The following is a 57,102-nucleotide window of genomic DNA, read 5'->3' as shown; positions in this document are numbered from 1 at the left end:
CGCGCACGAAGGGCGGGTGTCCGGCCAGGGTCTCGTAGACGACACAGGCGAGGCCGTAGACGTCGCAGCGCCCGTCGACGGGCCGCCCGGAGATCTGCTCGGGAGCCACGTAGTCGAGGGTGCCGACGAACTGGCCGACGCTGGTGAACCCGGTCAGGGACAGCGACTTCTTGGTCAGTCCGAAGTCGGTGAGGTAGACGTGCTCCGGGTGCTCGCTGTCGGTGCCCCGGGCCACCAGGATGTTGCCGGGTTTCACGTCCCGGTGGACCAGGCCGTGTTCGTGGGCGGCGTCGAGCGCGGAGGCCACCTGCCCGGCGATGCGTACGGCGGCCTCGAACGGCAGCGGTCCGCGTTCGTCGAGGAGATGGCGCAGATCGCTGCCGGGGACGTACCGCATGGCGATGTAGAGCACGCCGTCCGTCTCGCCGGCCTCGAAGACGGGCACGATGTGCGGATGGTCGATCGCGGCGGCCACCCGGGACTCGTGGGTGAAGCGCTGCCGGAAGGTGTCGTTGCGGGCGAGTTCCGGGGCGAGCAGCTTGAGCGCGACCGTCCGGTCCAGGCGCAGGTCGCGGGCCCGGTAGACGACGGCCATGCCGCCGCGGCCGATCTCGCTCTGCACCAGGTAGCCGGCCACCTGGCACCCGATGAGCTGCGAGGGCCGGCGGGAGGACAGGCTGGTCTGGCGGGCCATCAGGGCTCACCCTTGGGGGCCACGAAGCGGGTGGCGGCGTGCCCGGTGTCCTCGTCCGACGGCGTCCGGTCGGTGGCGTAGGTGTGCAGCCGCCGTCCGTCGCCGTACAGCCAGCGTTCCTCCTCGGGGTCGTACACCCACATGGACTCGCCGTCCAGCACGACACCGACGCGCAGTCCGCGGGTGCGGTCCCCGAAGGACTGCCCGTCCAGGCCCCCGGCCGCGAGTTCCTCCACCGCGGACCGGTAGTCGGCCAGGGCCTGCTCGGCACGGGCCAGCAGCGGGCGCGGATCGGAGGTGCCGGCGGGCGGGCCGTCGCCGGCGGGCGGGTCCTGGGGTACGGCGATCAGGTGCCGGCCGTCGACCCAGGCGGCCCAGCCGTTGGCGCAGCGGATGTGTCCCCAGTCGCCGACCCGTTCCTGCAGCACCACGGGCAGCAGCGGGTCGAGGGACGCGGTGGGCCGGGAGGGGTCCGGGGCCTCCCAGGCGGGCATGCCGTTCGGCGGCACGACGTGGGTCGGCCGGAATCCGGGTGGCTGCTGTTTCGTCATGGCGCCCGCCTACTTCCGCATCACGGCGGGTTCGTGGCGGCGCAGCAGCCGGGCGACCAGGAATCCGTAGCCGGCGGACAGCACCAGCAGCATGGCGAGGTCCAGCAGCCAGACGCCGGCCGAGTGCCGGAACAGGGGGTCGGCGGTGAGGTCGCCGGGCACGATCCGGGCGAGGCCGACCGTGCCGGCCATGGCGCCGAGCGCCCAGCGGGAGGGCACCAGCCAGGACAGCTGTTCGAGTACGGGCACGCCGTGCAGCGGGAGCAGGGCACCGCAGAAGACGACCTGGACGATGGCCAGCAGCACCAGCAGCGGCATCGTCACCTCCTCCTTGCGCACCAGCGCGGAGACCAGGAGGCCGAGCATCATCGCGGTGAACGACAGCAGGGCGACGGCGAGGGTGATCTCGGCCAGGGGAGGCAGCAGGACACCGTGACCGCCGGGGGCGTTGAGGTCGACGCCGAGCAGCGCTACCAGGGTGAGGACGACGGCCTGGACGACCGTGATGGTGCCGAGCACGACGACCTTGGACATCAGGTACGCCGATCTGGGCAGGCCGACGGCGCGTTCGCGGCGGTAGACCACTCGTTCCTTGACGAGTTCGCGCACCGCGTTGGCGGCGCCGATGAGCACGCCGCCGACACACAGGATGAGCAGCGCGTTCATCGCGGTGTCCGGGGTCAGCCTCCCGCCCGCGAGGGCGCGGTCCATGGCGCCCATCACGAACGGCAGGGCGATCATGACGGCGAGGAAGGTGCGGTCGGCGGCGAGGACGGCGGAGTAGCGGCGGACGAGGGTGCCGAGCTGGGCACGCCGGCTGCGGGGGCGGGGCGGCGGGGCGGGTACCACCGGCGCGGAGTCCGGGCGGCGCGGCTGGGTGGTGGCCTCGCTGACGTAGTGCCGGTGGAACGGCGAGTCGCGGTACTCCCCGGCCCAGTCCCGGTCCTGGTCGCGGTCGAAGGCCTCGAAGGCCTCCGGCCAGTGCTCGAAGCCGAAGAAGGCGAGGGCGTCGTCGGGCATGCCGTAGTACGCGATCCGGCCGCCGGGGGCGAGGACCAGGAGGCGGTCGCAGACGTCCAGGCTGAGGACGCTGTGCGTGACCACGATGACGGTGCGGCCGTCGTCGGCGAGACCGCGCAGCATGTGCATCACCGACCGGTCCATGCCGGGGTCGAGGCCGGAGGTCGGCTCGTCCAGGAACAGCAGCGACGGTTTGGTCAGCAGTTCCAGGGCCACACTGACCCGCTTGCGCTGCCCGCCGGAGAGGCTGTGGACGGGCTGCTCGGCGCGCTGTTCGAGGCCCAGTTCCCGGATCACCTCGTCCACCCGGGCCAGGCGTTCCGTCCTCGCCGTGTCCTCGGGGAAGCGCAGCTCGGCGGCGTAGGACAGGGCGGCGCGCACGGTGAGCTGGGGGTGCAGGATGTCGTCCTGCGGGACGAGGCCGACGCGCCCGCGCAGCTCTGCGTAGTCGTGGTAAAGGTCGCGGCCGTCGTACAGGACGGTGCCGTGGTCTGCGGGCCGCTGACCGGTCAGTGCGTGCAGCAGCGTGGACTTTCCGGCGCCGCTCGGTCCGACCACCGCGAGCAGGCACTTCTCCCCCACCGGGAAGGAGACGTGGTCGAGCAGGACCTTGCTGCCGTGGTCGACGGCGACCGTGAGGTCCTGCACGTCGAGGGAGATCTCGCCGCGGTCGACGTACTCCCGCAGTTCGTCGCCGACCAGGCAGTACGCGACATGGCCGATGCCGATGACGTCGCCCGGGCCGACCGGGGCGCGGGTGACGGGCCGGCCGTTGAGATAGGTGCCGTTGTGGCTGCCGAGGTCGACGATCTCGTGGCCGCCGCCGGGCAAGGCGCGCAGCTCGGCATGGTGCCGGGACACGGTCAGGTCGTCGACGACGAGGTCATTGCCGTCGGAGCGGCCGATGCGGATCATGCGTGCGGGCAGCGGCCGTACGCTGCTCGGCGCGCGGAAGGTTCCGGTCAGCTCGGGACGCGAGATCCCCGACGGGCGGTCGGCGGCGGGTGCGCGCGGGCCGAGCGGGACGGCCCGGGGGCCGTCGTCGGGATTGCCGAAGCGGATCACGCTGCCGGGGCGGACGTCCCACTCCCGGATGCGCAGGCCGTCGGCGAAGGTGCCGTTGGTGCTCTGCTCGTCCCTGAGCGTCCAGCCGTCATGGCCGCGGCTCAGCACGGCGTGGTGCCATGAGACCCGGGCATCGTCGAACACGATGTCGCTCAACGGATCACGTCCGACGTGGTAGTCGTGGCCCGGGCTCATCACCGTGGAGCCCGTGTCGGTCTCCAGAACGAGTTCGAGTGACGTCGGGGCGACCGGCTGCTCCGCCATGGCCAGAATTGTACCGATTCGCCCATATATGCGCCCCCGTGACGCCGGGGTCCCTGTGCACGCGGAAGCGCCGTGGCACGTGTCAGGCGACGGGTACGACGAGGGCCGGGAGGGTGCGCTGCATGCGCAGGGCGTCCACGGACTCGGCGAGCAGCTCGTACTCCGTGGTGTCGTCGGTGGCGGCGATCCGCACCAGCCGCCCGCCGGCCAATTCGTCCGCGACCAGCTCCTGCTGCATGTCGTCGGCGCACCAGGCACGCAGCAGCGCGGGGACGTCGGCCACCGTGTCCGCGACCGGCACGAGTGCCCCGACGGGGAAGGCGGGGGTCTCCGGACTGGGGTCGAGCCGCTCGGCGATCCAGGACGCCCGGTCGCGCAGCCACCACAGGGCCAGCGCCAGGGTCGGCGCGCGATAGGTGCCGAGCGGTACGCCGATCCGCTGTCCGCCGCACATGCCGTACGCGGTGACATGGCACAGGAATTCGTCGTGCACGATCACTCCCCCGAACGCATAGCTGTGGTGCCGGCCGAACCCTCGCTTTCCGTGCGGCTCCCGTGCGGTGAAAGTGCCCCTGAAGTTCGAGTATCGCCACTCCCGAAACACTGTCACCATGACTTTCCAGCCAGTCTCCTGGCATATTCACCGCCCGTTCTGGCCGAAAATGCACCGGCTATGCACCGGCCATACGACGCCTCCGTCATTACCCGGGAGGTAATCGACCCTCCCCCGCCGCTCGGGCATGGTGGTCACACCGGATCGGCGGAACCCCGGATCCGGCTCCTGACCAGCAGATACGACCTCGATGGAGGCTGCTTCGCCATGACCGTGAACACCAACAGTTACGACAGCGCCGTCGCCCGTTACTTCGAGGCCTGGAACGCCACCGAGCCGGAGGCCCTGAAGAAGGCGGTCGCGGCGGCCTGGACCACCGACGGCGGCTACACCGACCCGCTCGCCGACGTCCGCGGGCACGACCGGATCGCCGCCGTGATCGCCGCGGCCCACGAGCAGTTCCCCGGGTTCGCCTTCCGCCCCCTCGGCGCCGTGGACGGGCACCACGACACCGCGCGGTTCGGCTGGGAGCTGGTGAACGAGGCGGACGGCTCGGCGCCGGTGGCCGGGTTCGACGTGATCACGCTGGACGGCGAGGGCCGTATCCGGCAGGTGCTGGGCTTCCTGGACCGGCTGCCTGGGGCCTGAGGCGGAGAGGGCGATGAGTTTTCCCGCTCGCGGCGGTCCGGTAATGCAGGAAAAGATCACCGCGAGCGGAGGCCGTCATGAACACCGACGACAGGAACACGGGCACGGCGGAGAAAGTCGACGAGGAATTCACCGCCGTCCTGCGCAAAAGCCCGGAGAAAGGCGGCTGGACCTATGTGGTCTGGCCGCGGTCCGTCGAATTCTTCGGAACCCGCGGACTGGTCGAGGTCCGCGGGACGGTCGACGGCCACCCCTTCAGCAGCTCCTTCATGGCCCTGGGCGACGGCACCCACAAGCTCCCCGTGAAGGCCGACGTACGCAGGGCGATCGGCAAGGGCGAGGGTGACATGGTGACCGTACGCCTCCAGGAGCGACTGTGATCGCGCGCCGTCCGGAGCGGCTCAGCTCCTGGCCACCTCCCGGTAGCGGCGCGGCGCCACGCCGACGGCGCGTTTGAAGGCGTTGCTGAAGGCGCTCTCGGAGGTGTAGCCGACCGAGCGGGCGAGCGCCGCGACCGGGGTGGAGTCCTGCCTGAGGGCGCGGGCGGCCAGGCTCATCCGCCAGTTCTGGAGGTAGGTGAGGGGCGGCACGCCGGAGGGCCGCCCGCTGCGCGCCCCCGCCCGGCAGCAGAAGACCGTTCCGCAGGGAGCGGCGACCGGCGTGTGGTGCGCCACCAGCCCGCAGCTCGACGGACTGGGCGGTGTCTACTGCGAGAACTGCGACATCAGCCCGCTGGTGGCCCCTGCGGACGAGGCCGGGTGGCGGGCGGAACCTGGGCTGCCCGGCGTGCTGCCGTACGTCGCCGACCCGGAGGCGGCGGCGCGCCTCTGGGAGGTCAGCGAGCGGCTCACGGCCTGACGGTCCCTCACCGCCCCGCGTTCTCAGCCCTTCACGATCGCGTCGATCCGCGCCAGTTCCTCGTCCTCGAAGTCCAGGTTGCGGATCGCGCCGACGCTGTCCTCGATCTGCCGCGGGCTGCTCGCGCCGACCAGGGCGGAGGTCACGCGGCCGCCGCGGAGCACCCAGGCAAGGGCCAGCTGGGCCAGGGTCTGGCCGCGGGACCCGGCGATCTCGTCCAGGGCGCGCAGCCTGCCGACCAGGTCCTCGGTGACCGCGTCCGAGTTCAGGAAGGGGCTGTCGCTCGCGGCCCGGGAGTCCTCGGGGATGCCGTCGAGGTAGCGGCCGGTGAGCAGGCCCTGCTCCAGCGGGGAGTACACGATGGAGCCCGCCTGGAGCTCGTCCAGGGCGTCCAGCAGGCCCTCGTCCTCCGGGCGCCGGTCGAGCATCGAGTAGCGCGGCTGGTGGATGAGGAGCGGGGTGCCGAGCTCGCCGAGGATGCGGGCGGCCTCGCGGGTCTGCTCCGCCGAGTAGTTGGAGACGCCGACGTAGCGCGCCTTGCCCTGCTGCACCGCGGAGTGCAGGGCGCCCATCGTCTCCTCCAGCGGAGTGTCCGGGTCGAAGCGGTGCGAGTAGAAGATGTCGACGTGGTCGAGGCCCATCCGCGTCAGGCTCTGGTCCAGCGAGGACAGCAGGTACTTGCGCGAGCCCCATTCGCCGTACGGACCCGGCCACATGAGGTAGCCGGCCTTGGTGGAGATCACCAGCTCGTCGCGGTACGGCGTGAAGTCGGCCTTCAGGGCCTCGCCGAGCGCGGACTCGGCGGCGCCGGGCGGCGGGCCGTAGTTGTTGGCGAGGTCGAAGTGGGTGACACCGAGGTCGAAGGCGCGGCGCAGGATGGCGCGCTGGGTCTCGACGGGCCGGTCGGGCCCGAAGTTGTGCCACAGGCCGAGGGACAGCGCCGGGAGCTTCAGGCCGCTGCGCCCGGTGCGCCGGTAGGGCATGTCGGCGTAACGGTCGGGGTGTGCGGTGTACAACGCGACTCCAGAGGGGTTGGCACAGGTGAGTCAGGTTCCGGGGAACCGGTGTCCACTCTGTCGCGGCCCGCGGGCAGTGGTCCAACAGGAGAATCCGATGGAATTCAGCGGATACGCTTCTGAGTCATGGAACTGCGTCATCTCCAGCACTTCGTCGCGGTCGCCGAGGACCAGCACTTCACCCGGGCCGCCGAGCGTCTCATGGTGTCGCAGTCCGGCCTGTCGGCGTCCATCCGGGCGCTGGAACGGGAGCTGCGGGCGCCGCTGTTCGTGCGCACCACCCGGCGGGTGACGCTCACCGAGGCGGGGCGCGCGCTGCTGGTGGAGGCCGAACGGATCCTGGCGCAGGTGCGCTCGGCGCACGAGGCGGTGGCGGCGGTGCAGGGCGTGCTGCGGGGCACGCTGGCGCTGGGCACCGAGCAGTGCATCGCCGGGGTGCACGTGGCGCAACTGCTGGCGGGCTTCCGGCGGCGGCATCCGGACGTGGAGATCCGGCTGCGGCAGGCGGGTTCGGGCGCGCTGGCCGAGGAGGTCGCGGCCGGACGGCTGGACCTGGCCTTCGCCTACCGGACCCAGGCGGACGACGACCAGCTGCGCTCGGTGTCACTGACCAGCGAGCCGATGACGGTCCTGTGCCATCCCGATCACCGGCTCGCCGCGGCCGGGGCGGTGCTGACACCGGACGACCTGGCCGGTGAGGTCTTCGTGGACTTCCATCCGGACTGGGGGCCGCGCCGCACCACGGACTCCGCCTTCGCCGCGGCCGGGATCCGGCGCACGGTCGCGCTGGAGGTCAACGACGTGCACAGCCTGCTGGACCTGGTCGACGAGAACCTCGGCATCGCCGTCGTACCGCGGCACTTCCGGCACAAGCGGCCCTCGCTGACGGCGCTCCCGGTGAAGGGCACCGGCGACGCGGAGTACGAGACCGTGGCCCTGCTGCCGCCGGAGCGGGCGACGAGCCCCGCGGCCCGCGCCCTGGTCACGCTCCTGGAGACGGAGGGCCTGACGCCGTTCCAGGACGGGTCCCGGGCCTCCTGATCCAACGGCGCTGCACACGCGTCACCGCCCGCACCCCGTCCGGGCGGGCGGGGCCTGATTCCGCACGCAGGACAGCGCGCGATGCGCGATGGTGGACGCATGCATGCGAAGGACATCCTCATCGACGGCTACGGCCGCATCCAGGAAGAAGTCCATGCCGCCCTCGACGGCCTCGGACGGGACCAGCTGCACTCCCGTCCGGCCCCCGACGCCAACTCCGTCGCGTGGCTCGTGTGGCACCTCGCCCGGGTGCAGGACGACCACATCGCCGACGCCTTCGACCTCGACCAGGTGTGGCTCAGCCAGGACTGGCAGAAGCGCTTCGGCCTCGACCTGCCCCGCCACGACACCGGCTACGGGCACACTCCCGCGAAGGTCGCGAAGGTGCGGGTCGAGTCGGCCGACCTGCTCACCGGGTACTACGACGCCGTGCACGAGCAGACCCTCGGCGTCCTGCGCGAGCTGGCCGCCAAGGATCTCGAACGGATCGTGGACGAGCGCTGGGACCCCCCGGTCACCCTGGGGGTCCGCCTGGTGAGCGTCCTGTCCGACGACCTCCAGCACGTCGGACAGGCCGCCTACCTGCGGGGGCTGCTTCAGAGCGCGGCCGCGTAACCCGGCAGGACCACGTTCTCGATGAGGGCGTTTCGCTCGTCGAACGGGATGAACGCGCTCTTGACGGCGTTCACGGTGACCGTGCGCAGGTCCTCGACGGTCCAGCCGGCCTCCTCGACCAGCAGGGACATCTCCCGCGTCATCGTCGTACCGGAGACCAGCCGGTTGTCGGTGTTGAGGGTGACCCGGAAGCCCAGGTCCTTCAGCGCGGTGATGGGGTGCTCGGCGATCGAGGTGGCGCAGCCCGTCTGCAGGTTGGAGGTGGGGCACATCTCCAGGGCGATGCGGCGGTCGCGCACCCAGCCGGCCAGGCGGCCGAGCTTGCCGTCGACGATGTCCTCGGTGATGCGCACGCCGTGGCCGATGCGCTGCGCGCCGCACACCTGCAGGGCCTGGTGGATGCTGGGCAGGCCGTGCGCCTCGCCGGCGTGGATGGTGAAGGGCACACTCTCCCGGCGCAGGTGCTCGAAGGCGGCCAGGTGGTCGGCGGGCGGGAAGCCGTCCTCGGCGCCGGCGATGTCGAAGCCGACGACGCCGGCGTCGCGGTAGGCGACGGCCAGCTCGGCGGCCTCACCGACGCGGTCGAACATGCGCATGCCGCACAGCAGGGTGCCGACACGGACGGGCGTACCGGCGGCGGCCGCCTTGGCCATACCGGCGGCGAGGCCCTCCTGGACGGTCTCCACGACCTCGTTCAGGGTGAGCCCGCCCTGGGTGTTCAGCTCGGGCGCGTAGCGCACCTCGGCGTAGACGACACCGTCGGCGGCGAGGTCGAGCACGTACTCCTCGGCGACGCGCAGCAGGCCCTCTCGGTTCTGCATGACGGCGAGGGTGTGCTCGAAGGTGGCTATGTAGCGGACCAGGTCGCCGGAGTTGGCGGCCTCGTAGTACCAGGCGGCCAGCTCGTCCGGGTCGGTGGTCGGCAGGGTGTGGCCGACCGCGGCCGCGAGCTCGACGACGGTGGCGGGGCGCAGGCCGCCGTCGAGGTGGTCGTGGAGGACGGCCTTGGGCAGGCGGCGGATCACGTCGGCGTCTACGCGCGTAGCAGTCATGGCGGGTCTTTCCTTGAGCAGGCGGTTCGAAGCAGCGGGAGAAAAGTCAGGCGGCGGGCTGGAGCAGGTCCCAGCCGTTGCCGTAGAGGTCCTGGAAGACGGCCACCGAACCGTACGGCTCGTGGCGCGGCTCCTCCAGGAAGGTCACGCCGGCGGCGGTCATGCGGGCGTGGTCGCGGGCGAAGTCGTCGGTGTACAGGAAGAACCCGACCCGCCCACCGGTCTGGTCCCCGATCCGGGCCCGCTGGTCCTCGCCCCTGGCGCGGGCGAGCAGCAGGCCGGTGCCGTGGCCGTCCGCGCCGGGCTCGACGACGACCCAGCGGGAGCCGTCCGGCCGTGGCGCGTCCTCGACCAGCCGGAACCCGAGGGCCTCGGTGTAGAAGCGGATGGCCTCGTCGTAGTCGTCCACGACGAGGGTGACCAGGGCAACGCGTCGCATCGGGGCCTTCCGGTGAGGGTGGTTAGCGGGTGAGGTTATACGTAAAACTTCACGGACGCCAGTCACCTGCGCTAGAGGTGGGTCCTGCGGGGCGCGAGGAGCGCCGGATCAGGGCTTCTCGTCGCCCTGGGCGACCTCGACCCGGTGGTGGAAGTCGGCCATTCCGGTCACCGCGGCCACACAGGAGACGGCGGCGCAGGCGAGCAGGAGCGCGGCGACGCGCCGGCCGGTGCGGGGCGCGGCCCGGGGGGCGGCCAGCAGGGCCTGGACGCGTTGCGGGACGGGGCCCGTCGTCGCCGCCGCGGCGACGACGGGCCGCTCCGAGCGGGCGGCCTGGCCGGCGAGGGCCGCGCGGGCGATGGCGCGGGCGGTCAGGCGCCGGTCGCCCACGGAGGCGGCAGCGGCCTCGTCGGCGGCGCGTTCGGCGGCGAGCCGGATGGTCTCGCGCACCGGGCGCAGGGCGGGATGGCAGTGCGCCGCGAGCTCGGCGGCGGCGAGGAAGTAGTGATGGCCGCCCTCGTTGTGCGCCCGCTCGTGTGCGAACAGCGCCTCGCGCTCGGGTCCGTCGAGGCTGCGCAGCATGGCGGTGGTGACGACGATACGGTGCGGGCGCCCGGGCAGGGCGTACGCGTCCGGGCGGGGCGAGTCGACCACGCACAGGTCTCCCGCGGCAGGTCCGCGGCCGGCCTCCGTGCGGGCGGCCCGGAAGGCGCGGGTCTGGCGCAGCACCGAGCGGACGAGGGTCCAGCCGCAGACGGCGAGGGCGCCGACGGAGGTGGCGGCGGCGGGCAGGACGACGAGGTCCGAGGCCGTGCGCAGCGGGTGGACCAGTTCACCGAGGGCGGCGAACAGCGGCACCTTGAGCAGGCCCGTCAGGACGAACCCGCCGAGCGCGGCGAGCGAGCTGCCCGCGAGGACGACCGCACAGGCGGTGATCGCCCACAGCGCGACGGCCGGGACGAGCCGGTCCAGGGCCCGCCGGGCCAGCGCCGGCAGGGCGAACGGCAGCAGCAGCGGCAGCAGGAGCAGTGCGGTCATCAGGCGTCGGATTCGAGCAGGTCCCGCAGGATGCGTTCGTCGTCGGGGCTGAGCTGGGCGACGAAGCGGGCGAGGACGGTCTCGCGGTCGCTGTCCCGGTCGAGTTCGGTGTGCATCCGGCGGGCGGTGAGGCCCTGGGCGTCCTGGAGCGGGAAGTAGGCGAAGCCGCGGCCCTGGCGCTGCCGCTCCACCATGCCCTTGTCGTGCAGGCGGGTGAGGATGGTCGTCACCGTCGTACGCGCGAGGGCCGCGCCGAGACTCAGCTGGACCTGGCCGGGCGTCTGGGGCGCGGCGGCGGCCCAGAGGGCGGCCATGACGCTCGCTTCGAGCTCACCGGCCGGCCGGCGTTCGTCCTTGGCGTCGGTCATGGGAACGTCCCTCACCCCGTCTTCGTCTGCAGTTCGGAAGACCGTCTACGTCATTGTAGTCAGCCGGGCGCCATGCCGGGCCGTGCGCCCGGACGCCCATTATGGAAGGGGCCGCCGGCGAAGTCCGAACGGCCGCGTGCGTACCGCCCCACTCCTCTTCCTCGACGGCCCCCGCCCGGCGCTGCGGTCCCGCGGCACTGCCCGGCTCGCGCCTGCCGACGCACGTGAACGCCGACGGGGCCCTCGGCCCTTCCCGCGCCGTCCGCGGCCGGGGGTCAGACGTCCTGGGTGTGGAGAGCGTCCAGCCGCTCCAGCTCCTCCTGGCCGAGCCGCAGGGCGCCCGCGGCGACGTTCTCCGTCAGATGGTCCGGGTTGCCGGTGCCGGGGACGGCGAGGACGTGCGGCCCCCGGTGCAGGGTCCAGGCGGTACGGATCGCCGCGGGGCTCACGCCGTGCGCGCGGGCCACGGCGAGGATCTCGTCGTCGTTGCGCGTGCCGGCCGCGCCGCGCTCGCCGCCCTGGCCCGCGACGGCGTAGTAGGGCACGAACGCGATGCCGCGTTCACCGCACATCCGCAGGAGTTCGTCGGCCCGCGGGTCCGGGGCGTCCACCGCGTACCGGTTCTGCACGGAGACGACGGGGGCGATCTCCAGCGCCTCGGTCAGGTGCCGGGGCTGGATCGCGGAGATGCCGAGGTGCCGGACCAGGCCTGCCTCGCGCAGTTCGGCGAGGGCACCGAAGTGTTCGGCGATGGAGTCCTGGTTCATCCGGCGCAGATAGACGAGGTCGAGGTGGTCCCGGCCGAGCTGGCGCAGGTTCTCCTCCACGTGGCCGCGCAGCTGGTCGGGCCGGGCCGAGGTGCCCCACTCCCCGCAATAGTCGCGGAACGGGCCGACCTTGGTCGCTATGACCAGGTCGTCGGCGTACGGCGCGAGGGCGGTGTTGATGAGTTCGTTGGCGGAGCGCAGGGAGGAGAAGTAGAACGCGGCCGTGTCGATGTGGTTCACACCGAGTTCCACGGCCCTGCGCAGGACGGCGATCGAGCGTGCGCGGTCGCTGACGGTGCCGAGGTGGAAGGCGGCACTGCCCGTCAGCCGCATGGCACCGAAGCCGATGCGGTGGACGGGCAGGTCACCGAGCTCGAAGGTTCCGGAGGCGTCCGCGGTGATCGTTTCAGCGGTCATCGGCGGAGTTTCGCACACGCACCCCGGAACCGTCCCTTCAGCCGAGGGGCTTGACCAGCACCGCCTTGCGGTGGCTGAACGTCTCGATCGAGTAGCGCCCGTGGTAGCTGCCCATACCGCTCTCCCCCACACCGCCGAACGGCAGGTCGGAGACGGTCAGGTGGGCGAGCGGCAGGCCGTAGCCGAGGCCGCCCGAGGAGGTCTCGGCGGCGATGCGACCGCGGGTCCGCTCGGAGTCGGTGAAGACGTACAGCGCGAGCGGCTTGTCACGGTCGTTGATGAAGTCGATCGCCGCGTCCAGGCCCGGCACGGCGACGATCGGCAGGACCGGCCCGAAGATCTCCTCCTGCATCACGGGGGACTTCGGGTCGACGTCCGCGAGCACGGTCGGCGCGATGTACTTGTCCGTGCGGTCGCTGCCGCCGCCGACCGCCACCCGGCCGGAGCCGAGCAGGGCGGAGAGCCGGTCGAAGTGGCGCTCGTTGACGATCCGGCCGTACTCGGGCGAGGCCTGCGGGTCGGTGCCGAAGAGGGTCTCGACGGCGCGGACCAGCGCGGCCTCCAGGCCTGCGGCGGTCTCCGGGTCGGTGAGGACGTAGTCGGGGGCGACGCAGGTCTGGCCCGCGTTCAGGAACTTGCCGCGCGCCAGCCGGTCGGCGACCACGTCGAGATCGGCGCCCCGGTCGACGAACACCGGGGACTTGCCGCCCAGTTCGAGGGTGACCGGGGTGAGGTGCTCGGCGGCGGCGCGCATCACGATGCGGCCGACGGTGCCGTTGCCGGTGTAGAAGATGTGGTCGAAGCGCTCGGCGAGCAGGGCCGTGGTCTCCGGGACGCCGCCCTCGACCACGGCGACCGCGTCGCTGTCGAGATGGGCGGGAATCAGCTCGGCCAGCACGGCCGAGGTGGCCGGGGCCAGTTCGCTCGGCTTGGCCACGACCGCGTTGCCGGAGGCCAGCGCGCCGACCATGGGGGCGAGCAGCAGCTGGGCCGGGTAGTTCCAGGGGGCGATGACGAGAACGACGCCGAGCGGGTCGTACTGCGTCCAGGCCGTCGCGTCGCCGCCGAGGTGCGCCGGTACGGGCGCGGACTCCGGGCGCAGCCACTCGTCCAGGTGCTCCAGGGTGTGGTCGATCTCCCGGATCGTGAAGTCGATCTCGGTGCGATAGGCCTCGGTGCTGCTCTTGCCCAGGTCGGCGTGGAGGGCGGCGGCGAGGTCCGCGCCGTTCTCCGTGAGCATCGCGCGCAGGCGCCGGAGCTGGCCGGTGCGCCACTCGACGGGCTTGGTGCGGCCGGTGCGGAAGGTGGCGCGCAGCCGGGCCACGACGTCGGCGGGCTGCTCGGGGGTGGAGTGGTTCACGGATGCCTCGCTGGTGGTGCACGGGCTGGTCGGCCCGAGCGTAGGGTCTCGAAAGTCAGATGTAAATGCCAACCTTTTAGGTTCCCAAGTAAATTCCGTCGGCTGCCGGCGGTGACGAGAGTCACGTCGCCCGGTGGCCGAGGTCCCGTCTGCGCCGCTCCAGATGGGCCCGCTCGGCCTCGCTCGTCGCCAGCTCGACGGCTTTCGCGTACTCCGCCTCGGCCTCGGCGGGCCGGTCCAGGCGGCGCAACAGGTCGGCGCGGACGGCGTGCAGGACGTGGTAGCCGGTGAGGTCGAGGGAGTCGACCTGCGCCAGGGCCTCGGCCGGGCCCTCGACCTCCGCCACCGCGACCGCCCGGTTCAGCGCGACGACCGGCGACGGTGCGACGGCCGTCAGCTGGTCGTACAGGCCGAGGATCTGGCCCCAGTCGGTGGCGGCGGCGATCGGCGCGTCGCTGTGCACGGCGTTGATCGCGGCCTGGATCTGGTACGGCCCGGGCCGGTCACGGCGCAGACAGCGCCGGACCAGGTCCTGGCCCTCGGCGATGAGGCCGCGGTCCCACCGGCCGCGGTCCTGCTCGGGCAGCGGCACCAGCGCGCCGTCCGCGTCCCGCCGGGCCGGACGGCGTGCCTCGATCAGCAGCATCAGGGCCAGCAGTCCGGTGACCTCCGGTTCGTCCGGCATCAGCTCGGCCAGCAGCCGGCCGAGCCGCACGGCCTCCGCGCACAGGGCGGGATCGCCGGTGTAGCCCTCGTTGAAGATCAGGTAGACGACGGCGAGGACCCCGCCGAGCCGGTCGGGCAGATCGGCGTCGCGGGGCACGCGGTACGGGATGCCCGCGTCGCGGATCTTGGCCTTGGCCCGCACCAGCCGCTGGGCGAGGGTCGGCTCGGGGACCAGGAAGGCCCGGGCGATCTGGGCGGTGCTCAGGCCGCCGAGCAGGCGCAGGGTGAGGGCGACCCGGGACTGGAGGGCGAGTGCGGGGTGGCAGCAGGTGAAGATCAGACGGAGCCGGTCGTCGCGCACGGGGCCCTCCTCGGGCGGTGCGTCGGGCGCGTACAGCCGGGTGGCCTCGGCGTGTCGGGCATCCCGGGAGGACTCGCGGCGCAGTCGGTCGACGGCCCGGTTGCGGGCGGTGGTGATGATCCAGCCGGCCGGGCTCGGCGGTACACCGGTCTCCGGCCACTTGCGCACCGCTGTGGCGAAGGCGTCCTGCACCGCTTCCTCGGCGAGGTCGATGTCGCCGAGGAAGCGGACGAGGACGGCGACCGCGCGCCCGTACTCCGCGCGGAAGACGGCCTCGATGCCGGGCGCCTTCGCCATCAGTGCTGGTCCACGAAGGGCCGCACCTCGATGGGCAGGGTGGTCGCCAGGGCTGCCTTGCGTCCCCACTCCAGGGCCTCGTCCAGGTCGGCGGCCCGGATCAGGCAGAGTCCGCCCAGGTACTCCTTGCCCTCGGCGTAGGGCCCGTCGGTGATGAGCACGTCGCCGTCCTTGGGGCGCAGCACGGTGGCGGTCTCCGGGCCGTGCAGGCCACCGGCGAAGACCCAGGCTCCGGCCGCACGGAGTTCGTCGTTGAATGCCTCGACGTCGCGCATGATCTCGGCGAGCGCCTCGGGGGCGGGCGGCTGCCCTCCGGCCGGCTGGACCACACTGAGCAGGTAGTGCTTCATGATGTCCTCCTGGGGTTCTTCCCCCCCCCGGCGTCTTCCCGGTGCCGGGGGTGTCTGTCACCTCCTACACGAACGGGCGAGGCCCGGATCGACACCGCGCGCCACCGATCCGGAAGAAAAAATCCGGCAGCCGTCTTCGGAAGAATCCTCCGCATGACCGACACCGCACATCCGCTCGTCGTCCGCGCCCGACGGCTCGCCGCCGACCTGCTCGTCCCCGAGGCCGAGCGGGTGGACCAGGAGGGCGTCCCCGTGAGCCACATCGAGGCGGTGAAGGAGTCCGGGCTGCTCGGCGTCGTCGCACCCGTCGCGTACGGGGGCTCGGGGGCACCGCCGGCCGTGCTGCGGGAGACCGCGGAGATCCTGGCCGGGGCGTGCTGCTCGACCTGGTTCGTGCAGACGCAGCACCACACTCCGGTGCAGACCCTGGCGAAGAGCGAACTGCCGGTACGCGAGCGCCTGTTGGGCCCGCTGGCCCGCGGCGAACTGCTGTCCGGGGTGGCGTACGCGCATCTGCGGGCCCATCCGCGAGTCCCGGTGCGGGTGCGGCGGGAGGGCGGCGGCTGGCGGTTCGACGGGACCGTCCCCTGGTACACCGGATGGGGCCTGAACGACGTCATGCTCCTCGCCGGGGTGACCGAGGCGGACGAAGCCCTGTTCGCCTTCGTCGAGGCACGCGACCAGCCGGGCCTGCGGGCCTCGCCGCCGCTGCGCCTCGCGGCGCTCACCGCCGCCCGCACGGTGTCGCTGGAGCTGGACGGCCTACAGGTCCCGGAAGAGGCGGTGGCCCTGCGGACACCGTACGAGTCGTGGGCACCCGGCGACCGGGCCAGGACGCTGAACACCGTTCCGGCGGTCTTCGGCATCGCGGAGGCGGCGCTGTCCGCGCTGGACGAGGAGGCCGCCGGCCCGCTGCGCGCCCGCCTCGCCGACGTCCGCCGCCGCGCCTACGCGCTGGCCGACCACCCGGCGCCGCTGGAGCGGATCGCGGAACGGCTGACAGTGCGGGCCGAGGCGTACGACGTCCTGGGTACGGTCACCACGGCGGCGGTCGTGGCCGGCGGCGGCCGCGCCTTGTCCCTGACCAACCGCGCCCAACGACTGGCCCGCGAGGGTCTGTTCCTGCTGGTGCAGGGGCAGACGGCGGAGACCCGTACGGCGCATTTGCGGTCGCTGGCCCGGGGGTCGGCTGTGGGCGGGGGATCGGCTGTGGGCGGGGCCTGAAGCCTGGGGGGCTTGAGGCCTGGAGGGGCTTGAGGCCCAGCGGCGCGTGGGGTCGAGCAGCGCGTGAAGCCGAGCAGCGCATGAAGCCTCGCAGGGTATGAAGCCGAGCAGCGCGTGAAGCCTCGCAGGGCATGAAGCCGAGCGGCGCGGGAACCAGGCGGCCCGTGACCGGGCGGCGTTTGCGGGCAGGCGCCGGGCACCGACCGGGGGCGGCCGAGTCCGTCATGGCGACGATGCGAGAGGGGGGCGGTGCCCGGGCGCATCCGAGGCGGATGCGCGGTCACACCGGCGGAGGAGGCCGTACACCACGGTCGGCCGACTCGCGTGCACGCGCCACACGCGTACGGGTCGGCGGCGGCCACCCGGTCAAACTGGCAGGGGCCGCACACCACAGCAAGCCGGCTCGCACCCACGCACCACACGCGAACGGACCGACGACAGCCACCCCGTCAAACCCCGGGCGAACCGACCGGCGGCGGCAGCCCACGCACACCGCCGGAGGCCGCGCGCCGCAGCAAGGCGACTCACATGCGCGGCTCGCACGCGGGCCGGGGTCAGCGGTGGCGCAGTACCCGGCGCGCCACGGCGTGGGTACCCACCGTGGCGGCCGCGGCGAAGGCAAGGCCCTGGAGTGCGTCGCGCGGGCGGGTGGGGCGGAGGACCCCGGAGCGGCGCAGGCGGCCGCGGGCCCAGAGGGTGAACGGGAGGACGATCAGCGGGGTGGTCACCGAGCCCGGGGTGTAGCCCCGGAACGCGGCCGCCTGGGCCAGGTGCACCACACCGTGCAGGCCGAAAGCGTTGAGCGCTGTCTGGTAGACGGCTGAGCGGCCGCCGGTGCGGTGCCCGTCGGCGGCGGCCGCGGCGAGCACGACCGCCATCGCGGCCACGGCGGTCGTGAACTCGCGGCCGTCCACCGACTCCAGTTGCCGCCACACCGTCTCCGGCACCCGGGGATACCTCTTCCGTAACTCCGGAACCCCGGTCCGCACCCACCTCGGCACCGTGACCAGTTCCTCGGTGTCGTGCACGGCCCAGGCGGCCAGCAGTCCGAAGGTGACGGACGCCCCCACGTCCAGCGGTTCTCGTGTCATGAACCGGCAGTCTGCCAGGCGGAGTTGCTCACCTGGTCGGCGCCCCGACGGCACCTGCACCCGCGACTCGCCCACCAGGGTGGCAGGTCGGCGCCCCCCTTCACCGCGGGGGCGACCCGGCAGGCTGCTCCACCGCTGCTTCCTTGCCCTGGCCCCTGCGGGTCTGCTGCCCGTTCCCGTACACGGTGGCCTCCATGACGGCGGCGTTCTCCGGGTCGACCACCGACTCGGTGGGTTTGCCCACCTCCGACAGCGTCATCTGCGCACGGTCGTCGACCAGGCGGGTCACCAGGTGCTGCGCGGCACCGAAGACGGCGGCCCAGGCGAGGACCTGCGATCGGCTGTCCAGGTCGCTGAGTCCGGGTACGAAGGCGCCCCTGATCAGCAGTACCCCGAGGAAGGCGGACAGGGCGCCGGTGGGGAACTTCAGCACCGCCGACGCCAGGGGCAGCATGTAGGGAGTGCTGGTGCCCCGGATGTGGCGCAGTGAGGCGATGACGGTGAAGGCCGCGCCGGCCAGCCCGGCCACCTCGACGGTGAGGATGTCCCTCGAATCGGCGCGACTGCTGGGAACGGTGCCTGCCGGCAGACCTCGGAATTCCTTGCTCGGGCAGACGATGTCGACGGCGGTCCCGCCGCCGGGGCCGAGCTTGGGTGCGAAGCACAGGCTGAGCGACTGGGGGAAGAACCAGCCGTACACGGCCAGGCCCGCCACCCCGAGAAGGACGACGAACGTGGCGGTCCAGAGAATGTTGCGCAGGCTCCGGACCCGGGCCAGTTCGGCGTCGAGGGCGACGTACGCGCTGTCCAGCGCCCGGACCAGCAGTTCCCGGTCGGTCGGCACCAATTCGCCGGAGACGATGGAGCGGATCCGCTGGGCGAGTCTGACGCGCTGCGGATCGTCCCTGCCCAGATGGCGCTTGACCAGCGCCATGACCTCACTGGCGCGGCCCGCGGCCTCCTGGTCGGACACCAGCTGGAGCAGCAGCACGTCGGCGCTGCGCAGATTCGACCAGACGCCTTCCTGGGCGGTCGAGCCCGACCACAACCGCCGCCACCCGAACGTCTCCTCCGCCGCCGCGCGGGCCTTTTCCAGGTGGCTTTCCATTCCCCGGAGCAGTGCCTTGCGGTCGGCGGAGGGCGGTCTGGCTTCCTCGCGTTTCAGCTGTACCTCGAGATAGGCGAGACGGGTTTTGGCCCGGGCCCGCCAGGGCGACCGCGGCGGCCTGGGACGCAGCCCGGCCTCGAGCCGTCGGCGCGTTCGGGCCCAGGGACTTCCCCGGGCCGCCACGGAAGTGGCCATGGCGGGCTTTCCTGACGCTCCGGCAGGCTAGCGGCTCAGGGCGGGCACATGGAGTCTCTTCCACGACTCCGGCCCCGGCATTCCGTCGGCGTCGCTGCCGCCGAACCCGAGTTTGCGCTGCCAGTTGGCGTACGATTCCCGGTCCTCCTCACTCCACTGGAAGTCCGGCTCGTCGTCGGGATACGCCGAGCAGCCTTCCTCGATGAGGCGCCAGCCCATGACCTCGATGATCGGACTGCTCACGGACGGCTGGAAGAAGTCCTTGCCCGGGAAGGGCTCGTCCGCGCCGACCGGCTGCTGACTCGGCGCCGCCACACGGACCTGCTGGCCCACCTGAATGACGTTCGGATTCTTGATCTGGGGGTTCCACTGCTCGATCTGGGCCAGGGGCACATGGAACTTGGCCGCGATTTTGGAGAGTGTGTCACCCTCCCTTACCACGTAGAACTCCGGTGTAGCGTTCATAGGTCCATGCTAATGACGGATCGACAAGAATTCGACACGGGAAATCGCCCGGAGAACCGGTTGAATCAGGGCCAGTTGAATATTCACTCAGCCCGCGAAAGGAACCTGGGCCGTAGCAGCGATCGCCCCACCGAAGGGGTGCCGCCACAGCCCCTCCGCGGCAAGCCGCGGCAGCACTCCCTCCCCGAACCAGTACGCCTCCTCCAGGTGCGGATATCCGGACAGCACGAACTCCTCGATTCCCAGGGCCGCGTACTCCTTGATGCGCTCGGCGACCTCCTCGTGGCTGCCCACGAGCGCCGTGCCCGCGCCGCCGCGCACCAGGCCGATCCCGGCCCAGAGGTTGGGGTGGATCTCGAGGCCGTCACGGTTGCCGCCGCCGTGCAGGGCGAGCATCCGCCGCTGCCCTTCGGACTCGCTGCGGGCCAGTCCGGCCTGCACGGACTTCACCGTCTCGGTGTCGAAGCCCGCGAGCAGCCGGCCGGCCTCCGCCCAGGCCTGCTCCGAGGTGTCGCGGGTGATGACGTGGAGCCGGATGCCGAAGCGCAGGGTGCGCCCGTGCTCTGCGGCGAGCCCCCGGATCCAGGCGATCTTCTCGGCGACCTGAGCGGGTGGCTCACCCCAGGTGAGGTACACGTCGACGTGCTTGGCGGCGACCTCTCCGGCGACGGGCGAGGACCCGCCGAAGTACACCTCGGGGACGGGGGCGGGCACACGGGCGAGCCTGGCGTCCTCGACCTGGAGGTGTTCCCCGTGCAGGTCGACACTCTTGCCCTCCCACAACTCCCTTACGATGTGCAGGAATTCGCCGGTACGGCGGTAGCGGTCGTCCTTGTCGAGGAAGTCGCCGTAGGCCCGCTGCTCGTGACTCTCGCCGCCGGTGACCACGTTGAGCAGGAGTCGTCCGCCGGTCTGCCGCTGGAAGGTGGACGCCATCTGCGCGGCCAGGGTCGGCGAGACGAAGCCGGGCCGGAAGGCGACCAGGAACTTCAGCCGTTCGGTGTGCTGGCTGACCATGGCGGTGGTCAGCCACGCGTCGTCGCACCAGGCGCCGGTCGGGGTGAGCGCGCCGACGAAGCCCAGGTCCTCGGCGGCCCGCGCGATCTGGCTCAGGTAGGCCACGGTCGGCGGCCGGTCCCGGCCGGATGCGGTGGCCGGGGTGCCGTGGCCGCCGCCGACGACATGCCGACTGTCGCCGTTGGTGGGCAGGAACCAGTGGAAGGTGAGGGACACGTGGGGGTCTCCGATCAGAGCAGGCCGTGACGGGGCGGCGGGTTCCGTTCAGCAGGTGCCGGTGTCGACAGCGGCGCAGAGCAACTCACTTTCGGCGTCGAGGCGTTACCGCCGTACCTGTGCGGTCGTGCCGCTCAACCGGCCGCCGCCAGTACGGGAGTGGTGCGCTCCAGGGCCGCCGAGAACTGGTCCACGATCTGTTCCAGGGCCTCGGTGGTGGCCGGAGCCACGGTGAGCGAGCCGTCCTCTCGTACGGTGATGTCCTTGTCGAGGGTGAACCAGCCCTGGACTATGTGGGCGGCGCCCATGGAGTTCAGCACCGGGCGCAGCGCGTAGTCGATGGCGAGGACATGCGCGGTGGAGCCGCCGGTGGCGAGCGGCAGCACGGTCTTGCCGGTGAGCGCGTACTGCGGCAGCAGGTCGAGGAGCGCCTTGAGGACTCCCGAGTACGACGCCTTGTAGACGGGCGTGCCGACCACGACGCCGTCGGCGCGGGCGAACAGCTCGGTCACCTCGGCGATGGCCGGGTGCCCGAAGTCCGCGCCGAGCAGCGCGTCGGCCGGAATCGTGCGGACGTCGAGCGGGATCACCTGATGGCCCTGCGCGATCAGACGCTGGTCCAGGTGGCGCAGCAGGCGGCCGGTGCGCGAGGAGGCGGAGGGGCTGCCGGAGACGGACAGGACGGTGGCCATGGGGTGCCTCATTCTGGGTGCCGGGCGCCGGTGGGGAGACGGGCGCGAGAAGGGGGAAGTCAGGCTGGGGAAGGGCGGCACGTGCCTGTCGAAGTACTCGTCCTTCAGGCGACGATGCGCTCCGCTTTCCGCTCCGGGCACGCCGAATTCGTTGCGCGCCGAACGCAGGGGAATTCAGGCGGAAGCAGAAGGGAGGAGAAGGAATCGCGGCGGATCGAAAAGGCGGACGATCAGGCCGCGGTGCGACAGGAGGCGCTGGAGACACGCGCGAGGTCGACGTGGCGTCGCCGCGTGAGGTCCAGTCGCATCGTCATGTCGCCGATCGTGGCAGCCGCCCGCGAAAGCCGTCAAGGAAATCCCGACGGGTCTCGTATCGCGGAACATTGAATCTCACGAGGGTGCGTCCGCCGGTCGTCCACGACCGGAACTTCCCAGTGGACGCGACTTCTCGGCTCTCCCCCGAACCTGCACTTCGGGCGCACTGGCGCATCCGGCCCCGAGCACCGAACCGTCCGAAGGGGCTGCCCACTTCGGCTGGGCGCGCGGACGTGGCTGGAGACGGTCCGGCCGCGCCCTGGGGCCTACCGTTCCGGGCCCGGTCGGCCGCAGGTCGCCGCCAGCGCGTCGAGGGCTTGGGGCAGGCTCGCCGGGCGGAGCATGCCGTGGCCGGTCCGGCCCGCCCAGCCGGGGCCGCCGAGGAGGACCAGCGGTCGCGATCTGGCTCCCTTCACCCCCCACTCCGTGGCCGCGACATGCTGCGCCAGCGGCAGGCTCGCCGTGGAGCGGGCCTGCGCCCACAGCACCACGGCGGCAGGGCCCAGGCGCCGTACCGCCGCCGCGAGCGCCTCCACGGGGACGGCGGCGCCGAACATCCTCGTGGCGATGCCGAGTTGACTCAGTCCTGCGTTGAGCGCCTCCAGGGGCAGGGTGTGCTGCTCGCCGGGCACGCAGGCCAGCAGGACCGGGCTCGCCGCGGTGGGACCGGCGGAAACGGCGGGCGGTCGGGTGTGCCGGCGCAGGGTGGTGGAGACGTGCCAGGACAGCAGGTGCTCCACCTCCACGTAGCGGTCCCCGGAGGTGGCCCACTTGCGGCCCACGGCATGCAGGGTGGGCACCATGACCTCCTGCCAGGCGTGGACGAGGCCGAACCCGGACACTGCGGCGGCCAGCCGCTCCTCCACGGTCGGCGCGTCCAGCCGCACCGCCGCGCGGGCCAGGCCACGGCACTCCTGGCGCACGGCGTCCGAGGGCGGCGCGGAGGCCTCGGTGGAGCGCGCGGACGCGGGTACGCCCGTCGCCGCCTCGTCCTGGGCGGCGCGGCGCCGGGGCCCGCCCGCCGAGGCCTCGTTCCGCGCGGCCCGGGCCGCCTCGGCGGGGGCCAGGCCTGCCGCGGTCAGCCGGCACATCGTCTCCAGCACGGCCACGTCCCGGGGCGACCAGCGCCGGTGCCGGCCCGCCATGCGCTCGGCGGGTCCGATGCCGTAGCGGCGTTCCCAGGAGCGCAGGGTGGTGGGTGAGACCCCGAGCCGGCGGGCGAGGGCACCCGTGGTCAGACCCGCCTCGGCCGCCCCTTCGTCCGGTGCGGAGGGGTTGGCACCGATGTGCTTTTCGTCCACACCGTGACTCTACGATGCAGAATCGATGCGGGTTGAGGACTCGGATCGAGCGCTCCGAGGATGACGGCATCGTCCCATGCGAGAGCCGTGATATTCCCTGCGTCACCCTGCGCCGGACCGGCTTCGGTGTCTGCTGGGGCCGGTCCGGGCCGGAGGCTCCGGTGCGGAAACGGTGCGGTTTCGAGGAGTCCGCCGCCGAGACATCGCTCCCCTCCGTCGGCCCCCGGAGAGAGTCGGCGCTCTTCGGGGGCTCTCCCCTCTCCCGGACCGCACGGTCAAAGGGACGCACCGACCTCTACACATAAAGGGCGAATAAGAGGAAACTAGGTACACGGCGCTTACCGCACGCACACCGCACCAGGCGCGGTCAGGCCCGCAAGTCAAGAAGGAGACGAGTCATGGCCAACGTCTCGCACAGGGGTGACATGACAACCCACCCCGATGTCTCCGAAATGCGGGCCCGGTACGCCCGCATGCTCGGTGGTCGTGATGTGGCGCTGGTGGACGGGCCGGTGTTCCTGCTCGGTCTGTACTGCGCGGCATCTCCGTGGATCCTGCACTACACGACAAGCCAGCCGGCGCTCGCCACCCACAACCTGATCGTGGGCATCGCCATAGGTCTGCTGGCACTGGGGTTCACCACGGCCCCCGAGCGGATGTACGGCCTCAGCTGGGCCATGTGCGCCATGGGTGTCTGGATGATCATCGCGCCGTGGATCGTGGGCAGCAGCCCGGACACCGGCGTGATCATCAACAACATCGTCATCGGCGCCCTGGCCATCGTTCTCAGTCTGATGTGCGCCGGTACGGCTGCGAAGAGCGTCCCCAAGCCATAAGGACAGGGCACGAGGAAGGGAGGACCACGTCGAAGGAAGCGAAGGCCACGAAAGGAAGACGGGGCCGGTCCGCCCGGGCGGACCGGCTTCCGTGTGCGCGCACCCCATGGCGGTGACTCCGGTGCAGCGCACGGCTGTCGGAGTCAGGCCCCGGCCGGCTGACCGTCCGGCACCGGCGTGGCGGCCAGGTACTCCTCGCTGATCTCCCGTTCGCCGAACGGCCAGACCTTCTCCCATCGCGCCCAGACCAGGAAGGCCACGCAGCCGAGGACCAGCCAGCCCAGGGACCACTCGATGGGGTGACGGCCCGGGGAGTTCTTGTCGGCGTAGGCGTAGATCACGCACCAGCCGGCGAAGGCGATGATGCCGGGGAGCGGGTAGAGCCACATCCGGTACGGGCGGCGCAGCGTCGGCTGCCGCTTGCGCAGGACGGAGAGGGCGACGATCTGGGCCAGCGCCTGGACGATCACCATCACCGTGGTGAGCAGCTGGATCAGCGTGGCGAGGTCGGTGTGCCTCCCGATCAGGAAGCCGACCGCGGTGATCACGCCCATGGTCGCCAGGCCCAGCATCGGGAAGCGGTGCTTCGGGTGCAGTTTCTCGTACGGGCGGAAGAAGACCCGGTCGCGGGCCGCGTCGTAGGGGACGCGGGAGCCGCCGAGCAGGCCCGTGAAGACCGAGGCGAAGGCCGTGATCAGGATGAGGACGGTCACCGTGTCGGCGGCGCCTTTGCCCCAGGTCTCCTCCAGCACCGCGGAGGCCACCGAGGTGGAGGCGATGTCCTTCGGGTCGCTCATGCGGTGCCAGTCGAGGACGCCGAGCGTGCCGATCTGCAGGAGCAGGTAGATCGCCATGATGCCGAGGATCGAGAAGAGGATGGAGCGCGGCAGGATGCGGCCGGGGTCCTTGATCTCGGCGCCCATGTAGGCGGTGGTGTTGTAGCCGAGGTAGTCGTAGATGCCGATGGTCAGGCCCGCGGCGAAGCCGAGCCAGAAGTGGTTCGAGGTGAGGTCGAAGGCGTGCGCCGGGTAGGTGAAGGCCCGGTGCGGGCTGAAGTCCGTGGCCGCGGCGACGATCACCAGGAGCACCGAGGCGATCATCACGGTCCACATCACGGCGGTGATGCGGGCGATGTGCTCGACGCCGCGCCAGAGCAGCAGCACGACGAGGGCGATGACGCCGAGGCCGATGAGGTCCCCCGAGGTCCGGCCGAGGTCGGGGACGAGGTAGCCCAGGTACTGCACGAAGCCGACCACGCCGGTGGACATGATCAGCGGGATGAAGAGCATCGCCGTCCACACGAACAGGAACGGCATCAGCCGGCCCGTGCGGTACTGGAAGGCCTGGCGGAGGTAGACGTAGCTGCCGCCGGAGCCGGGCATGGCGGCGCCCAGCTCGGCCCACACCAGCCCGTCGCAGAGGGCCAGCACCGCGCCCGCGACGAATCCGATGACCGCCTGGGGGCCGCCGAACGCGCCGACCATCAGCGGGATCGTCACGAACGGGCCGATGCCGCACATCTGGCTCATGTTGATGGCCGTGGCCTGGAACAGGCCGACACGGCGGACGAAGCCACCCGAGGGTGGCGGGCTACCGGACATGGGGGCTCCTGACGCGAGGCACGGAGAGGGTTCTGCCGGAGGAGACGGGATGGCCGATAAAGTTAAGGAGCCTTACTAGATACGTCAAGCGTGCGTCAGTAATGCGTGAGAATGGTGCGATGCCCGCCAGCGACGCCGTAGAGCAGCACGAACAGCCCTGGAGTCGTCGGCGGCTGCGCAGCGCCAACGAGCGGCTGCTCCTGGACCGGCTGCGCCACGCCGGCGCCGCCTCGCGCGCCCAGCTGGCCCGGGAGACCGGCCTGTCCAAGCCCACGGTGTCCAGCGCGCTCGCCTCGCTGGAGGCGGCCGGACTCGTGCACGAGGTCGGCACCCATGCCCCCGAGCGCGGGCGCGTCGCCGTGCTGTACGCACCCGACCCGGCGGCCGGTCACGCGCTCGGCGTCGACATAGGCCGCAGCTGGCTGCGGATCGCGCTGGCCGACCTGGACGGCACGGTGGTCGCGCGGTCCGACGTGCGCAACCCCGCCCGCGGCGCGGACGCCCTCGCCGACCTGGTCGTGGGCACCGCCCGTCAGGTCGTCGCCAACTCCGGGGTGGACCCGGCGGAGGTGGTGCACGGAGTGGTGGGCACGCCCGGGGTCTACGACGAGAAGCAGCGGCGGGTGCGGTACGCGATGCATCTGCCGGGGTGGGGCCGCGCGGGGCTGCTCGACCGCCTGCGCAAGGAGCTGGGCATACCGCTCGAGGTGCACAACGACGCCAACCTGGCCGCCCTCGGCGAGTACACGTACGGGGTCGGCGCGGGCAGCCGGCTCTTCGCCTACATCCTGATCGGTACCGGTCTCGGCATGGGCGTCGTCAGCGAGGGACGGCTGTTCACCGGCGCGCACGGGCTGGCCGGGGAGATCGGATTCCTGCCGTGGCCGGGCCGGCAGAAGCCGGAGCGACTGGAGGACGCGGTGTCGGGGGTGGCCGTCGTGGAGGCGGCGCGGCACTTCGGGATGCGCGGGCAGCTCACGGCGAAGGCCGTGTTCGACGCGGCCCGGCAGGGCAACACGGCCGCGGTGCAGGCGGTGGAGCTGGAGGGCGAGCGGATCGCGCACACCGTGGCGGCCGCGGCCGCGGTGCTCGATCCGGACCTCGTCGTGCTCGGCGGCGGCGTGGGCCACAGCGTGGACCTGCTGCTGCGGCCGGTACGGGAGCAGCTGCGCACGCTCACTCCGCTGCGGCCGAAGCTCGCACCCAGCCGACTGGGTGAGGACGCGGTCCTGTTGGGCGCGGTGGCGACGGCTCTGGGCACGGCACGGGAGATGGTGTTCGAGCGCAGGACGGCCGCACCCTGAGCATCTGCCGCCGCGGCCACGGTGATTGACACCGCCCACCGCGCGCCCTAGCTTGAGGCGGATTAGTAAAGTTTCCTAACTTTACGAGCCTGGAGACCGCCGTGTTCCCTCGCCCCGATCGCAGACGCCGCCTGGCCACGGCCACCATGGCCCTGGGTCTGCTCTGCTCGCTGTCCACCAGTGCCTGGGCCGGGTCCCGGGATCCAGTCCCGGCGCACCGGCACGCCCCGGTCACCCGCGTGCCCTCCGCAGCCGGAAGCATCACACCGCTGTCCGGCTACGCGATCCAGTCGACAGCGAAGGTCGCAGACTCGGCGGAGGCCGTCTCCTCCCCCGGCTATCCGGCGACCGGCTGGTATCCGGCGGGCCCGCGCTCGACGGTCCTCGCGGCGCTGCTCGCCGACGGCCGGTACGCGGACCCGTTCCACTCCACCGACCAGGACAAGATCCCCAGGGCCGACTTCCAGGTCCCGTGGTGGTACCGGGCCGATTTCACGGTCACCGACACCACCGAGCGCACTCACCTCGACTTCAGCGGCGTGATCTCGGCGGCGGACGTCTATGTGAACGGCCGTCAGGTGGGCCGGGCGTCCGATGTCGTCGGCGCCTACACCCACCACGAACTGGACATCTCCTCGCTGGTGAAGTCCGGCACGAACACGGTCGCCTTCCGCATCCAGCCCAACGAGCCCAACAAGAACCTCACCATGGGCTGGATCGACTGGCTCCAGCCGCCGCCCGACCGGAACATGGGGATCGTCCGTGACGTCCTGGTCCGCCGGGGCGGCCCGGTCGCCCTGCGCGACGCACATGTGGTGACCAAGCTCGCCGTGCCGTCCCTGGCCACGGCCGACCTGACCGTCAAGGCGCAGGCCCGCAACGACTCCGCCACGGCGGTCACGGCCGAGATCTCCGGCACCGTCGCCGGGACGGCCGTCACCAGGTCCGTGCCACTCGCCGCGCACGAGACGAAGACCGTCACCTTCTCCCCCGCCGACGTCCCCGGACTCCGTCTCACCTCCCCGAAGGTGTGGTGGCCGGCCGGCATGGGCGGGCAGCCGCTGTACGACCTGGACCTCACCGCGTCCGTGTCCGGCACGGCCTCGGACACCGCCCACGAGAGCTTCGGCATCCGCGACGTGCAGGCGCCCCTGAACTCCGACGGCGCCCGCCAGTACCGGATCAACGGCCGCAAGCTGCTGATCAAGGGCGGCGGCTGGTCGCCGGACGAGTTCCTGCGCTGGGACTCCACCTATGTGGCGGACCGGCTGAAGTACGCCCTCGACCTCGGTCTGAACACCATCCGCCTGGAAGGCCACATCGAGCCGGACGAGTTCTTCGGCCTCGCCGACCGGTACGGCGTGCTCACGCTGCCGGGCTGGGAGTGCTGCGACAAGTGGGAGGGCCAGGTCAACGGCAGCGGTGAGACCGGCGACGAGTGGACCGCCGCCGACTACCCGGTCGCCAAGGCCTCCATGGCCGCCGAGGCCGCCCGGCTGCGCGACCACCCGAGCGTGATCTCGTTCCTGATCGGCAGCGACTACGCGCCCGACGCGACCATCGAGAAGAACTACCTGGACGCCCTGAAGGCAGCCGACTGGCCGAACCCGGTGGTCTCCTCGGCCTCCGACAGGTCCTCGCCCCAGCTGGGCAGCTCGGGCATGAAGATGTCCGGGCCCTACGACTGGATCCCGCCGAACTACTGGTACGCCAAGCGCGAGGGCGGGGCCACCGGCTTCAACTCGGAGACCAGCGCGGGCCCCGACATCCCCACGCTCGACACCCTGCACCGGATGATGACGCCCGCCGAGCTCGACACCCTCTGGAAGAACCCGGACACGAGGCAGTACCACCGCTCGCCCTCGCCCGTGTTCGGCACGCTCAAGATCTACGACGCGGCCCTCACCGGCCGCTACGGCGCCCCGACCGGCCTCGCCGACTATGTGCGCAAGGCGCAGCTCGCCCAGTACGAGAACGTCCGCGCCCAGTACGAGGCCTACGCGCGCAACGCGACGGACGCGAGCAAGCCCGCCACCGGAATGATCTACTGGATGTTCAACAGCGGCTGGACCTCGCTGCACTGGCAGCTGACGGACCGCTATCTGGACCAGGGCGGCGCCTACTTCGGCGCCAAGAAGGCGAACGAGCCGCTGCACGTCCAGTACTCCTACGACGACCGCTCGGTCGTCGTCGTGAACAACCGGCACGCCGCGGCCGGCGGACTCACCGCGCGTGCCACGCTGTTCAACCCCGACGGCACACAGAAGTACGACAGGACCGTGACCGGGGTGACGGTGAACGGCGACGGTGCGCACGGCACCGCGCTCACCCTGCCCGCGTCGGTGAACGGCCTGTCGTCCAGCTACCTGCTGCGGCTGACGCTGACCGGCGCGGACGGCAAGGAGGTGAGCCGGAACGTGTACTGGCTCTCCACCAAGGCCGACACGCTCGACTGGGCGAAGACCGACTGGTACCACACGCCGACGACCGGCTACGCCGACCTGAAGGGGCTGGCCTCGATGGCGCAGGCACCGGTGTCGGCCACGGCCTCGACCGAGTCGTCCGGCGGTACGTCGACCACGACGGTGACCCTGCGCAACACGGGCAGCGGACGGAGCCCGTCGCTGTTCACGGACGTCCACCTGGTCGACGCGCAGGGGAAGCCGGTGCTGCCGGTGCGGTGGTCGGACAACGAGGTCGCTCTGTGGCCGGGTGAGTCGGTGACGCTGACCGCCACCTACCGGACGGCCGACCTGCACGGCTCGGCGCCGGGCGTACGGGTCTCGGGCTGGAACACGCCGGAGCGGACGGTCCCGGCCGTCTGACGTGCCGGGGGTGGGCCGGACGGCCCACCCCCGCACGGCTCAGCTGACGTTGAGCGCGGCGTCGTCGACGACGAACGACGTCTGGAGGGTGGAGCCCTCGGTGCCGGTGAACTTGATGGTCACCGTCTGGCCCGCGTAGCTCGCGAGGTTGAAGCTGCGCTGGGTGTAGCCACTCGCCGCGTTCAGGTTCGAGTAGGTCGCAAGGGTCGACAGCACGGTGCCGCTGCTGTTGAGGACCTGCGCCTTCAGGGTGTCGTAGGCCGTCGAGGTGGTCGTCTCGGCGGTGTCGACGTGGAGGTAGAAGCTCAGGGTGGCGCTCGTGCACCCGGCGGGGATGGTCACCGACTGCGCGAGCGTGTCGGTGTGGGCGGCGCCGTAACCGTTCAGCCAGGCCTTGTAGGAGCCGGTGCGGGCGGCCTCGCCGGTGTCGTTGGTGATGACACCGCTGGAAGCGGTCCAGGAGCTGGCGCCGGACTCGAAGCCGGGGTTGGCCAGCAGCTGGGCGGCGGTGCAGGTGCCGCCACCGCCACCGCCACCACTGGTGCCCGCGCCGGCCAGCCAGGCGGTCGCGTTGAGGGCGAGGGCCGCGTTGGTGGCGCCGGAGTCGTTCCAGCCGTCGTACAGGGTGTTGCCCGACTGGCCGGTGCCGTCGTCGATCGGCGAGCTGTCGCCCCAGAAGGCGACGCGGCCGCTGCCGAAGGTGGACGTCAGGAAGAAGGCGCCGGTGTTGCCGGAGTAACCGGTGCGGTAGAGCAGGCCCTTGACGCCGGAGTTGTCGGCGGGCTTGAGCGTGGCGGTGGTGCCGCTGGCGATCAGGCTCTTGGTGACGGTGCCGAAGGAGCCGTGCAGGACCGGGTCCGTGCTGTCGCTGATCGCCGACGGGTAGTCGGAGCTGATGCTCAGCGAGTCGATGGAGAAGCCGAACGGGTCGGTGGAGTCGACGCTGTTGTTCGTCATCAGGTCGTTGAGGATCTCGACCGCGTCGTAGCCGTCGTTGTTGCGGTCGGCTCCGGTGTGGTCGGAGATCATGAACAGACCGCCGCCGTTCTTCACGAAGTTCATGATCGCCGTCTTCTCGGCGGTCGTGAACATCGTGTTGGGCTCGGGCAGGACCAGCGTGTCGAAGTTCGACAGGTCGGTGGTCGACGAGCCGCCGTAGCTGAGGCTGGAGCCAGAGGGCAGCGTCTTCAGGCTGTAGCTGCCGGTCTTCTGCAGGTCGACGCCCCAGGAGGACAGGGCGCCGGTCCAGTCCGTCTCGGCGGACGGGGAGGAGTCCTGGCCGAGCGGGTCGGGCTGGCTGGTGGAGATGATCCAGTCCGCGTTGCCGGCCGTCTCGGCATGGGCGTTGTCGAACAGGATCCGGTGCGTGGTGGCCGCGTGGGCGGGGGTGGCGCTCGTGCCGACCTGCAGGGCTGCGGACGTGACGAGCAGCCCGAGTCCGGCCAGGGTGGTGGTGAATCTGCGGCGGGATCTCCTCGATCCGAGCATCCGGCGAACCTCCATGAGGGGTGGGGAGAGGCGGTGGGGGCGCCAAGTCTGCGCGCGTAGAACCCGCTTGAGGGTTCTACACGCGTCGATTGGTTGAAAGGTACATGGCATGTCGGCTCGGTGAACAGAAAGTCCCGGCAATAACCGCGGCGGAGTGCCCGCGGCCGGAGCGGGCACATGGAACGTCAGCGGGGAACGCGACGGAGAGGGGTGGACATGGAGATCTCAGGCCTCATCAGCGCCATCGTCATCGGAATCGTCATCGGCGTGCTGGGCCGGCTGGTCGTACCCGGACGGCAGCACATCGGCATCCTGTGGACCATCGTGGTCGGCATCGTGGCGGCGCTGCTGGGCTCGGCGATCGCCGCCGGGTTCGGGGTCGCGGACACCAAGGGGCCCGACTGGATAGAGTGGTTCATCCAGATCGCCCTCGCGGCCGTGGGTGTCGCCGCGCTGGACCGGGCGCAGGCCCGACGCTGACGGGAGATCAATTCCCGTACAGGTAAGGGGTGGTGGTGCTCAGTGCGTGGAAGCCGAGGCGTTCCAGGATCGGACGGCTCATGACCGAGGCGTCGACCTGGAGGTAGCGGTAGCCGTGGGCGACGCGGGCGCGGTGGGCGACCAGGGCGCGGTAGACGCCCCGGCCCCGCCAGGCCTCGATGATGCCGCCGCCCCACAGTCCGGCGAACCGGCTGCCTGGCGCCAGCTCCATGCGGGCGGCGCCGACCGGCTCGTCCCCGGCGAGCGCGACCACGGCGACGAGCGTGCCGGGGCCGGCGGCCAGCCGGGCGAGCAGCCGGTGGCGCAGCCGCGTGCCGTCGGTGCCGAAGGCCTTCTCGTGCACGTCCACGACGAGGTCGATGCCGGCCGGGTCGGTGGCCTGGACGAAGCGGATCCCCGCGGGCGGCTCCACGTCCGGGGCGAGCCTGGCGGCCTCGCCGATCAGGAGCGTCTCCTCGGGCTCCGCGCGGAATCCGGCGGCGGCGAGCCGGGGGCCGAGATCCACCGGCCTGTCGTGTCCGTAGAGCTTCCACTCGAAGTCGCGGCCGAGGTCCGTGAAGTACGCGATCTGTTCGCCGATCGCCCGGTCCGCGCTCCCCTCGTCCAGGGCGGACCACACCACGCCGTTCCAGCCCTGCGCGTCGGCGACATGGCGGACGACCGGGCCGGTCCGCTCGATCCGGGCTCCGGGCCCGTCGGGGCGTGCGCCCTCGCGCATGTCCCGGTCGTAGAGGGCGAGCACCGCGGTGTGATCCATGGGATCACTCCAGCATCAGCGCCCCGGCGGGGCAACGGAATTACCCTCCGGCCGCACCACCGACAGGTACGCGGTGAGCCGGTCGCGGTTGCGGGCCAGGCAGTCGATGCGGGCCTGGATGCGGTCGATGTGCGACTGCAGCAGGGCCGCCGTCCGCGGGGTCACGCACTCGGCGGGCGGGTGCAGTTCCCCGGGTCCCGACAGGTACGGCAGGATCGCGCGGATCATCTCGGTCGTCAGGCCCGAGTCCAGCAGGCCCCGGATCTGCTGGACGTCCGGCACGGCGGAGTCGGGATAGCTGCGGTAGCCGTTGTCGGCGCGGTCGGGGTGGAGCAGGCCCTGCTCCTCGTAGTAGCGGAGCAGGCGGGTGGGTACGCCGGTGCGCCGGGACAGTTCCCCGATCCTCATTCCCGCCTCCCGGTCCCACGCTTGCCTTCACACTGATGTCAAGGTTCCACCATGGTCGCATGTCCCTGTCTTCCCAGGTCAAGGCCGGTCGGCTGCCGTGGTCGGGGCTGCTCGCCCTGTCCTGCGCCGCCTTCACGGCCGTTCTGACCGAACTCCTGCCCGCGGGTCTGCTGCCCGCGATGGCACCCCGGCTCGGGGTGGCCGAGTCCCGGATCGGCTTCCTCGTCACCGCGTACGCGGCGGCCTCCTTCCTGGCGGCCGTGCCGCTCACGACGGCGCTGCGCCGGCTGCCGCGGCGGCCGGTGCTGTGCGGCGCGCTGCTGGGGTTCGCGGTCAGCGACGCGCTCGTCGCGCTGTCGTCGTCGTACGCGCTCACCTTCGCAGCCCGGCTGCTGGCCGGCGCCATGGGCGGCACGCTGTGGGCGATGCTCGTGGGCTACGCGGCCCGGATGGTGCCGGCCGCCCGGCGCGGCCGGGCCATCGCGGTCGTGCTCGCCGGGATCACCCTGGCCCTGGCGCTGGGCCTGCCCGCCGGTACGGCGCTGGCCGGTGCGGTGGGCTGGCGGGCGGCCTTCGGCTCGCTGGCCGTCCTCGCCGTACTGCTCGTGGTGTGGGTACGGCTGCGGGTGCCGGGCTTCCCGGGCGAACCCCCGCACGCGCGCGTGCCGCTCGACCGGGTCGCCGTACGCCCCGGGATCCGGCCGGTGCTGTCCGTGACGCTGTGTCTGCTGCTGGGGCACCAGGTGATGTACACCTACGTCGCCCCGTTCGCCGCGCACGCCGGATACGCCCGCACCGGCGTGCTGCTCGCGGTGTTCGGGGCCGCCACGGTGGCCGGGATCTGGCTCACCGGCGTGCTGGTCGACCGGCATCTGCGGCCCACGCTGCTCGCGGCGCTCGCCGTGTTCGCGACGGTCCTGCCGGTGCTGGGCCTGGCCTCCGGTGCGCACGCGGTACTGGTCTGCGCCGTCGCCGCGTGGGGCGTGGCCTTCGGCGGGGCGCCGACACTGATCCAGACAGCACTGGTCGACGTCTCGGGCCCGGCCGACGCCGATGTGGCGACCTCGCTGCAGACCACGGTGTACAACGCGGGGATCGCCGCGGGTTCACTGACCGGCGGGGTCGCGCTGGACTCCCTGGGTGCCGGGGCGCTGCCCTGGACGGCGCTCCCCGCGGCCGTGCTCGCGCTGGGGACGGTGGCGGCGGGGCGCCGGTACGCCTTTCCGGCCGTGCGGCACGCTGCGGCGCCCCACGGGAGCCGACTGGCTGTGTCACCCTCGGTGGCCGTAGCCTGCGGCGCCGAAGATCATGCTGCGAGGAGGTCCGTGGCCCATGGTGAAGGGCAGTGAGCTGGGTCATCCGCGCCGGTGCGTCGCGCTGGCGCGGGAGGCGCTCGAGGCGGGCGACGAGCCCTTCGGGTCGGTGCTCGTGGCGGCGGACGGCACGGTCCTCGCCGAGGACCGCAACCGGGTGGCCGCCGGGGACCGCACCCGGCATCCGGAGTTCGAGCCGGCCCGCTGGTCGGCCGCCCACCTCACGCCCGAGGAGCGGGCCGCCGCCACCGTCTACACCTCGGGCGAGCACTGCCCGATGTGTGCGGCCGCGCACGCCTGGGTCGGGCTCGGACGCATCGTGTACATCGCCTCGTCCGAACAACTCGAGTCCTGGCTGGCCGAGTTGGGCGTGCCCGCGGCTCCGGTACGGGCGCTGTCCGTGCGTGAGGTGGCCCCCGGTGCGGCCGTCGAGGGGCCGGTGCCCGAGCTGGTCGAGGAAGTGCGGGACCTGCACCGTCGCTGCCACTCGGACCGTCGCTGACCGGCGCCGCACGCCCCCGGCTGCCGGCGGCCGCCTCAGCCGAGTTCGAGCGTGGCGACGCCGAAGATCCGCTCCCGGGCATGCTCACGGACCGGCCCGGTGTACATCCGGGCCGTCTCGAACGAGGCACTGAAACCGGCCTCCTCGGCCAGCGCGACACCGGCCGTGTTCGGTTCGGGGACGTCGATCGCGACCTCGTGGCCTGCAGCCTCGGTGGTGAGCGCGGCGAACAGGGCCCGGGCGTCGTCGGCGGTGTCGGCGAAGAGCGGGCCGATGCGCAGACTGTCGTGGCCGGGCCGGATCACGCCGTAGCCGGTGAGGCGGTCGCCGTCGTGGCGGAGGAACGCGCGGTGACCGGGTCCGGTGAGCCACTCGGCGAGGAAGCGCGGACGGCCGGCCGGGGAGCAGGCACCGTCGTAGGCGGTGACGGCGGGCAGGTCGGCCGGACCGGCGGGCCGGACACCCTCGGGCATCCGGATCTGCGGGGCGGTGCCGGTGAAGCGGACGGTGCGGTAGGCGAGTTCGAAGCCGGACTGGCGGTAGTTGTCCTGCTGGGCGACGACTCCGTCCAGGCCGACGGTGCGGTTCCCGGCGTGGGCCAGGGCGGTCTTCCAGGTGGTGATGCCGTGGCCGTGGCCGCGCAGGTCCGGGCGGACGAGGTAGCAGCCGAGGAAGGCGTAGTCGGAGCCGTAGTTCACGACGGAGATCGCCGACACCGGCTCCCCGTCGATCCGGCCGAGGAAGAAGCCGTCCGGGTCCTGGGCGAAGAAGGCCGGACCGTCCGACAGCCCGGGGTTCCACCCCTCCGCCGCAGCCCACCCGCTGATCACCGGCCAGTCGGCGAGGGTGGCCTGCGTGACGACGAGGTCCTGGGGGGCCGGAGAGGTCATCGGTGCGCTCCATTGCGTGGGGGTCGGATGTGCCGGGCGGCGCGGTACGGCGACCGCGCCCGCAGCATCCTTGCCGATCAACGCGGGCCGCGCCACGCACGGTTCGGCCGTTGCGGAGACCAAGCCGCCCCGCTGTGGGCCGCGTTGGCAGCTCGCGCCGGACGGGACCCGGACCGGCCCACGCCGACGGCCCCCCGGGCCGGCGTCCGGCGGGGCCGCTCTGCGCGTGTGGGGGTCAGCGGTCCCGGCCGGGGCGGAAGCGGCGGTACAGGGTCGCGCCCGTGAGCAGCAGCGCGGCGCTGCCCGCGACCGCGGGGGCCGTGAGGTCGCTTCCGGTGTGGGCCAGGGTGGCCCCGGGCGGCTGCGTGGTGGGGTGCGGGGCGTGCGGGTGGGCCTTGGTGGGGGCCGGCGGCTTCGGGGTCGGAGCCGGGTGGTGGGTGTTGACCGAGTGGTTGCCCGTGGCCGGGTTGCCCACGCCGACGACGTCGACGGAGTTGCCGCTGACGTTCACCGGCAGGTGGACGGGGAGCTGGACCCCGTTGCCGGAGAGCACACCGGGTGAGTCCTTCGTGCCGCCCTGCGCCGACGCACCGCCGGACGACGAGGCGCCGCCGGACGACGAGGCGCCGCCGGACGTCGACGAGGCGCCGTTGCCGCCACCGCCGCCGTTCGCGCAGGCGTTGCCGGCGGCCGGGTTCAGCAGCCCCACCACGTTCACGGTGTTGCCGCACACGTTCACCGGGACGTGCACCGGGAGCTGAACGGTGTTGCCGGAGAGCACACCGGGCGAACCGGCCGCCGAACCGTCGGCGGCGGCCCCGTCGGCCGCGAAGGCGGCGGACACCGGCATCGCCACAGCCATCGCGCCGGAGGCGGCGACGACGGCGATCACACCGTTTCGGGTAGCCCGTCTCATAGGTTTCCCTGCCTTCCAGACTTCGTCGCGGGCACTCACCCGCATCCCAGAAAACGCATACGAACCATCCGAGTTATGGCTTATCGGCCTTTCACCCCGTCGAGTGACATGATCACTCGAACTGCGCGTAAAGCAATCGAAAGATCATTGATCAAGACCGAAGCCGCGAAAGCCAGATCATCGGACAAGGCGCCCGGAGGCGGCCCGCACAACGCCCGCTTATGGTGAGCGAGGGCGCGGCCCCGGTCCGCGGCGGGCGTGCCCCGGGAGGCGATCGATGCTGGTCAAGCTGTCCACACGGCCCGCCATACGGCGCTGCGCGGGCGCCGGAGCCCTCACCCTGGCGCTGCTCGGGTCCGGGCTGCCCGTGGCGGCCGCCGCCGACCAGCCGCAGCCGGACCTGTCCCGCTTCTACCGGCAGAAGCCGTCCTGGGCGGCCTGTGCGGGCCCGGACATGCCGAAGGACCTCCAGTGCGCGAAGGTGACCGTCCCGCTCGACTACGAGCACCCGGACGCGGGCACCCTCGACCTGGCCCTGGCCCGGTACCGGGCCACCGGTAGGTCGCGGGGCTCGGTGCTGCTGAACTTCGGCGGGCCCGGCGGCGCGGGCATCCCCGAACTCGCCGGGGGCGGAAAGCAGTTCATGGACCTGACCAACGGCTACGACGTGGTCACCTTCGACCCGCGCGGCGTCGGCCGCTCCTCCCCCGTGAGCTGCGGCCAGGGCACCGAGGACGCCGCGGCGGCGATGGGCCGGAACGCCGACATCGGCCACCCCCAGGCCCTGCTGCAGAAGCTGCGGCAGGCTGCCGACCAGTGCGCCAGGCACTCCGGCCCGGTCCTGCGGCACATAGGCACCGTGAACGCCGCCCGGGACATGGACGTCATCCGCCAGGCCCTCGGCGACAAGAAGCTCAACTACCTGGGCTTCTCCTACGGCACCCGGCTCGGTGCGGTGTACGCGGCGCAGTTCCCCGACAAGCTCGGCCGGATGGCCCTGGACGGCGTGGACACCCTGACGGAGCCGCTGTCCGAGCAGGGCCTGGCGGGCGCCGAGGGGCAGCAGACCGCACTCGACGACTTCCTGGACTGGTGCACGACCGACATCGCATGCCCGTTCGGGCAGGACCGGCGCATGGCCGGGGACCAGGTCGTCCAGCTGGTGCGCTCGCTCGACGAGAACCCGGTGCCCACGGACTTCGGCGGCACGTTCTCCGGCCAGGACCTGGTGGGCGCCGTCGGGCAGGCCCTGTACAGCAAGGACATGTGGCCCTCGCTGGAGCGTGCGCTCGTCTCGCTGGTCGAGGACGGCGACACGCGGCGGCTGCTCGGCCTCACCTCCGGAGGCGGTTTCGCCGTGCCCGTCCGGCAGGACGGCCGGGGGAAGGCCAAGGGCGGCCCGAGGCGGGACGGCGGGCTCGTGGACGCCCAGGACGTCCCGGCGGACAACCTGCCGGCCGCACTGATGGCGATCAACTGCGCGGACGACCCCGACCGGCCCGGCGAAGCGCAGATCGCCAGGGACCTGAAGGATCTCCAGGCCGCCTACGACCAGGCGTCGCCGGTCTTCGGCCGCTTCCGGCTCACCCAGCTGCTGATGTGCTACGGCCGCCCCAAGGGCACGAAGTTCATCCGCGACCGGGTCAAGAACCTCGACTCGGCGAAGATGCTGCTGGTGGGCACGCGCGGCGACCCGGCGACGCCGTACCGCTGGACCGAGGAGACGGCCGGGCGGCTCGGTTCCTCCGCCGTGGTGCTCGACAACAAGGGCGACGGACACACCGGCTACTCGTCGTCCACGTGCGTGCACCGCAAGGTCAACGACTTCCTGCTGTACGGCACCCTGCCACCGAGCGGCAGCTCCTGCCCCGCGGACGGGAACACCTGGAGTTCCACCACGAACACCAGTGATTGACGACAGGAGCAGCGCAACCGGGTGGCAGGTGTGAGTCGGGCACAACCTGCCGGCCGGCCCGGACGTCACACCAGGCAGGCGCGCCTCGGCCCGCCGTACCCGTACATGAACGTGTCAGGGGGCACCCGCCATGCGTATCCGCGCCGTCATCGCCGTACCCGCCGTCTCCGCCGCCGCGGCGGCCCTGCTGCTCACCGCGCCGCCGAGCCAGGCGGCCACGGGGCACGCCCGGCCCGCCCGCTGCGCGGAGAAGGCACTGAGCCTGCGGGCGAAGGCCGCGCCCGGCGACCCCGCCGTGGTGCGGGTCAGGGTGACCAACATCGGCGCCGGGGCCTGTGTCGTCGACCGGGTGCCCACGGTCACCTTCGGCGACCTGGACGGAGCCGCGCTGCCGGTGCCGGCGGGCGGTGGGGGCACGTACCGGCTCGGGGCCGGGAAGACCGCCTACGCGGCCGTACGCACCATCGTCGACCCGGCGGACCCCGAGGCCCGCCGGGTGGACGCGATCACCGTGGCCGCCTCGGCCTCCCAGTGGGGCCGCGCCTTCACCGCCCCACAGCTCGGCACCGGGAGCGAGGTCCGGGTGTGGGAGCCGGTGACGACGTGGTGGCAGCCGACGGCGGCGGCCGCGGACCGGGCACTGCGCCACGGCTGAGGGCCGGCTCCGGGGAGCCCCGCGCACCGGGTACTCGGCCGCGACCGAGGGCGCTCCCCAGGGGGCCGGGGACGGGGGGAGCCGCGGACCCGGTGTCGGGGCCTCAGGCGAGGGTCAGTTCCGGGTTGTACAGGTCGAGCCACTGGGCGAGGTCCAGGGCGCGCTCCAGGCCGCGGCGGGCCACCTGGGTGCTGACGGGGGTGTCGTTCTCGGCGGCCTCCCGGATCCGATCCCGGTCGACCAGGTCGAAGACGCGGTGGGAGGGCCGGGCGAGGAGGTCCCTCACCTGGGCCTGCAGGGCACGGGCGTACCGCGGGTCCTGGGTGGACGGGTACGGGCTCTTGACCCGGTCGTACACCGACCGCGGCAGGAGGTCCGCGGTGGCTTCCCTGAGCAGGCTCTTCTCCCGGCCGTCGAAGGACTTCAGCGACCAGGGCGTGTTGTAGACGTACTCGACCAGCCGGTGGTCGCAGTACGGCACCCGGACCTCCAGCCCGACGGCCATGCTCATCCGGTCCTTGCGGTCGAGCAGGGTGCGGACGAAGCGGGTCAGGTGCAGGTGGCAGATCTGCCGCATCCGGTACTCGAAGTCGCTCTCGCCGTCCAGGCGGTGGATGGCGGCGACGGCGGTGCGGTAACCGTCGGCGATGTATCGCTCCAGGTCCAGGGTCTTGGCCAGGTCGGGGCGCAGTACGCCGGCGTCGTCGCCGAAGTGGCGGCCGAAGTGCACCAGCCAGGGGAAGGTCTCGGCGCGGCGGGCCTCCTCGTCGAAGAACTGCAGGTAGCCGCCGAAGACCTCGTCGGCCGACTCACCGGACAGGGCGACCGTGGACTGGTCCCGGATGGCCCGGAAGAGCAGCAGCAGCGAGGTGTCCATGTCGCCGAAGCCGGCCGGCAGGTCGCGCGCCCGGATCACCTTCTCCCGCACGCCCGGGTCGGCGAGGGACTGGGCGTCCAGGACGATGTCCTGGTGGTCGGTGCAGGCAAGCCGGGCCACGTCGTGCACGAAGGGGGTGTCCGGGGTGCCGCGCAGCTCGTCGGCGACGAAGTTGTCGGTCTGGCCGACGAAGTCAACGGAGAAGCTGCGGACCTTCTCGCCGTGCTCGGCGAGCTGCCGGGCGGCGAGCGCGGTCATGGCGGAGGAGTCGAGGCCGCCGGAGAGCAGGGTGCAGCGCGGGACGTCGGCGACCAGCTGGCGGCGCACGATGTCGTCCAGCAGCGAGCGCACGGTGGCGACGGTGGTGTCGCGGTCGTCGCTGTGCGCACGGGTCTCCAGCCGCCAGTAGACGCGGGTGCGCAGGCCCGCGCGGTCGACGGTGACGACGGTGCCGGGTTCGACCTCGTGCATGCCGTCCCACACGGCGTGTCCCGGGGTCTTGACCATGGTGAACATCTCGCGCAGGCCGTCCAGGGCGACCCGGGGCCGGGCGAGCGGGTTGGCGAGGATCGCCTTGGGTTCGGAGCCGAACAGGACGCCGTCCGGGGTCGGGTGGTAGTAGAACGGCTTGATGCCCATGCGGTCGCGGATCATGACCAGCCGGTCGTGGCGGCCGTCCCACACGGCGAAGGCGTACATGCCGTTCAGCCGCTCGGCGACGGCGTCGCCCCATTCGAGGTAGCCGTGGAGGACCACCTCGGTGTCGGAGTCGGTCGTGAACCGGTGGCCGCGGTCGGTGAGTTCGCGGCGGAGTTCGGTGAAGTTGTACGCCTCCCCGGAGTAGACGAGAGCGACGGCCCCCTCGGGGGTGCGGACGGACATCGGCTGGCGGCCGCCGGGGAGGTCGATGATCGCGAGGCGGCGGTGGCCCAGGGCGGCGGGGCCCTCGGCCCAGGTGCCCCGGTCGTCCGGGCCACGGCAGGCCATCGTCTCGGTCATCGCATGCAGAGCGGTGGACTCGGTGGTCAGGTCACGGTCGAAGGAGACCCAACCGCTGATGCCGCACATGCGCCGCCTCCCGCCTCCGGCCGGCGGCCGTCCCGTCGCTCGTCCGAGCTTTCCGGGGTGGACAGAAGGCGACCGCCGAACCGGTTGTATCGAGCACCTATACGACGAGCCTCCGTCAGGAACTCGCGGCGGTCAACGCGGGCGCAACACGGACGGCCCGCACCCCCTCAGGGTTTCGGCCGTGTTTTGCCCGCGCGAAATGGAAGAACCGCCGTGGCGCCGGGCCGGCAGGACAGGAACCGGCCACGGGCAAAAACTTCGCCAAGCGGCTCCGGCGCTAGGCCTTCGCAGTCAGAAACCAGTCAAGCGCAGCGGTGAGTTCGGCCGGCTTCTCCACGGGCAGCTCATGGCCCGCGTCGATGATGCGCACGACCGCGTTCGGGTAGGCCTTCGCCATCCGGAGCATCTGCCGCACGGGCAGCTGGATGTCGTGGTAGCCGTGCACCATCAGGGTGGGCGTGCCGATCTCACCGGCCCGGTCGAGGAGGTCGAAGGCCCGCATGGCGCCGTACAGGGTCATGACGACCTCGCGCGGGGTGTCGGCGGAGGAGCGGATGTACTCCCGGACCTCCTCGCGCGGGTACCCCGGGGCGAAGGCCCGCTGGATGTTGGTCGCGACGAACAGCTTGTACGGCACCAGGGTGGAGGCGGCCATGAGCAGCCCCCGGCCGCGGTTGTACGTCATCCGCCCGATCGAGTTGACCAGCACCATCCGCTCCACCCGGTCCGCGTGGGAGAGGGCGATGGTCTGGGAGATCATCCCGCCCATCGAGTGGCCGACCAGCACGAACCGCTCCACCTCCAGGTGGTCGAGGAGGGCGAGGACGTCCTTCGCCAGCTCCGCGATCGTGCGCACCCCGGCCCCCGTGCTCTCGCCGTGCCCGCGCAGGTCCAGCCGGATCACCCGCCGGCCGGCCGAGAAGTGCGCCAGCTGGTGGTCCCAGCGGTGCCGGTTGGCGGTCCAGCCGTGCACGAACACCACGGGCACGTCCGCGCCGTCACGGGGGCCCTCGTCGTCGTACGTCAGTACGGCTCCGTCGACGTCGAGCTGCGGCATGGGGGCCTCCTGGGTGCGCTGCGGTTACTGATCGGTACGGTAACCGGCCGCATGCCCCGCCGTCACCGGCGTTCCCCGAGGAATTCGAGGATGTGACCGAAGACGTCGAGGGCGGCGCCCCGGCCCAGGAACGTGTCCAGGTGACCGTAGCCCGGGATCTCGGTGTAGGAGACGTCCAGCTGCGGCTGCCGCCGGGCCAGCACCTCGTGGCAGAGCCGCTGCGAGTCCAGCCACAGCCCGTTCTCGCTGCCCGAGAGCAGCAGGACGGGGGTGTCGATGCGGGCGGCCGCGTCGAGGGCGTTCTGCGGCAGCGCCCGGTAGCGGTGATCGGTGTCGTGCCAGCGGACCACGCTGCGGGCCAGCTCGATCCGGCGCAGGTGCGGCAGGATCCACAGCGGGGCGGGGCCGAGCAGCTCGGCCAGCCGGTCGTGGGTCGCGTCGGCCAGGTTCTCGTGGACGAAGAGGGAGGCGCCCGTGCCCCAGGCCGAGTGGTGCAGGATCTGGCAGGTCGGATCGGGGCAGCTCGCCCTGCGGGCGGCCAGGGCGAACAGCGGGGTGTACTTCGACCACAGGCCCACCTTGCGGAAGTCGACCGGGATGTGGTCGATCCGGGTCTTCAGCAACTCCCCCGCCACGGACATCCGCAGCGACGTCCGCCCCGCCAGCCTGGGCGTCAGGAAGACTCCCTGCGAGACCACGCCCGCCAGCCCCGGCACCAGCCCGGCCGTCATGCTCAGCGACAGGGTGAGCGAGCCGATGCAGTGCGCGACCACGAACAGCGGGCGCTCGCCGATGCGCCCGCGGATGTGGGCGACGGCCTCGGGGATGTCGTACAGCGCCACGTCGTCGTAGGTGTAGCGCCGGCCGGTCTCGTTGTACGGCAGCCGACAGCTGCCCCGCCAGTCCAGCAGCCAGGGCTCGTAGCCGTCGTCGAGGAGCGCGTCCACGAGGTTGCGGGTCTCGGGCAGCAGGAACATGTCGGCGGAGGCGGTGTGCCCGTGCAGGAGCAGCACGGCGGGCCGGCCGGTGTCCCCGGTGTCGACACGGGTCAGGCCGAGGCGTACGCCGTCGCTCGTACGGAACGGGATCTCCTCGACGCGGGCCGGGTCGAGGCGGTGGCGCAGGGGGCGCAGGGCCTCGGTGGTGCGGACCCTGCGGAGCGCCGGCCGGGCCGTCCGGGAGGAGGTGGTCCTGAAGATCATCGGTGGTGCTCCCTGAGGGTCGGGGTGCGGCGCAGGTCGAGAAGGTCCGCCGCGGCCCGGGCGAACGGGGCGAGCAGGCCGCGGCCCATCTCCAGGCCGAACCAGGCGAGCCAGGTCAGCTTGGCCGCCCGCTTCTCCTGGGCGGTCAGGCGCGGGTCCACCTTGATGCCGTCGATCTGGTCGCGGACGTAGGAGTCGGCGGGTACGACGACCTCGCCCAGCAGACTCGCGGCCTCGCCCTCGCGGCCGATCTCCACGGTGAGCGCACGGGTCTGTCGCCACAGGTCCCGGCGGGCCCGCGCGTACTTGCGGCCCTCCAGCCACCACTGGCCGCCGTCCGCGTCGCGCAGCCTCAGCCGGTAGCGCAGGAGCTGGTGACGGAGACCGTGCTGGAGCGGGATGCCCTCCTCGGGCCGGACCCAGACGTCGCCGCGTTCCACGGTGAGCGGCTCCGGGTGGACCGCCGGGCAGGTCACCTCGCCCGTGACGTCCACCCGGCGCTCCTTGACCAGCTGGTACATGCTGGCGATGGACAGGGTGAGCGCCATCGAGCAGGGGGTCTCGGCGGCGGCGCCGACCGGGCCGACGGTGCCCTCGGTCGTCTCGGCGAACCAGAGGTAGGGCTGGTCGTCCTTGTGCGGAAGCCGGGCGAGGCCGTCGTCGGCGAGCTTCTCGAAGGTCTTCATCTGGGCCTGGGCGTCGTACCGGGCGGCCGGCGTGAGGCCGAGGGCGGCGACCAGGGCGTCGGTGCGCTCCGCGCCGGCGGCCGGGCCCTTCAGGGTGGCCTCGCACAGTTTCAGCGCGGTGGGGCTCTGCAGCACCCGGGAGAGGAAGGCGAGTTCGGGCACCGGCTCGGCCTGCAGGCGGGCGAGCGTGTCGGCGCGCCACTCGTCCCAGTCCTGGACGCGGACGTGCATGCCGCCCAGCGCCATGTCCTGTACGACGTCGTCCAGGGTGTTGGGCACACCCGTGAGGTTGTAGTCGAAGCCCCACGCGTCGGGCTCGCAGATCGCGGCGACCGCGACCCGGCTGACCCAGTCGACGGGGGCAGCGTTGAGGTAGCGGAACGCCGGTACGGTGCGGAAGCGGCCGAAGGCCGATGTCAGGCCGCTGCTGAGGTCCAGCGGGTTGTAGGCGCCGGTCTTCGTGTGGCCGCCGATGCCGCCCGGGCGGAGCGCGGTGACGACGAGTCCGTGGTCGCGTGCACGGCGCAGCGCGACCTCGGCGGCCCACTTCGACTGGTCGTAGCCGGAGATGAGCCGGTCGACGTGGGCGAGCGGGTCGTCCTCGCCCATGGACGTGATGCCGACCTCGTTGAACACGGCGATGGACGAGATGTGGTGCAGCGGCTTGGGCCGGCCGGTCGCGGCCAGCTCGGCGAGGGTGAGCGTGCCGAGGACGTTGCTGCTTCTCAGCGACTGGTAGCCGCGCAGGAAGTCCACGGCGGCCGCGACGCCGACGATGCTGTCGAGTTCGTGCGCGAGGGTGTGCCACTGCTCGTCGGTGAGCCCGAGACGCGGGCTGCGGATGTCGCCGGGCAGCACGGTGACGCGCCGGCGTGTCTCCGCGGACCACGGCAGCTTGTAGCTGCGCAGCTGAGCGCCGAGCCGTTCGGTCGCGGCAGCCTCGTCGGCCGCGCGGACCAGGCAGTACACATGCGCGTCGCTGTGCCGCAGCAGGTCGAGCAGCATGTGGCTGCCCAGGAACCCGGTCGCACCGGTCAGCAGGATCCGCCGCGGCGCGAGCGGCTCGGGCACGTCGGTGAACGGCAGCCGGTCGGCGAGGGCGAGGTCGGCCAGGATCTGGTCGAGGTCTTCCTGCCGGGCCCGGGAGTGCGGGGCGTCGGGCCGGTACGGGGTGGCGGGTACGGCGGGCGGGGTGCGGGGGGACGGGATGGGGAGGGTGTGGGGGGCGGGCGCCGGGGAGGCGAGGGAGGCGGCCGGGGCGGGCACGCCGTGGGAGACACCGGGCGCGGCGGGGGCGGCCGAGGGCGCGGTGGGTGCGGAGGTGCCCGGTGCCGCGGCGAGCGGTGCCGGCGTGGCCGAGGGCGTCGTTGTCGTCGTCGCCTCGACCAGCAGCAGCCACCTTCGGGCCAGACTCGCCGGGCGGGCATCCGCGAAGACCTCGTCGAGGTCGATCTCGATGCCCAGCTCGGCCTCCAGTTCGGCGGCCAGCTCGACCGCGTCGACGGATGTGCCGCCCGCGTCGAAGAAGTCGGCGTCGGGCGCCAGCCGGCCGGAGGGCAGGTGGCGTCCGGCCGCGGCGGCGATGACGGCCGTCAGGCCCGCCAGGTCGGGTGCCGGGGCCCGGGCGGGCTCGGGCCCGGTGTCCGCCGCCCGCACCTTGGCCAGCAGGCCGGCCACGCCGAGTCCGCCGCCGCCCCGTTCGATCGACTCGGCGATCGCCCGCCGGCCGGCGTAGGCCGACTCCTCGTTCACGTCACGCATGAGAGCCCTTCGCATTGTGCTCGGTCTTGTTCCTCACTGCTGCTCCCAGGACCGGAAGGCCCGCAGGTGTTCGGGGGTGGTCACGACGTCCAGCCGCTCGTCGTCCGGGTCACCGCCGCCCAGCGCGGCGAGCAGCCGGCGGGCGGGGGCGTTGCGCGGGGTGCGCTCCGCGGTGAACCGGACCTTCGCGCAGCCCAGCTGTTCGGCCCGGTCGGCGAGCCGGCCGAGCAGCCGTTCCTCGACGCCCCGGCCGAGGGCGCGGCAGCTCATCAGCCAGGCGAGCACGTCGAGCTGGTCCCCGTCGGCGCGGACCGCGAGCAGCGCGATCTGGCCGTAGTCGCCGAACCGGTCCCGGGCGGCCGCCGTCCACACCTCCCCCCGTTCCCGCCACCGGGCGAGGTCGCCGCCGTCGGCGGACCGGGCCCGAAGGGTGAACTGGTTGGTACGGCGGACGAGTTGCTCGCCCCGCTCGACGTCGGCGTCGGCCAGCTCGCGGATGTCGACCTCGAGGTTCAGCTGGGCGAGGAATTCCTCGAACCCGGCGCCCTCACGGACGGCGTCCCGCTCACGCTCCTGGGCGTAGAACCGGGCCCGCAGGGCGTCCTCGGCGGTCGCCGCGACCGGGACCAGTGGCCACAACCGGTCCAGGAACGCGTCGAGTTGGTCGGCCGGCGGGCACGTCACGGACAGCACCTGCGGGTGCATCGCGCGCATCCTGGCGATCTCGGCCGGGTTGTCGTCCAGGAACAGGAAGCTGTCCAGGCCGAGGTTGAGGGTGCGGGCGGCCTCGGCGAGGCGGTCGGGCTTGGGGTTCCAGGCGGCGGAGACCACGCTGAAGTGCTCGGCCTTCAGCAGGCTGTCGGGGCGGTCCAGGACGGCCCGGACCGTCGCCTCGTCGTTGTTGCTGACCAGCGCCAGCAGCGCGCCCGCCGCCCGCCACCGCAGCAGCCTGCGGGCCAGCCGCGCGCGGGAGCCGGTGAGGTCCACCGCCTCGGGGCCGGACTCGCCCGCCACTCCGCCCCACAGGGTCTCGTCGCCGTCGACGGCGATCACCTTGGGCGCGGGGCGCCGCACGGCCCTGACCACCTCGGCCAGACGCAGCGCCACGGCTGCCTGGAAGGCCGGGGTGAAGGGCAGGTGGGCGAGACGCTCGGTGCGCTGGTCGAAGCGGTCCTCGACGGTGTGGTGCCGGGTCCACTCGTCGGGGCCGAGCACCGCGATGCCGGGCAGTTCGGCCAGGTCGGCGGCGATCCCGCGCTCCCAGTCGAGGAGGCGGTCATCGGTCCCGGCGGTCGGCAGGACACCGACGACCAGCGGCCTGCGGGTGCGTTCGGCGAGGGACTTCAGCGCGGCCGGGTAGGCGCCGCGCAGTTCGGCGAGGACCGTGTCGTCCACCGCTCCGAACCGCTCCAGGTCGGCGGCCCGCAGCAGGACGACGCCCAGCGTGGTGGCCGGGTCGGCGAGGACGCCCGAGGGGTCCTGGAGGGCGGCGAGCACCTGGTGGTACGGCGCCTCGGCGACCGTCGCCCTCTCCTCCTCCAGCGCCGCCTCGCACATCAGGGGCAGGTTGCCGAGGGCGAAGGTGGCGGCGAGGGCGAGACGCGGTCCCTCGACCGCCGTGCGCTGAACGGCCGTCGTGCTCTCGCGTACGGCCACGCTCGCGTCCTCGGCGGTCTCCGCGAGCAGCTCCAGGAACTCCTCGCCGAGTTCGGTCGCGGTGTCCGCGTCCAGGATGTCCAGGTTGTGGTCGAGGCGGACGGTGCCCGAGTCCGGGGTCATGGTGATCATCAGATCGAGGTCGGTGTGGCCGACGCCGGCCGGCAGCACTTCGAGGCTGGTCAACCGGCCGGAGAAGCGTACGTAGTTGAAGTACACCTCGACGAGCGGTGCGTTGGCGCGGTGCAGGCCCTGCCGGGCGAGCGTGGCGAGGACGTCGGAGAACATGGCGCCCTTCGTCAGGATCCGCTGGAGGCGCTCGTCGGTACGGACCAGCACGTCCGCGACCCGCTCCCCGGCCGCCGCCTGGGCGGGGAAGGGCACGGGGACGCCGAAGAATCCCACCGCGCCGTACGCGTCGGCGTGGATCCGGGTGTCCACGGGCACGGCGAGCGCGAACCGCTCCCGTTCCCGCTTCCTGGCCAGCAGCACGGTGAGGGTGCCGAGGCAGAACGCGGCGGGCGTGACGGCCAGAGCGCTCGCGGCGGCCGAGATCCGCTCCACGAGACCGTCCGGGACGGTCACGGTGACGCTGCCGGACCGGTAGGAGCGGGTCTCCGGGCGCGGCCGGGCCAGGGTCAGGTCGAGTCGTTCGCTGCCCTGGAAGGCCGCGCGCCAGTCGTCGCCGGGGCCGTCGCCGCCGCCTTGCTGGGCCTCGATCAGCAGGTCGATGTCCCGGTTGGTGACGGTGCCGTCCAGCGGGGTGCCGGAGAGTTCGGCGTCGATCTCGGCGGCCACGAGGAGCAGGGACTGCAGGTCGCTGACCGCGTGATGGGCGCCGAAGACGAGGATCTGGCCCTGCGGGCCGCCGTCGGCGAGTTCGAACCGCCACAGCGGCGGGACGGCCAGGTCGAACGGCGGCTCCAGGAGCAGCCGCAGCCGCTCGGCGGCGTCGGCCTCCGTGGCCTCGGTCCACCGCAGCAGCGGTGCGGGCGGCCGACGGTCCACCCGCAGCTGCCGGCCGCCCTCGTCGCCGGTCACGACGGCGGTGCGCAGGGCGGCGTGGCGGGCGGCGAGGCGGTCCAGGATGCCGCTGAGGGCTTCCTGGGTGGTCGGCGTCCTGAGCCGTACGGCCAGACCGACGCCGTGGGCCGCGTCGGGCATGTCCGGCTGGGCGCTGCGCAGGAGTCGTACGACATCCCTGGTGGCGGGCCGCAGTTCGGTCTCGGGCACGTCCCTCGCGGGCGAGCTGCCGGTTCCCTCGGCGGGGGCGGCCCGCTCGGCGGGGGCGGCGCGTTCGGGCAGGGCCGCGCCGAGGGTGCGGGCGAGGCCGCGGACGTCGGCGGCGGAGAACACGTCGGCGGCCGGGAGTTCGACGCCCAGCTCGCGGGCGAACGCGTTGCGCAGCCGGACCAGCATCAGCGAGTCCAGGCCCAGCTCCTTCAGTGCCGTGGTGGCGAACACGTCCACGGCACCGCCGGAGACCTCGCCGACCCGGGCTCGTACATAGGTTTCGAGCCACTCGGTGCGCTCCTGACCGGGGGCGGCCGCGAACACCTTGCCGACCAGGTCGTCGGTGTCCGCGCCGCCGGCCGGGGCGGACACCAGGTCGGCGAGCAGCGGGCGGCTGCGTACCGCGTCCGGGTCGAGGGCCAGCAGCTCCCAGTCGAGGGCGATCGGGGCGAGCTGGCGGCGGGCGGTGCTCAGCACCCGCTCGAAGAGCTCACCGCCGTCCTGCGGGGAGAAGGCGACCAGGCCGGAGCGGCTGGTCTCGGCGGCCCTGGTGCCGGACTCGGCGACCATGCCGACGCCCGCCCAGGCACCCCAGTCCAGGCTCAGCGCCCGTCGGCCGGCGCCGGAGAGGTGGTGTGCCCAGGCGTCCAGGAAGGCGTTCGCCGCCGAGTACGGGCTCTGTCCGGCCGAGCCCAGCAGACCGGCCGCCGAGGCGAACAGGACCAGGTTCCCGGCCTCCGGGACCAGTTCGGTGAGCAGGGCGGTGCCGAGCACCTTGGGCGCGAGGACGCGTCGGACGCGCTCCTCGGTGAGGTTCGCCAGCGTGGCGTCGTCCAGGACACCTGCGGCGTGGACCACGGTGGAGACCGGGCCCGCCTCGCTGCGCAGCGCGTCCAGGGCGGCGCTGAGTCCGGCACGGTCGGCGACGTCGGCGCGGGCGAGGTGCACGGTGACGCCCCGCTGTTCGAGGCCCTGTATCCAGGCGGTGGCAGCGGTGTCCGGCGTGCCGCGGCTCAGCAGGGCGAGCCGCCGGGCACCCCGGCGCACCAGCCGTTCGGCGACGACGCGGCCGAGACCGCCCAGACCACCGGTGATCAGATGCACGCCGTCCGGCAGTTCGGGGTGGCCGCCTTCGTCGGGGCGGGTACGGGCCAGGCGCGGGACGAGCCGGCCGGTGCCGCGGAGCGCGACGAGACGCTCGTCGTCGGCGTGCCACAGCTGGGTCCACAGCGCGTCCGCGCCGCCGTCCGCGGGCAGGTCGACCAGCGTGGTGGCGAGTTCCGGGTGCTCCTGGGCCACGGCGAGTCCGAAGCCCCAGGCGAGGGCCTGCTCCGGCCGGGTCACCTCCGTGCTGCCACCCGCTGCCTGGCTGCCGCGTACGACGACGAACAGGCGCGGGGTCCGGCCCTTGGACCGATCGCGCCCGGTGAGGGCCCGGACCAGGTGCAGGGTGGTCAGGCAGCAGAGCCGGGCGGCTTCCTCGGCGTCCCGGTCGCCGTTGACCGGCGGTGCGTCGAGCGCGGACAGCTGGACCACCCGCTCGGGCGGCGCGTCCGCGAAGGCCTCGTCCAGGAGCCGGGCCCACTGGGCCGGGTCGGCGGGGTCGAGGACGTAGCGGCCGGGGCCTTCGACGCCGTACGCGGTGCCCGGGCGGACGACGACGTGCGGAGCCAGGTCAGCGAGCCTGGAGGTGAGTTCGTCGGCGGCTCCGGTCTGGTCGGCGACGACGAGCCAGCTGCCCTCCGCGGGCGGCTCCTGCGCCTCGGGACGGGGTTGCCAGCGGGTCTCGAAGAGGGCGCCGTCCAGCGGGGAGAGCGCGGCGAGACGGAACTCGTCGGCTGCCAGGACGAGTTGGCCGTCCTCGTCCCACAGACGCAGGTCGAGGAGGGCGGTGTCGCCGTCGACAGCGCGCAGGTCGCAGCTCACCCAGGCGGGTGCGGTGCGCAGGCCGGTGAACCGTACGTGTCCGGCGCCGGCGGGCACGAACGCCCGGCCCTGCGGGGCGGCCGCGGGCAGCGCGGCCGTGTGGAAGGAGGCGTCGAGCGTGGCGGGGTGCAGGAGGTGACCGGCTGCGGGCCGGGCGGCCAGGCGGGCCACCGCTGTCGTGCCGCCGTCCCGGTGGCCCTCGGACAGGCCCCGGAAGGCGGGGCCGTAGTCGATGCCGAGGGCGGCGAGTCCGGCGTAGACGGCGGGCAGGTCGACGCGCTCGGTGCAGCGTTCGCGCAGCGCGGCGAGTTCCGCGCCCGCGTCCGCCGTGGGCTCCGCGGTGCGGGCGATCGGCTCCGTGGCGAGGGCGATGCGCCCGGTCACGTGCCGCTCCCACCGCGGCCGTCGCGCACCGGCGGCGGCCGAGGCGACGGAGAACTCCCGGTGGCCGTCCTCCGCGGGCCGCAGCACCAGTTGCACCCGTACGGGCCGGTCGGCGTCCAGTCGCAGCGGCTGGACGAACCGGACGTCGGACAGCCGCACCTCGTCGCTGTCGGCGAGCGTGTTCGCGGCCTCCAGCACCAGGTCCAGGAAGGCGGCGCCCGGCAGCCACACCTCGCCCGTGACCTGATGGTCGGTCAGGTAGGCGAAGCGGCTGTCGTTCAGGTCGATCTCGCTCTGGAAGAGGTCCCGGCCGGGTTCGTCGCTGGCCTGGACGTGGGTGCCGAGCAGCGGTGAGCCGCCGGTGGAGGTGGCCTGGACGGGGGCGAGCCAGTGGCGTTCGCGGGCGAAGGCGTAGGTGGGCAGGTCGGCGCGGCGGCCGTGCGGGAAGAGCGCCGTCCAGTCTGGCGTGTGTCCGGCCTCGTACAACTCCCCCAGCCTGCCGAGCAGTACGTCCTGCCCGTCGCGGCCGCGGCGCAGTGAGCCGATGCCCACCGCGTCGGTCCCGGCCTCGGCGGCGACGGCCTCGATCGCCGCGGTGAGCGAGGGGTGCGGGCTGAGTTCCACGAAGTAGCGGTACCCGTCGTCGAGCATCCGGCGCACGGTGTCGGCGAAACGGACCGGGTGGCGCAGGTTGTCGAACCAGTAGGCGGCGTCCAGGTCCTCCCCGGTGACGGGTTCGGCGAGCACGGACGAGTAGAGCGGGGTCGGTGTGCGGGTCCCCCGGATACCGGAGAAGCGTTCGAGGAGTTCCGCGCGCAGCGGTTCCATGAGCGGGGTGTGCGAGGCGAACGGCGTCGACAGGACGCGCGCGGAGACGCCCCGCTCCTCCAGCCGGTGACGCAGTGCGGAGAGCGCGTCCGCCTCGCCGGAGACGGCGGTGGCACCCGGACCGTTGACGGCTCCGACGAACAGCCGGCCGGCGTAGGGCTCCAGCAGCTCCTCGACGTCGGCGAGCGGCAGCTCCACGGCGAGCATGCCGCCCTGCCCGACGAGCGGGACGACCGCCGCGGCCCGCCCGGTGACGGCGGCCACGGCGTCGTCCAGGGTGAGGGCTCCCGCGCTGTACGCGGCGGCGATCTCGCCCAGGCTGTGGCCGACCACCGCGTCCGGGGTGACGCCGAGTTCCCGCCAGGCGGCGGCCAGCGCGGCGTTGACGGCGAACAGGACCGGCTGGAGGTACTCGGTGCGGTCGAGCGGGGAGAACTCCTCCGGTGCGCGCAGCACGTTCAGCACGGACCAGCCGGCCTGCCGCTCGACGGCGGCGTCGATGCGGGTCAGCTCCGTCCGGAAGGCCTCGGACTGGGACAGCAGCTCCAGGCCCATGCCGGTCCACTGGCCGCCGTGTCCGGCGAAGACGAAGGCGACCTTGCCGGTCTGGTCCTCGCGGGGCGCGGGCACGGGCTTGCGCCCGCTGCCCAACGCCTTGAGGGAGGGGAGGAGTTCGTCGCGGTCGCCCGCGACGACCGCGGCGCGCCACTCGAAGTGGCTGCGGTGCCGGGCCAGGGTGTGGGCGACGTCCGGGAGGGAGGTGTCGGGGGTGGCGTACCGGGCGAGCGTGGCCGCCTGCCCGCGCAGGCCGGCCTCACTGCGCCCCGAGAGCAGGAACAGCCGCTTTCCTTCGGGGAGTTCGGCTTCCTGCAGCGGCCGGGCGGGGGCTTCCTCCACGATGACGTGCGCGTTGGTGCCGCTGATGCCGAAGGCGCTGACCCCGGCCCGGCGTACCCGCTCCTCCGTCGCCGGCCAGGCGACCGGCTCCTGCAGCAGACTCAGGCCGCTGCCGTCCCACTCGACGTGCCGGCTCGGCGTGCCGGCGTGCAGGGTGCGGGGCAGGGTCTGGTGGCGCAGCGACTGCACGACCTTGATCAGCCCGGCGACGCCCGAAGCGGCCTGCGCGTGGCCGATGTTGGACTTCAGCGACCCCAGGTACAGCGGGCGGTCCTCGGGGCGGGAGCCCGCGAAGACCTCGGCCAGGGCGTTGGCCTCGATCGGGTCGCCGAGGGTGGTCCCGGTGCCGTGGGCCTCGATGTAGTCGAGGTCGGCGGGTGCCAGCCCGGACAGCTCGAGCGCGCGGCGGAGCACCTGTTCCTGGGCCGGGCCGTTGGGCGCGGACAGGCCCTGGCTGCGGCCGTCCTGGTTGACGGCCGTGCCGCGCAGCACGGCGAGCACCTCGTCGCCGTCCCGCTCGGCGTCGCTCAGCCGCTTGAGGACGAGCATGCCCGCGCCCTCGGCCCAGATCGCGCCGTCGGCGTCGTCGGAGAAGGACCGGCAGCGGCCGGTCGGGGACAGGCCGCGCAGGCGGCTGAACTCCACGAAGGTCTGCGGGGTCACCATGAGCGTCACCCCGCCGGCCAGGGCCAGGTCGCACTCCCCGGTGCGCAGGGCCTGGGCGGCCAGATGCGTCGCGACCAGGGAGGACGAGCAGGCCGTGTCCACGGTCAGCGCCGGGCCGTGCAGGCCGAGCGCGTAGGCCAGCCGGCCGGAGGCGACGCTGAGCGCCGAGCCGGTGCCGACGTAGCCGTCGAGCTGGTCGAGGCGGGAGCCCGCCAGGTAGTCGCTGCCGAACATGCCGACGTACACGCCGGTGGTGCTGCCCGCGAGCCGGGCGGGCACGATTCCGGCGCGCTCCAGTGCCTCCCAGGCCGTCTCCAGCAGCAGCCGCTGCTGGGGGTCCATGGCGGCGGCCTCCTTCGGGGTGATGCCGAAGAAGCCCGCGTCGAAGGACTCGATGTCGTCCAGGAAGCCGCCCTCGCGGGCGTAGGACTTGCCGAGCGCGTCCGGGTCGGGGTCGTAGAGCGCCTCCACGTCCCAGCGTCCGGCCGGGAACGGGCCGACCGCGTCCCGGCCTTCGGCGACCAGCCGCCACAGGCCGTCCGGGTCGCTCACCGAGCCGGGCAGCCGGCAGGCCATGGCCACGATGGCGATCGGTTCGTCGCCGGCGGGCGAGGTCGTCCGGGCCCGCTGGGCCTGGACCTGGCCCGACGCGCGCCCCAGCACGGTGGTGAGCAGGTACTCGGCGAGCCGGTCGGCGGTGGGGTGGTCGAACAGGAGGGTGGCGGGCAGGCGGGTGCCGAGGCGGGCCCCGATGCGGTTGCGCAGTTCGACTGCGGTGACGGAGTCCATGCCGAGGTCGCGCAGCGGCTGGTCGGGGCGCACGGATTCGGCGGAGCGCAGGCCGAGGGCCCGGGCGGCCTCGTCACGGACCAGGGCCAGGACGCGCTCGGCCCGCTCGGGCTCGGGCAGCCGGGTCAGGCGGTCGGCGAGGGCGTCTCCCCCGGTGCCGCGCGAGGCGGGCAGCAGCGAGCGCCACAGGGCGGTGCCGCCCGCGTCCGACTGGCGCAGCCGGGGCAGGTCGAGGGACCAGGCCACCAGGTGCGGGGCGGTGCGCCGCAGGGCCAGCGCGACGAGGTCGCGGCCCTGCTCCGGGGTGAGCGCCCGGTGGCCGAGCCGGGCCATGCGGTCCAGGTCGGCGTGGGCCGCGGCGAGACCCTCACCGGCCCAGGCGCCGAAGGAGATCGAGCTGCCGGGCAGGCCCAGGGACCGCCGGTGGTGGGCGAGTTGGTCGAGGAAGACGTTGGCGGCCGCGTAGTTGCCCTGTCCCGCGTTGCCCACGACACCGGCGGCCGAGGACACCAGCAGGAACAGGTCCAGCGGGGCGTCGGCGGTGAGCCGGTGCAGGTGGAGGGCTCCGTCGACCTTGGGTCGCAGTACCCGCGCCAGCCGCTCGGGCGTCAGCTCTGCGACGACCCCGTCGTCCAGGATCCCGGCGCAGTGCACGACACCGCGCAGGGGCGACTCCTGGCCTGCCCGGGCGAGTACGTCGGCGACTGCGGCCGGGTCGGTGACCTCGCAGGCGACGACCTCGGCCGCGGCGCCGAGCGCGGCCAGTTCGGCGACCGTCTCGGCCGCGCGGGGATCATCGGCGCCCCGGCGCGCCGTCAACAGGAGCCGGGGAACGCCGCGTTGGGCGAAGAGGCGGGCGATGTGCCGGCCGACGGCACCCAGACCGCCGGTGATCAGGACGGTCCCGTCCGTGGGGAGGTGTCCCGCCGAGCCCTGCTCGTGCCGGTCGGGGCGTGCGCGCACCAACCGGGGGGCGAGCAACGCCCTTTCGCGAAGGGCGAGTTCGGGTTCCCCGGCAAGGCCTGCGGCCGCCCTGAGCGCAGCCGCCGGATCGCCGTCGTCGAGGTCCAGCAACGTCAGCCCGAGGTCCGGGTGTTCGGCCCGGGCGCTGCGGACGAGACCCCACAGCACCGACTGGGTGTATCCGGCGACCGGGTCTCCGTCGGCGGCGGCGATCGCGCCGCGGGTCACCCAGACGGTCCGGGCGGGCGTCCTGTCCTCGGGGAGCGCGATGAGCCGCTGCAGCTCGGCGAGCGCGGTGGCCGCCAGCTCATGGGCACCGGACACCGCTTCGTCGGGGTGCGGCCAGAATCGTACGGCGACGTCGGCACCCGTCTCGCGCAGCGCTAGGCCCCGCAGAGCGGCCTGCGCCTTCGGGCCTGCCGGGTCGCCGGCCACGGTCCAGGTGAGGTCCGGCGCCGCGGCGGGCGGCTCCTCGGTGACGGCGGTCCAGGCCACCTCGTACAGGTGCCGGGCGTTCTCCGAGCCGGCGTCGAGGTCGGCCGGGTCGGCGGCGCGCAGACGCACTGACTCCAGGCGTCCGGCGGGCAGGCCGTCGGCGTCCCACAGCGTGACGTCCAGGGTGAGGTCCGAGTCGGCGTCGCCGGTGCGCCGCACCCGTGCGGTCAGGTCGCCCGTGCCGCCGTGCGGCAGGACACAGCGGCCCACGGCGACGGGGAGCAGGGCGCGTCCGTCGGCCGCCCCGAAGGCTGCGGTGACGTGCAGGGCGGCGTCCAGCAGAGCCGGGTGCACCGGGTACGGGTCGGCCCCGTCGCGGGCGGTGGCGGGCAGGGAGAGCCGGGCGAGGAGTTCTCCGTCGCCGGTCGTGACCGCCGAGCGTACGCCCTGGAAGGCGGGCCCGTAGCCGAGGCCGAGGCCGGCCAGACGGTCGTACGTCTGCGCGGTCCAGGCCTCTTCGGCGGTGTCGGGCCAGTGCGGCGGGCGGCCCGCGGTGAGCGGGGCGGACTCGGCCGCGGAGGCGGTGGCGTGCAGGGTCCAGCCGGGGGCGTCCTGGCCGCGCGGGCGGCTGTGCACGGTGACCTCGGGTACCGGACCGGCGGTGACGACCTCGACGGAGACCTCGACCGTGCCGGTGCCGGGCAGGACGAGGGGGCTGAGCAGGAGCAGGTCGGTGACGTCGGCCGCGTCGTCCGGGCGGGCCACGGCGAGGGCGGCACGGCACAGTTCCATCAGGGTGGTACCGGAGACCACGGTGCGGCCGAACACGGTGTGGTCGGGCAGCCAGTCGGCGGTGGCCGGGGACCACTCGTTGCGGAAGGTCCAGCGGGTCTCGTCGGCGGACTGGAGCTGGATGCCGAGGAGCGGGTGCGCGGCCCGGTCGAACAGGGCGGGGCCGCCGGCGGCGGTCTCCGGTTCGATCCAGTGGCGCTGCGCGTCCCAGGCGTAGGTGGGCAGGTCGGCGGTGTCGCCGTCGGGGACCAGGCGGCGCCAGTCGATCCGCCGTCCGTGGACGTGGAGTTCGGCGGCTGCCCGGTCCAGGCAGGCGGGGCCGTCCTCGTCGCGGCCCAGCGAACCGACCGCGGTCAGGTCGTGGCCGGTGTCCTCGCCGAGGGTGCGCAGCGCGGTGAGCAGGGCCGGGTGGGGGCTCAGTTCCACGAAGTGGCGGTAGCCGTCGGCGAGCATGCGCTCGACGGTGGGCGCGAAGCGGACGGTCTCGCGGAGGTTGGTGTACCAGTACCCGGCCTCCAGTTCCTCGGTGACCGGTTCGGCGGTGACCGTGGAGTACCAGGCGATGTCCGTCGGGTACGCGGTCACGCCGTCGAGTTCGTCGAGGATCCGCTCGCGGACCGGTTCGACCCGGTCGCTGTGGGAGGCGTAGTCGACGTCGAGACGGCGGACGAACACCTGGCGCGCTTCGAGGCGGGCGAGCAGCGCTTCCACCGCTTCGACGGCGCCCGCGACCACGGTCGCCCGGCCGCTGTTGACGGCGGCGACCGACACGGCCCCGTCGAGTTCGGCCCGGACCTCGTCGTGGGGCAGCGCGATCACGGCCATGGTGCCGGTTCCGGACAGGTCGGTCAGGGCCTGGCTGCGCAGGGCGACGACGGCGGCCGCGTCGTTGAGGCTGAGTGCGCCG

The 57,102-nt window shown here is 72.9% G+C and carries 46 protein-coding genes (2 of these 46 running past the window's edge); 14 read left to right on the top strand and 32 right to left on the bottom strand.

Annotated features, from left to right (window positions below):
* From FB157_RS19710 to FB157_RS19695, 4 genes are all read right to left on the bottom strand, one after another.
* Window positions 1-694, bottom strand: partial view of a serine/threonine-protein kinase gene (locus FB157_RS19710; protein WP_145881518.1) — the 5' portion only. The gene continues 302 nt to the left of window position 1, outside the view; 694 of the gene's 996 nt are visible here — the first part of the coding sequence; its start codon is at window positions 692-694; its stop codon lies beyond the left edge, outside the window.
* Window positions 694-1,245 carry a hypothetical protein gene (locus FB157_RS19705; RefSeq protein WP_145881516.1) on the bottom strand — a complete coding sequence of 184 codons (552 nt, stop codon included), beginning with the start codon at window positions 1,243-1,245 and terminating at the stop codon, window positions 694-696. Before FB157_RS19705 ends, FB157_RS19710 begins: the two co-directional genes overlap by 1 nt.
* Window positions 1,246-1,254: 9 nt before the next feature.
* A complete protein-coding gene (locus tag FB157_RS19700) occupies window positions 1,255-3,594 on the bottom strand; it encodes an FHA domain-containing protein (RefSeq protein ID WP_145881515.1) in 2,340 nt (779 codons plus the stop codon).
* Between the two features lie 82 nt (window positions 3,595-3,676).
* Window positions 3,677-4,087, bottom strand: coding sequence for a hypothetical protein (locus FB157_RS19695; protein WP_145881513.1), 411 nt, complete (start codon window positions 4,085-4,087; stop codon window positions 3,677-3,679).
* A 327-nt stretch (window positions 4,088-4,414) separates the two neighbouring features.
* Between FB157_RS19695 and FB157_RS19690 the strand changes: the two genes are divergently transcribed.
* Window positions 4,415-4,795 (top strand): nuclear transport factor 2 family protein, encoded by a 381-nt coding sequence (locus tag FB157_RS19690; RefSeq protein ID WP_145881511.1) that lies wholly within the window; start codon window positions 4,415-4,417, stop codon window positions 4,793-4,795.
* Between the two features lie 77 nt (window positions 4,796-4,872).
* Window positions 4,873-5,175 (top strand): DUF1905 domain-containing protein, encoded by a 303-nt coding sequence (locus tag FB157_RS19685; protein ID WP_145881509.1) that lies wholly within the window; start codon window positions 4,873-4,875, stop codon window positions 5,173-5,175.
* A 21-nt stretch (window positions 5,176-5,196) separates the two neighbouring features.
* Here the strand turns inward: FB157_RS19685 and FB157_RS19680 are convergent, their stop codons facing one another.
* Window positions 5,197-5,352 (bottom strand): helix-turn-helix domain-containing protein, encoded by a 156-nt coding sequence (locus FB157_RS19680; protein WP_398946946.1) that lies wholly within the window; start codon window positions 5,350-5,352, stop codon window positions 5,197-5,199.
* A gap of 19 nt (window positions 5,353-5,371) precedes the next feature.
* On the opposite strand from FB157_RS19680, the gene FB157_RS19675 reads away from it, so the two are divergent.
* A complete protein-coding gene (locus FB157_RS19675; protein ID WP_315903822.1) occupies window positions 5,372-5,653 on the top strand; it encodes a hypothetical protein in 282 nt (93 codons plus the stop codon).
* A gap of 23 nt (window positions 5,654-5,676) precedes the next feature.
* On the opposite strand, the gene mgrA is transcribed toward FB157_RS19675, so the two are convergent.
* Window positions 5,677-6,669, bottom strand: a complete 993-nt coding sequence (gene mgrA / locus FB157_RS19670) for an L-glyceraldehyde 3-phosphate reductase (RefSeq protein ID WP_145881507.1) — start codon at window positions 6,667-6,669, stop codon at window positions 5,677-5,679.
* A gap of 126 nt (window positions 6,670-6,795) precedes the next feature.
* On the opposite strand from mgrA, the gene FB157_RS19665 reads away from it, so the two are divergent.
* Window positions 6,796-7,710, top strand: a complete 915-nt coding sequence (locus FB157_RS19665) for a LysR substrate-binding domain-containing protein (RefSeq protein WP_145881505.1) — start codon at window positions 6,796-6,798, stop codon at window positions 7,708-7,710.
* A 99-nt stretch (window positions 7,711-7,809) separates the two neighbouring features.
* Window positions 7,810-8,325: a mycothiol transferase gene (locus tag FB157_RS19660; protein WP_145881503.1), complete on the top strand. Its 516-nt coding sequence runs from the start codon at window positions 7,810-7,812 to the stop codon at window positions 8,323-8,325.
* Here FB157_RS19660 and FB157_RS19655 read toward each other — a convergent pair.
* The 8 genes from FB157_RS19655 to FB157_RS19620 all read right to left on the bottom strand — a co-directional run bounded on the left by FB157_RS19655 (window position 8,307) and on the right by FB157_RS19620 (window position 15,440).
* Window positions 8,307-9,377, bottom strand: a complete 1,071-nt coding sequence (locus FB157_RS19655; protein WP_145881501.1) for an adenosine deaminase — start codon at window positions 9,375-9,377, stop codon at window positions 8,307-8,309. The genes FB157_RS19660 and FB157_RS19655 overlap by 19 nt on opposite strands.
* Before the next feature lie 46 nt (window positions 9,378-9,423).
* Window positions 9,424-9,816 carry a VOC family protein gene (locus tag FB157_RS19650; protein WP_145881500.1) on the bottom strand — a complete coding sequence of 131 codons (393 nt, stop codon included), beginning with the start codon at window positions 9,814-9,816 and terminating at the stop codon, window positions 9,424-9,426.
* Window positions 9,817-9,924: 108 nt separating this feature from the next.
* Entirely contained in the window at window positions 9,925-10,854 is a 930-nt protein-coding gene (locus tag FB157_RS19645) for a M48 family metalloprotease (RefSeq protein WP_145881498.1), read from the bottom strand.
* On the bottom strand, window positions 10,854-11,222 hold the full coding sequence (locus FB157_RS19640) for a BlaI/MecI/CopY family transcriptional regulator (protein WP_145881497.1): 369 nt from the start codon (window positions 11,220-11,222) through the stop codon (window positions 10,854-10,856). Before FB157_RS19640 ends, FB157_RS19645 begins: the two co-directional genes overlap by 1 nt.
* Window positions 11,223-11,497: 275 nt before the next feature.
* Window positions 11,498-12,406: an aldo/keto reductase gene (locus FB157_RS19635; protein ID WP_186581576.1), complete on the bottom strand. Its 909-nt coding sequence runs from the start codon at window positions 12,404-12,406 to the stop codon at window positions 11,498-11,500.
* A 37-nt stretch (window positions 12,407-12,443) separates the two neighbouring features.
* The gene (locus FB157_RS19630) at window positions 12,444-13,766 is read right to left on the bottom strand and encodes an aldehyde dehydrogenase family protein (protein WP_145881493.1); all 1,323 of its coding nucleotides are present in this window, start codon (window positions 13,764-13,766) and stop codon (window positions 12,444-12,446) included.
* Between the two features lie 121 nt (window positions 13,767-13,887).
* Window positions 13,888-15,090, bottom strand: coding sequence for an RNA polymerase sigma factor (locus FB157_RS19625; protein ID WP_145881491.1), 1,203 nt, complete (start codon window positions 15,088-15,090; stop codon window positions 13,888-13,890).
* Window positions 15,090-15,440: a YciI family protein gene (locus FB157_RS19620; protein ID WP_145881489.1), complete on the bottom strand. Its 351-nt coding sequence runs from the start codon at window positions 15,438-15,440 to the stop codon at window positions 15,090-15,092. The genes FB157_RS19625 and FB157_RS19620 overlap by 1 nt, the downstream gene beginning before the upstream one ends.
* 153 nt (window positions 15,441-15,593) lie before the next feature.
* Here FB157_RS19620 and FB157_RS19615 point away from each other — a divergent pair, with 153 nt between their 5' ends.
* A complete protein-coding gene (locus tag FB157_RS19615; protein ID WP_145881487.1) occupies window positions 15,594-16,664 on the top strand; it encodes an acyl-CoA dehydrogenase family protein in 1,071 nt (356 codons plus the stop codon).
* 554 nt (window positions 16,665-17,218) lie between these two features.
* On the opposite strand, the gene FB157_RS19610 is transcribed toward FB157_RS19615, so the two are convergent.
* The 7 genes from FB157_RS19610 to FB157_RS19585 all read right to left on the bottom strand — a co-directional run bounded on the left by FB157_RS19610 (window position 17,219) and on the right by FB157_RS19585 (window position 23,064).
* Entirely contained in the window at window positions 17,219-17,755 is a 537-nt protein-coding gene (locus FB157_RS19610) for an HXXEE domain-containing protein (protein WP_145881485.1), read from the bottom strand.
* A gap of 100 nt (window positions 17,756-17,855) precedes the next feature.
* Window positions 17,856-19,058 (bottom strand): hypothetical protein, encoded by a 1,203-nt coding sequence (locus FB157_RS19605; RefSeq protein WP_261386377.1) that lies wholly within the window; start codon window positions 19,056-19,058, stop codon window positions 17,856-17,858.
* Between the two features lie 27 nt (window positions 19,059-19,085).
* Window positions 19,086-19,523, bottom strand: a complete 438-nt coding sequence (locus tag FB157_RS19600; protein WP_145881483.1) for a peptidoglycan-binding protein — start codon at window positions 19,521-19,523, stop codon at window positions 19,086-19,088.
* An 87-nt stretch (window positions 19,524-19,610) separates the two neighbouring features.
* A complete protein-coding gene (locus tag FB157_RS19595) occupies window positions 19,611-20,756 on the bottom strand; it encodes an LLM class flavin-dependent oxidoreductase (protein ID WP_145881482.1) in 1,146 nt (381 codons plus the stop codon).
* A 134-nt stretch (window positions 20,757-20,890) separates the two neighbouring features.
* Complete coding sequence (gene ssuE / locus FB157_RS19590; RefSeq protein ID WP_145881480.1) at window positions 20,891-21,448, bottom strand: NADPH-dependent FMN reductase; 558 nt, start codon at window positions 21,446-21,448, stop codon at window positions 20,891-20,893.
* Between the two features lie 230 nt (window positions 21,449-21,678).
* On the bottom strand, window positions 21,679-21,756 hold the full coding sequence (locus tag FB157_RS49655) for a putative leader peptide (protein WP_355726404.1): 78 nt from the start codon (window positions 21,754-21,756) through the stop codon (window positions 21,679-21,681).
* A gap of 273 nt (window positions 21,757-22,029) precedes the next feature.
* Window positions 22,030-23,064 (bottom strand): cobalamin B12-binding domain-containing protein, encoded by a 1,035-nt coding sequence (locus FB157_RS19585; RefSeq protein ID WP_398946939.1) that lies wholly within the window; start codon window positions 23,062-23,064, stop codon window positions 22,030-22,032.
* A gap of 398 nt (window positions 23,065-23,462) precedes the next feature.
* Here FB157_RS19585 and FB157_RS19580 point away from each other — a divergent pair, with 398 nt between their 5' ends.
* Window positions 23,463-23,900 carry an SPW repeat protein gene (locus tag FB157_RS19580; RefSeq protein WP_145881478.1) on the top strand — a complete coding sequence of 146 codons (438 nt, stop codon included), beginning with the start codon at window positions 23,463-23,465 and terminating at the stop codon, window positions 23,898-23,900.
* 143 nt (window positions 23,901-24,043) lie between these two features.
* Here the strand turns inward: FB157_RS19580 and FB157_RS19575 are convergent, their stop codons facing one another.
* On the bottom strand, window positions 24,044-25,501 hold the full coding sequence (locus tag FB157_RS19575) for an APC family permease (protein WP_145881476.1): 1,458 nt from the start codon (window positions 25,499-25,501) through the stop codon (window positions 24,044-24,046).
* A gap of 119 nt (window positions 25,502-25,620) precedes the next feature.
* On the opposite strand from FB157_RS19575, the gene FB157_RS19570 reads away from it, so the two are divergent.
* The gene (locus tag FB157_RS19570) at window positions 25,621-26,805 is read left to right on the top strand and encodes an ROK family transcriptional regulator (RefSeq protein WP_145881474.1); all 1,185 of its coding nucleotides are present in this window, start codon (window positions 25,621-25,623) and stop codon (window positions 26,803-26,805) included.
* A 101-nt stretch (window positions 26,806-26,906) separates the two neighbouring features.
* Window positions 26,907-29,630 (top strand): glycosyl hydrolase 2 galactose-binding domain-containing protein, encoded by a 2,724-nt coding sequence (locus tag FB157_RS19565; RefSeq protein WP_145881472.1) that lies wholly within the window; start codon window positions 26,907-26,909, stop codon window positions 29,628-29,630.
* A gap of 39 nt (window positions 29,631-29,669) precedes the next feature.
* Here FB157_RS19565 and FB157_RS19560 read toward each other — a convergent pair whose 3' ends face one another.
* Window positions 29,670-31,118 carry a hydrolase gene (locus tag FB157_RS19560; RefSeq protein ID WP_145881471.1) on the bottom strand — a complete coding sequence of 483 codons (1,449 nt, stop codon included), beginning with the start codon at window positions 31,116-31,118 and terminating at the stop codon, window positions 29,670-29,672.
* Between the two features lie 216 nt (window positions 31,119-31,334).
* Here FB157_RS19560 and FB157_RS19555 point away from each other — a divergent pair, with 216 nt between their 5' ends.
* A complete protein-coding gene (locus FB157_RS19555) occupies window positions 31,335-31,598 on the top strand; it encodes a GlsB/YeaQ/YmgE family stress response membrane protein (RefSeq protein WP_145881469.1) in 264 nt (87 codons plus the stop codon).
* A 7-nt stretch (window positions 31,599-31,605) separates the two neighbouring features.
* Here FB157_RS19555 and FB157_RS19550 read toward each other — a convergent pair whose 3' ends face one another.
* Together FB157_RS19550 and FB157_RS19545 are read right to left on the bottom strand one after the other, a co-directional pair.
* Window positions 31,606-32,376, bottom strand: coding sequence for a GNAT family N-acetyltransferase (locus FB157_RS19550; protein ID WP_145881468.1), 771 nt, complete (start codon window positions 32,374-32,376; stop codon window positions 31,606-31,608).
* A gap of 15 nt (window positions 32,377-32,391) precedes the next feature.
* A complete protein-coding gene (locus FB157_RS19545; protein ID WP_145881466.1) occupies window positions 32,392-32,784 on the bottom strand; it encodes a MerR family transcriptional regulator in 393 nt (130 codons plus the stop codon).
* Window positions 32,785-32,843: 59 nt separating this feature from the next.
* Between FB157_RS19545 and FB157_RS19540 the strand changes: the two genes are divergently transcribed.
* Both FB157_RS19540 and FB157_RS19535 read left to right on the top strand, forming a co-directional pair.
* Window positions 32,844-34,133: an MFS transporter gene (locus FB157_RS19540; RefSeq protein ID WP_145881464.1), complete on the top strand. Its 1,290-nt coding sequence runs from the start codon at window positions 32,844-32,846 to the stop codon at window positions 34,131-34,133.
* On the top strand, window positions 34,117-34,599 hold the full coding sequence (locus FB157_RS19535; protein ID WP_145881462.1) for a nucleoside deaminase: 483 nt from the start codon (window positions 34,117-34,119) through the stop codon (window positions 34,597-34,599). The genes FB157_RS19540 and FB157_RS19535 overlap by 17 nt, the downstream gene beginning before the upstream one ends.
* A gap of 35 nt (window positions 34,600-34,634) precedes the next feature.
* Here the strand turns inward: FB157_RS19535 and FB157_RS19530 are convergent, their stop codons facing one another.
* On the bottom strand, window positions 34,635-35,489 hold the full coding sequence (locus FB157_RS19530; protein WP_145881460.1) for a GNAT family N-acetyltransferase: 855 nt from the start codon (window positions 35,487-35,489) through the stop codon (window positions 34,635-34,637).
* A gap of 235 nt (window positions 35,490-35,724) precedes the next feature.
* The gene (locus tag FB157_RS49425) at window positions 35,725-36,381 is read right to left on the bottom strand and encodes a chaplin (RefSeq protein WP_145881459.1); all 657 of its coding nucleotides are present in this window, start codon (window positions 36,379-36,381) and stop codon (window positions 35,725-35,727) included.
* A 301-nt stretch (window positions 36,382-36,682) separates the two neighbouring features.
* Here FB157_RS49425 and FB157_RS19520 point away from each other — a divergent pair, with 301 nt between their 5' ends.
* Together FB157_RS19520 and FB157_RS19515 are read left to right on the top strand one after the other, a co-directional pair.
* Window positions 36,683-38,320, top strand: a complete 1,638-nt coding sequence (locus FB157_RS19520; RefSeq protein ID WP_145881457.1) for an alpha/beta hydrolase — start codon at window positions 36,683-36,685, stop codon at window positions 38,318-38,320.
* Between the two features lie 130 nt (window positions 38,321-38,450).
* A complete protein-coding gene (locus FB157_RS19515; RefSeq protein WP_145881455.1) occupies window positions 38,451-38,975 on the top strand; it encodes a DUF4232 domain-containing protein in 525 nt (174 codons plus the stop codon).
* Between the two features lie 103 nt (window positions 38,976-39,078).
* Here the strand turns inward: FB157_RS19515 and asnB are convergent, their stop codons facing one another.
* The 5 genes from asnB to FB157_RS19490 form a co-directional block, all read right to left on the bottom strand.
* The gene (asnB, locus tag FB157_RS19510; protein ID WP_145881454.1) at window positions 39,079-40,920 is read right to left on the bottom strand and encodes an asparagine synthase (glutamine-hydrolyzing); all 1,842 of its coding nucleotides are present in this window, start codon (window positions 40,918-40,920) and stop codon (window positions 39,079-39,081) included.
* Between the two features lie 277 nt (window positions 40,921-41,197).
* Window positions 41,198-41,977 (bottom strand): alpha/beta fold hydrolase, encoded by a 780-nt coding sequence (locus FB157_RS19505; RefSeq protein ID WP_145881452.1) that lies wholly within the window; start codon window positions 41,975-41,977, stop codon window positions 41,198-41,200.
* 62 nt (window positions 41,978-42,039) lie between these two features.
* The gene (locus FB157_RS19500; protein ID WP_145881450.1) at window positions 42,040-43,179 is read right to left on the bottom strand and encodes an alpha/beta hydrolase; all 1,140 of its coding nucleotides are present in this window, start codon (window positions 43,177-43,179) and stop codon (window positions 42,040-42,042) included.
* Window positions 43,176-45,626 carry a thioester reductase domain-containing protein gene (locus FB157_RS19495; protein ID WP_145881448.1) on the bottom strand — a complete coding sequence of 817 codons (2,451 nt, stop codon included), beginning with the start codon at window positions 45,624-45,626 and terminating at the stop codon, window positions 43,176-43,178. Before FB157_RS19495 ends, FB157_RS19500 begins: the two co-directional genes overlap by 4 nt.
* A gap of 33 nt (window positions 45,627-45,659) precedes the next feature.
* A protein-coding gene (locus tag FB157_RS19490; RefSeq protein WP_145881446.1) for a type I polyketide synthase crosses the window boundary here: on the bottom strand, window positions 45,660-57,102 show its 3' portion. The gene runs 2,225 nt beyond the window's last position; the window shows 11,443 of its 13,668 coding nt (coding positions 2,226-13,668); its start codon lies beyond the right edge, outside the window; its stop codon occupies window positions 45,660-45,662.

Source organism: Streptomyces sp. BK340 (genome assembly GCF_007827595.1).
GTDB lineage: Bacteria > Actinomycetota > Actinomycetes > Streptomycetales > Streptomycetaceae > Streptomyces.
Note: the sequence above shows the minus strand (reverse complement) of the source record. Positions and strands in the feature narration are given on the sequence as shown.

Excerpts from the sequence above, each read along its gene's own strand:
- FB157_RS19705 (WP_145881516.1), bottom strand. The coding sequence starts at position 1,245 with ATGACGAAACAGCAGCCACCCGGATTCCGGCCGACCCACGTCGTGCCG.
- FB157_RS19700 (WP_145881515.1), bottom strand. The coding sequence starts at position 3,594 with ATGGCGGAGCAGCCGGTCGCCCCGACGTCACTCGAACTCGTTCTGGAG.
- FB157_RS19690 (WP_145881511.1), top strand. The coding sequence starts at position 4,415 with ATGACCGTGAACACCAACAGTTACGACAGCGCCGTCGCCCGTTACTTC.
- FB157_RS19685 (WP_145881509.1), top strand. The coding sequence starts at position 4,873 with ATGAACACCGACGACAGGAACACGGGCACGGCGGAGAAAGTCGACGAG.
- FB157_RS19680 (WP_398946946.1), bottom strand. The coding sequence starts at position 5,352 with ATGAGCCTGGCCGCCCGCGCCCTCAGGCAGGACTCCACCCCGGTCGCG.
- FB157_RS19665 (WP_145881505.1), top strand. The coding sequence starts at position 6,796 with ATGGAACTGCGTCATCTCCAGCACTTCGTCGCGGTCGCCGAGGACCAG.
- FB157_RS19660 (WP_145881503.1), top strand. The coding sequence starts at position 7,810 with ATGCATGCGAAGGACATCCTCATCGACGGCTACGGCCGCATCCAGGAA.
- FB157_RS19655 (WP_145881501.1), bottom strand. The coding sequence starts at position 9,377 with ATGACTGCTACGCGCGTAGACGCCGACGTGATCCGCCGCCTGCCCAAG.
- FB157_RS19650 (WP_145881500.1), bottom strand. The coding sequence starts at position 9,816 with ATGCGACGCGTTGCCCTGGTCACCCTCGTCGTGGACGACTACGACGAG.
- FB157_RS19645 (WP_145881498.1), bottom strand. The coding sequence starts at position 10,854 with ATGACCGCACTGCTCCTGCTGCCGCTGCTGCTGCCGTTCGCCCTGCCG.
- FB157_RS19640 (WP_145881497.1), bottom strand. The coding sequence starts at position 11,222 with ATGACCGACGCCAAGGACGAACGCCGGCCGGCCGGTGAGCTCGAAGCG.
- FB157_RS19635 (WP_186581576.1), bottom strand. The coding sequence starts at position 12,406 with ATGACCGCTGAAACGATCACCGCGGACGCCTCCGGAACCTTCGAGCTC.
- FB157_RS19625 (WP_145881491.1), bottom strand. The coding sequence starts at position 15,090 with ATGGCGAAGGCGCCCGGCATCGAGGCCGTCTTCCGCGCGGAGTACGGG.
- FB157_RS19620 (WP_145881489.1), bottom strand. The coding sequence starts at position 15,440 with ATGAAGCACTACCTGCTCAGTGTGGTCCAGCCGGCCGGAGGGCAGCCG.
- FB157_RS19615 (WP_145881487.1), top strand. The coding sequence starts at position 15,594 with ATGACCGACACCGCACATCCGCTCGTCGTCCGCGCCCGACGGCTCGCC.
- FB157_RS19610 (WP_145881485.1), bottom strand. The coding sequence starts at position 17,755 with ATGACACGAGAACCGCTGGACGTGGGGGCGTCCGTCACCTTCGGACTG.
- FB157_RS19605 (WP_261386377.1), bottom strand. The coding sequence starts at position 19,058 with ATGGCCACTTCCGTGGCGGCCCGGGGAAGTCCCTGGGCCCGAACGCGC.
- FB157_RS19600 (WP_145881483.1), bottom strand. The coding sequence starts at position 19,523 with ATGAACGCTACACCGGAGTTCTACGTGGTAAGGGAGGGTGACACACTC.
- ssuE (WP_145881480.1), bottom strand. The coding sequence starts at position 21,448 with ATGGCCACCGTCCTGTCCGTCTCCGGCAGCCCCTCCGCCTCCTCGCGC.
- FB157_RS49655 (WP_355726404.1), bottom strand. The coding sequence starts at position 21,756 with ATGCGACTGGACCTCACGCGGCGACGCCACGTCGACCTCGCGCGTGTC.
- FB157_RS19580 (WP_145881478.1), top strand. The coding sequence starts at position 23,463 with ATGGCCAACGTCTCGCACAGGGGTGACATGACAACCCACCCCGATGTC.
- FB157_RS19575 (WP_145881476.1), bottom strand. The coding sequence starts at position 25,501 with ATGTCCGGTAGCCCGCCACCCTCGGGTGGCTTCGTCCGCCGTGTCGGC.
- FB157_RS19570 (WP_145881474.1), top strand. The coding sequence starts at position 25,621 with ATGCCCGCCAGCGACGCCGTAGAGCAGCACGAACAGCCCTGGAGTCGT.
- FB157_RS19560 (WP_145881471.1), bottom strand. The coding sequence starts at position 31,118 with ATGCTCGGATCGAGGAGATCCCGCCGCAGATTCACCACCACCCTGGCC.
- FB157_RS19555 (WP_145881469.1), top strand. The coding sequence starts at position 31,335 with ATGGAGATCTCAGGCCTCATCAGCGCCATCGTCATCGGAATCGTCATC.
- FB157_RS19550 (WP_145881468.1), bottom strand. The coding sequence starts at position 32,376 with ATGGATCACACCGCGGTGCTCGCCCTCTACGACCGGGACATGCGCGAG.
- FB157_RS19545 (WP_145881466.1), bottom strand. The coding sequence starts at position 32,784 with ATGAGGATCGGGGAACTGTCCCGGCGCACCGGCGTACCCACCCGCCTG.
- FB157_RS19540 (WP_145881464.1), top strand. The coding sequence starts at position 32,844 with ATGTCCCTGTCTTCCCAGGTCAAGGCCGGTCGGCTGCCGTGGTCGGGG.
- FB157_RS19535 (WP_145881462.1), top strand. The coding sequence starts at position 34,117 with ATGGTGAAGGGCAGTGAGCTGGGTCATCCGCGCCGGTGCGTCGCGCTG.
- FB157_RS19530 (WP_145881460.1), bottom strand. The coding sequence starts at position 35,489 with ATGACCTCTCCGGCCCCCCAGGACCTCGTCGTCACGCAGGCCACCCTC.
- FB157_RS19520 (WP_145881457.1), top strand. The coding sequence starts at position 36,683 with ATGCTGGTCAAGCTGTCCACACGGCCCGCCATACGGCGCTGCGCGGGC.
- FB157_RS19515 (WP_145881455.1), top strand. The coding sequence starts at position 38,451 with ATGCGTATCCGCGCCGTCATCGCCGTACCCGCCGTCTCCGCCGCCGCG.
- asnB (WP_145881454.1), bottom strand. The coding sequence starts at position 40,920 with ATGTGCGGCATCAGCGGTTGGGTCTCCTTCGACCGTGACCTGACCACC.
- FB157_RS19505 (WP_145881452.1), bottom strand. The coding sequence starts at position 41,977 with ATGCCGCAGCTCGACGTCGACGGAGCCGTACTGACGTACGACGACGAG.
- FB157_RS19500 (WP_145881450.1), bottom strand. The coding sequence starts at position 43,179 with ATGATCTTCAGGACCACCTCCTCCCGGACGGCCCGGCCGGCGCTCCGC.
- FB157_RS19495 (WP_145881448.1), bottom strand. The coding sequence starts at position 45,626 with ATGCGTGACGTGAACGAGGAGTCGGCCTACGCCGGCCGGCGGGCGATC.